This window comes from Salinisphaera sp., from assembly GCF_035690525.1.
Classification (GTDB): domain Bacteria; phylum Pseudomonadota; class Gammaproteobacteria; order Nevskiales; family Salinisphaeraceae; genus Salinisphaera.
The window spans coordinates 1-43568 of sequence record NZ_DASSKM010000038.1 but is presented as its reverse complement, the minus strand read 5'-3'; the positions used below and the strand labels follow the sequence as shown (position 1 = coordinate 43568).

Here is a 43568-nt window from a genome sequence, read left to right as displayed (position 1 = left end):
GGCCCGCGCCACGGCCCGGCCGCGCGCTGCGTCTGGCCGCGCTCTGGCGTAGCCACGGCCCGGCGCGTCTCGCGGTCGGGCACGGGCGCGCGCTGGTGGTCGGGCTATGCGCCGTGGCCGTACCGCTCGGCGGATTCGCGCTGTGGCAGCTCTCGCCCGACGACAGCGTCCGCGTGCTCTATAACCCGCCCGCGCAGCTCGTCAAGGCCGACCGCGCGGTCGCCGGCCTGCTCGGCAGCGCGCTGTCGACGCGCGCTATCGTGATCAGCGGCGCGAACCGGGCCGCGGTGTTGAATACCGAACACCGGCTGGTCAAACAACTGCGCGGCGGTGCGACGCCCGCGGCATCCGTGCGCGCGATTACCGACGCTTATCCGCCGGTGGCGATTCAGCGCGCCAACTATGCGCGGCTGGCGGACACGCTGTACGCGCCGAACGGCGCGCTGACGCGGATTCTACGACAAGCCGGGTTCGACCACGACCGGATCGCGGCGGCGCGGCGCGCATTCACCCGCGCCAAGGGCGATACGCTGTCGTTGTCGGACTGGCTCGCCAGCCCCGCCAGCCAGGGCCTGCGCGGGCTGTGGCTCGGCCGGGTCAACAGCCAAGTTGCGGCGATCGTGCGTATCAACTCGATCAGCGACGACGCGCGTTTCCGGCGAATCCTCGCGCAATATCCGAACGCCCGGTACATCGACAGCGTGGCCCGCATCTCGAGCCTGTTGGCGCATTACCGGCGGCTGGCGACCTGGCTGCTGGGGCTGGAATACGTGCTCGCCTGGCTCGTGCTGTGGCGGGCCTTCGGGGCGCGCGGCGCGCTCGCGCTGCTGCTGCCGCCGGGGCTCGCGAGCATCGCCGTGCTGGCCATTTTCGCCGCTGCCGGCACCACGTTCGCCTTGTTCAATCTGGTGGCGCTGATCCTGTTGCTCGGCCTCGGCGCGGACTACGGTATCTTCCTGCGCACCGCGCCCGCCGATCACGCGCCGTCGATGCTGGCCGTCATGCTCTCGGTGGCCACCACCCTGCTCGCTTTCGGGCTGCTGGGCGTGAGCCATACGCCGGCGCTGCACGAATTCGGGCTCACGTTGGCCCTGGGCCTGACGCTGACCTTCCTGCTAGCGTCGCTGTTGAGCCGGCCGGCGCGCCGGCATTCCAACCGGCAGACAATATGAACGAACAACACACCGATATCGCCGTCATTGGCGCCGGCCCGGCCGGCGCCACCGTCGCCGCGCTGCTGGCCGATCGCGGCTGGCGGGTGCGCGTGCTCGAGCGCAGCCATTTTCCGCGCTTCGCGGTGGGCGAGAGCCTGCTGCCGCGCTGCATGGATGCGCTCGCTGCGGCCGGCATGCTGCACGCGGTCGAAAACGCCGGCTATCAAATCAAGCGCGGCGTGACCTTCACCGAGGCCGGCCGCGAGGCCAGCTTCAGCTTCGACGAGCAGTTCACCCCGGGCTGGGCCTCGACCTGGCAGGTGTTGCGCGCCGATTTCGACCACCGGCTGGCCCAAGAGGCCGAGCGGCGCGGCGCGAGCCTGTACTTCGGCCAAACCGTCGATTCGGTCGATTTTTCCGAGCCCGGCGCGCCACGCCTTAGCATCTCGGGCGACGACGGCACGACGACCGATCTGAGCGCACGCTTTGTCTGCGACGCCAGCGGCTTCGCGCGCGTGCTGCCGCGGCTGCTCGATCTCGACCGGCCCGGCAACGCGCCGGCCCGCGCGGCGCTGTTCACCCACGTGACCGACCGCATCGACGACCCCGACTACCGGCGCGACCGCCTCGTGATCGGCATTCATCCGGAACAGCCGACGGTCTGGTACTGGCTGATCGGGCTGGCCGGCGGGCGCGCTTCGGTGGGCGTGATCGGCCCGCCGGAGTGGATCCATGCGCCGGGCGGCGAGCCGGCCGACCGGCTGCAACGGTTTTTGCGCGAGGAGCCGCATCTCGCGCGTCTGCTGGCTAACGCCAACTTCGACAGCCGCGTCAATCAGACCGAAAACTACGGCTACGACATTACCGCGCTCCACGGCCGCGACTACGCCCTGCTCGGCAACGCGGCCGGCTTCGTCGATCCGATCTTCTCCTCCGGCGTGACCGTGGCCCTGGAATCCGCCCTGCACGCCGTCGCGCCGATCGATGCCCAGTTGCGCGGCGGCACGCCGGACTGGGCGCGCGAGTTCGAGGCCCCGATCCGGGCCGGCCAACGCGTGTTCACGGCGTTCATCGCGGCCTGGTACGGCGGCGCGCTCAAGCACGTGTTCTTCGATCCGGCGCCGGACCCGGCCATTCGAACGATGATCGCCTCGATTCTCGCCGGCTATGTCTGGGACACCAACAATCCCTATGCCGCCCAGCCGGAGCGCCGCCTAGACACGCTGTGCCGTTTATGCGCGCCCTGACTTTAAGCTTCGCGGCCGGCGCGATCGCTCTTGGCCTTAGTCTCGGCCTGGCCGGCTGTACGCCGAAACCGCTGATCCGGCCGCTCGGTCCGGCCGCGCTCGGGGCCTCGATCGAGGCACGCCAGCAAGTGACGGTGCACTACCACGGCAACACCCGGGCCATGCAGGTCGCGCTGCGCGTGGTGCCGGACGATCTCACGCTGATCGGGCTGTCCGCCATCGGCCAGCGCCTGTTCACGCTGGGCTGGGACGGGCAATCGATCCGGCGCGGCCGCGGGCTCGGCGAGGCCGAAGACCTGCCGGCGCGGCGTATTCTGGCCGATCTGGAGCTGGCCTATTGGCCGCTGCCGGCGTTGCAAAAGGCGCTTGTCGATTCGGATTTACGTCTGGAACGGCTCGGCGACACCCGCTCGCTCTGGCGCGGCGACCAGCTGCTCTGGATCGCTTACCGCGCCCCCGGCGATCCTTGGCACAGCCGCCTCACCGTCTACAACGCGCGACTGGGCTATCGGCTCGACGTGCAGCCGCTGGCGTTCAAGATCCCATCCAACCGGCAAACCCCATGAGCGACACGATTCTCGTGACCGGCGCCAGCCGCGGCATCGGCCGCGCGATCGCCGAAAAACTGGCGCGCGACGGCTTCGATATCGTCGTGCATTATCGCGAGCGCGGGGCCGCGGCGGCCGGCGTGGTCGAAACCATTCGCGGGCTGGGCCGCGGCGCCCGGCTGCTATGTTTCGACAGCGCCGATCGCGAGGCCGCGCGCACGGCGATCGAGGCCGATATCGCCGCGCACGGCGCCTACTACGGGCTGGTGCTCAACGCCGGCGTGGTACGCGACGCCGTATTCCCCGCGCTCACCGACGAAGCCTGGGACAGCGTGCTCGACACCAACCTCGACGGCTTCTACAACGTGGCCAAACCCTGCGTCATGCCCATGATCAAGCGCCGCAAGCCGGGGCGCATCGTCGCACTATCGTCGGTCGCCGGGCTGATCGGCAACCGCGGCCAGGTCAACTACAGCGCGGCCAAGGCCGGCATCATCGGCGCCGCCAAGGCGCTGGCGCTGGATTTGGCCGGGCGCCGGATCACGGTCAACTGCGTCGCGCCGGGCCTGATCGAGACCGAGATGACCCACGACCTGCCCGCCGACGCGCTGAAACGGATGATTCCGCAGCAGCGCATGGGCCGCCCGGAAGATGTCGCCGCCGCGGTGTCGTTTTTATGCTCGGGCGACGCCGGCTATATCACCCGGCAGGTGCTTTCGGTCAACGGCGGGCTGTGCTGAAACTGGCGCTTTTCGTCTTCGACCGAACCATCGAACCCGCCTGGCTGCTGGCGGCACTGAGCGCGGCCGAGCGCGACCGCTACGCGCGCTTTAACAACCGCAAACGGGGCCGCGAGTATCTGGCCAGCCGCTGGCTACTGCGCCAGCATCTGGCCGGCCAGCTCGCCGCCCCGGCCGAATCGCTGGCTATCGATTACCCGACCGGCGCGCCACCGCACTGCGCGGCCGGCGGGTTCTATCTCGGTATCAGCCACAGCGGGCCGGCCTGTTTATGTGTGATCTCGAACACGGCGCACACCGGCTGCGATATCGAGCATATACGCTCGCGCCGCGGCGATCCGCGCCGAATCGCCGAGCATTATTTTCATCCCGATGAAGCCCGTGCGCTGGCGGGCGTCGCGCCGGCGCTTAGGCGCGCGGATTTCCACCGGCTCTGGACGCTCAAGGAAGCCGGCCTGAAAACACTCGGCCGGGGCTTGGCCGCCGGACTGCGCCGGCCGCGATTCATTCTGCGCCCGGCCTTGCGCTGTATTGAACCGCCGGCGCCGGGCGACTGGTCCTTCGCCGCGACGGAAATCGGGGTGGAGATCGATTCGGCACGGGCACGCTTCGCTCTGGCGGTCGCGGCGCGAACATCGACGCTCGCAATCGAGTTCGAACGCCTAACCCCCGCCGACGACACCGGCCGGGCGCGGCGCGCGCGCCTGAACACCGCGTGGCAGATCGCGATCGGGGCCTGATGCCAACCCCCTAAAGATTGATCGATCTTCATGAAGCCATGAATTCGTCCGCAAATGCACGCGAATAAGACGCGCTTATACGCTTTTCTCGCTTTCATTCGCGTTTATTGGCGTTCATTTGCGGATAATTTTTTTCTTTACGGCAATCGATGAATTTTTGTAAAGATTGGTATCAGCCACCATCGGCCGGGTGGAACCAGCCGAGTCGTTCGTGCAGCTTGACCACTTCGCCGACGATCAAAAGCGCCGCTCCGGTAGACGGCTCGCGCGCCACGCGCTCGGGCAGATCGGCGAGCGTGGCGGCGATCAGACGCTGGCGCGCCGTGGTGCCGTCGATCACCATCGCCGCCGGCCAGTCGAATGGCAGGCCGTGCTCGATCAGTCGCGCGCAGATCGTGGCGAGATTGCGTCGCCCCATGAAAAACACGACCGTCTGGCCGCGCCGGGCGAGCTCGGCCCAGGACAGATTCAGTTCGCCGGCCTTGAGATGGCCGGTGACGAAGATCACCGACTGCGCATGATCGCGGTGGGTCAGCGGGATGCCGGCATAGGCCGCGCAGCCGTTGGCCGCGGTGATCCCCGGCACGACCTGAAACGGGATGCCGGCCGCGGCCAATTCGGCGATCTCTTCGCCGCCGCGGCCGAACACGAACGGATCGCCCCCCTTGAGACGCAGCACGCGCCGGCCGGCTTGGGCGAGTTCGATCATCAAGGCGTTGATATCGCCTTGCGGCAGCGTGTGGCGCGCGGCCCGCTTGCCGACGTGAATACGTTCGGCGTCCGGCGCGGTCAGTTCCAGAATCGCCGGTGCGATGAGACTGTCGTACAGCACCACGTCGGCCCGCTGCATCAGACGCAGCGCGCGAAAGGTCAGCAGGTCGGGCTCACCCGGCCCGCTACCGACCAGATAGACCTCGCCGAGCGCCAAGCCCGGGCCCGGATCGCCGCCGGTCGCATCGGCCAGCGTCTGTGCGAGTTGGCGTCGCGCGGCGCCGAGCCGGCCCGCGAATACCTGCTCGGCGATCGGCCCTTCGAAGATCGCGTCCCAGAACCGGGCGCGTCCGGCGCGCGGCAGCCGGATTTTGACCTCGTCGCGGAATTCGCCGGCCAGCGCGGCGAGATCGCCGTAGGCGCGCGGCACCAGCGTTTCCAGCCGCGCGCGCAGACGACGGGTCAGGCTGGGCGCGGCGGCGGCGCTGGAAATACTGACCTGCAACGGGCCGCGCTCGATCAGCGCCGGCACGAGAAAATCCGAGTCCGCGGCGTCGTCGGCGCGCTGGACGGCAATACCCAGACCGCGCGCGGCAGCCGCGAACCGAGCGTTGGCGCGGGCGTCGTCGGTCGCCGCGAAACATAGCGCCGCGCCCCGGGCGTCGGCGTCGTCGACAGGCCGCTGCTGCCAGTCGATTTCGCGCGCCGCCGCGCGCTCGGCGAGCATGGATACGACTGTGGGTGCGATCACGCTCACCCGGGCGCCGGCCGCCAGCAGGCGCTCGACGCGACGCGCGGCGATCCGCCCGCCACCAGCCACCACCACCCGGCGGCCGGCCAGCCGCAGCGCCACCGGATACATGGCAAAACGCTTGTCCGGGCGGTGTTCGCTCATCGAATCGGTCTGGATTGCGGTCGGGTGGCTGGGCGACCCTGCGTCAACCGCCCAGATGCAGCGTTTTATAGATCATGCTGGCGGCCACGACGACCAATACCCCCGCAATGATCGGCCGTAACGCGCGATCCGGCAAACGCCGACCGGCGCGGGTGCCGATATAGATGCCCGGCAGCGAGCCGAGCAGCAATAGGCCGAGCACACCCAGGTTTGTGGTGCCCAGAGTGAGATGACCGAGCCCCGCGATCAGCGTGAGCGGCACGGCGTGGGTGATATCGGTGCCCACGATGCGCACCACGCGCGTATTCGGATACAGAATCAGCAGCATCGTGGTACCCAACACGCCCGCGCCGACCGACGACAGGCTTACCAGCACGCCGAGCACCACCCCGCCCAACACCGTAATGACGGGCCGCCAGGCCAGCAGATTCGACCGGTTCTTGCCGGAAACGAACAGCATGCGCCCCTGCAGCCAGCGCACCAGCCGGTCGCGCGCGAACGTCAGCACCGCGGTGACGATCATGGTCACGGCGAGCGTGACCACCATCAGCTCCTGCACCCAGGGCTCGAGGCCGACCAAATGCAGCCAAATGATGGTGACGATCGCCGCCGGAAGGCTGCCGGCCGCCATCAGACCGACCACCGGCCAATCCACGGTTCGCTGGCGGCCATGAAGCAGCGTGCCGAATGCCTTGGTCCCGGCGGCGTAGAGCAGATCCGTGCCCACCGCCGAGGACGGCGTAAAGCCGAACAACAGAATCAGGATCGGCGTCATCAACGAGCCGCCGCCCACTCCGGTCAGCCCGACGGCCGCACCGACGAAAAGGCCGGCCAGAACGAATGCAAACATCGAGAACATCCTTGTCCGGCGCGCGGCCGGTTATGTCTTTCCGGCGAGCCGCATGCGTGCTGTGCCGGCCGACAAAGGCGGATACGCTATCAGCCGCACAACAAACCGAAAAGTAATATATGCTGATGCCTTAAGACCCCGATCGCATAATCAAGCGTCTCTTAACCGCGCGATATGAAACCACGCGGTCGATCAAAGGGAAAGCGAACGCTTCTCCCTTTTGGAAATCCCATTGTTAAGGCGCCCGCGGCAAGCCGCGGGGCATGGATGGATAAACAAAATGAAGCTGCGACAACTGGAATACGTTCACGAAGTGGCGCGACAGCAGCTCAACATCACCGCCGCGGCGCGCAGTCTGCATACGTCGCAGCCCGGCGTGAGCAAGCAGATCCGGCTGTTGGAGGACGAACTCGGCGTGCTCATCTTCGAGCGCAACGGCAAGCATCTGGACCGTATCACGCCGGCCGGCGAGCGGATTCTGGAAACCGCGCGCCAAATTCTCTCGGAAGTGGCCAATATCCATCGCACCGCCAGCGAGTTCGCGGATACCGACAGCGGCTCGTTGCGCGTGGCCACCACCCACACCCAGGCGCGCTATGCCTTGCCGCCCACCATCGCCGTTTTCCGCAAGGCCTACCCAAAGGTGTCGCTGCATATCAACCAAGGCGCACCGCCACAGATCGCCGGCTGGGCCGCGGCCGGGGACGCCGATTTCGCGATCGCCACCGAGGCGCTCGAACATTTCGACGAACTCATCATGCTGCCCTGCTACCATTGGAACCGCGGCGTGCTGGTGCCGACCGGCCATCCCTTGGCCGACGGCTCGCCGCTAACGCTGGAACGCTTGGCCGACTATCCGCTGGTGACCTATACCTTCGGCTTCACCGGCCGATCGCATCTCGACCAGGCGTTCGCCGAGCACGACCTGACGCCCGATGTGGTCCTCACCGCCGTGGATGCGGACGTGATCAAGACCTACGTGCGGCTCGGGCTCGGCGTGGGCGTGATCGCGAACATGGCCTACGACCCGGCCACCGATTCCGGCCTGGTCAGCCTCGACGCCAGCCACCTGTTCGCTTCCAGCACCACGCACATCGGCTTCCGGCACAATCTGTTCCTGACCGCCTTCATGCGGCGCTTCATCCGTATCTTCGCCGATCATCTGACCGAGGACGTCATCGACCGCGCGATCGACGCCTACCCGGGCCCGCGTTTCGACGACCTGCTGGAAGAGCTCTGGTCCAAGCTGCCGACGCGCTGAGAAGAATAATTGTCCGCGACTGAATATTCGCCTTCTGATTCGGTATTTCCCGCATTAAAATCTGCGTCATCTGCGCAATCTGCGGTTAATGTCTTAAAGGAACGCTACAGCCGGGCCTAATGGGAACCGGGCTCGATGACCTCGATACCACCCATATAGGGCCGCAGCACGGCCGGCACGTTCACGCTGCCGTCCTCGCGCTGGTGGTTTTCCAGCACCGCGACCAACGCGCGTCCGGCGGCCACGCCCGAGCCGTTGAGCGTGTGCAGCAAACGCGGCTTGCCGGTATCGGGGTCGCGATAGCGCGCGCCCATGCGACGGGCTTGGAAATCGCGCGTATTGCTGATCGAGGAAATCTCGCGGTAAGTCTGCTGGCTGGGCAGCCAAACCTCCAGATCGAAGGTGCGCGCGGCGGCGAAGCCGATATCGCCGCCGCACAGATCGACCACGCGATAGGCGAGTTCGAGCGCTTGCAGCACGTGTTCCGCGCTCGCGAGCATGGCTTGGTGGCAGGCATCGGAATCGTCCGGATGCGCGATGTTGATCAGCTCGACCTTTTCGAACTGGTGCTGGCGGATCATGCCGCGCACGTCGCGGCCCGCCGCCCCCGCCTCGGCCCGGAAGCATGGGGTATGGGCGACGTAGCGCAGCGGCAGCGCGTCGGCCTCGACGATTTCTCCGGCGACCATGTTCGACACCGGCACCTCGGCGGTCGGAATCAGGTAGTAGTCGTCGGGCTCGGCGAGCCGGAACAGGTCGTCGCCGAATTTGGGTAGCTGGCCGGTGCCGTACAGCGATTTCGAGTTCACGATGTAGGGCACGTTGACTTCGGTATAGTCCGAGCCCACGTGCCGGTCGAGCATGAAGGCGATCAGCGCGCGGTGCAGACGCGCGATATCGCCGCGCATGACGGTGAAGCGCGCGCCCGTGATCTTGGCCGCGGTCGGCGCGTCGAGCCCGTTCAGCCCTTCCCCGACCGCCACATGATCGGCCGCTTCGAAGGCGAAACTCGGCGGTTCGCCCCAGTGCCGGATGACGGCGTTGTCGGCCTCGTCCTCGCCATCGGGCACGGCCGCGTCCGGCAGGTTCGGCAGTCCGGCCTGGATATCGGCGAGTTCGGCGGCGACGGTCTCGAGCTCGGCCTTGGCCCGATCGAGTTCGGCGCCCAGGCCGGCCACCGCTTTCTTCAGGGGCTCGATGTCGTCGCCGGCCGCCTTGGCCTTGCCGATCGCCCTGGAGCGCTGATTGCGCTCGGCCTGCAGCGATTCGGCCCGCATCTGCAGCGATTTGCGCTTATCTTCCAGCGCGCTGTAGCCGGCGGCATCGAACACGAAGCCGCGCCGGGCGAGTGCGGCGGCCACGCTTTGCGGATCGTTGCGCAGCAGTCGGGGGTCGAGCATCACGAGTTCGCGGTTAGAATGTCCGCGCGCATTATAGAGCGGCGTCGGCCCTACTGCAGGGCCGGACCGTACCGAAACAAATCAACAGGCAGCCGGCGTGTCGTGCTGCCGGGGAGCGACGGCCCATCAGCCCCTGGATCCTTATCGCGATATCGCTGGTCTATATCGGCGTTTTGTTCTACATCGCCTATGTCGGCGATCGCCGCGGCCGGATGATGCCTCGGCCCGGGCCGCGCCCGGTCGTGTATGCGCTGTCGCTGGCGGTGCTCTGCACCTCGTGGTCGTTCTACGGCAGCGTGGGCAGCGCGGCGACCCGCGGCTGGAGCTATTTGCCGATCTATCTCGGACCGATGATCGCGCTGCTGATCCTGGCCCCCGTGTTGCGCAAGATGCTGCTCATCGCCAAGCAGCAGAACACGACCTCGATCGCCGATTTCATCGCCGCGCGCTACGGCAAGTCGCAAGGGCTAGCCGCGCTGGTTTCGGGCATCGCGCTGCTGGTCATCCTGCCCTATATCGCGTTGCAGCTCGACGCGCTGACGATGTCGTTCAATACCATCGTCCACGGCGTCTACAGCCATCCTCAAACCGAGGTCACGCTCGCCGGCTGGACCGATACCGGGCTGCTGGTCGCCATTGCGATGGCGGTGTTTTCCATCGCTTTCGGCACGCGCCATGTCAATCCGCGCGAGTCGCATCAGGGCATTATCCGGGCGATCGCGTTCGAATCCGTCGTCAAACTGGGTGCGTTTCTGATCGTCGGCGCGGTGGTCACCTTCGGCATGTTCGGCGGCCCGCAGGATTTGTTCGCCCGCGCCAACGCGGTATCGGTATTCCGGACTATGTTCGGCGAGCCGCTGATCACGCCGCGCTTCGTCACGGTGCTCATCCTGTCCGTGGCCGCGGCGCTGTGCCTGCCGCGCCAGTTCCATGTCGGCGTGGTCGAGAACACCGACACGCGCGATCTGAACACGGCGCGTTGGCTGTTTCCGTTGTATCTGTTTTTGATGTCGCTGTTCGTGTTGCCGCTGGCGGCGGCCGGATTGATTCTATTCGGCACGCAGACGGTCGATCCGGATCGCTTCGTGATCGCCCTGCCGCTGCTCACCGACAAGCCGTGGCTGGCGCTGGTGGCCTATATCGGCGGCGTATCCGCGGCTACCAGCATGGTGATCATGGCCACGGTCACGCTGGCCACGATGATCTGCAATGAAATCGTCGTGCCGCTGGCGCTGCGCCTGCCGGGCGCGCAGTTCGGCCATCGGCGGGATTTGTCGCGGGCGCTGCTGCGTACGCGGCGCGTGCTGATCGTGGTGATCCTGATTCTGGCCTGGGCGTTCTATCGCATGTTCGCCACCCGCCAGTCGCTGGCGGGCATCGGGCTGCTCTCGCTATCGGGCGTGGCGATGTTCGTACCGCCCATGATCGGCGGCGTATTCATCCGGCGCATCACCCGTCGCGGCGCGATCAGCGGTCTGCTGGCGGGCCTGGTGATTTGGTTGTACACGCTGGTGGTGCCGATCATGGTGACCCAGGGCTGGCTGCCGGGCGGCTGGATGGCGGCCGGGCCGTTCGGCATCAGTTGGCTCGCGCCCCAGGCTCTGTTCAACACGCATTTCGGCGATACCCTCACCCACGGCGTGTTCTGGACCCTGGCCGGCGAGATCGCGGTGATGGCCTCGGTGTCGCTGAACACGTCGATCACCCTGATCGAACGCGCCCAGGCGGTGGCGTTCGTCGATCTCGGCATGCGGCGTCAACCGCGCAGCACCACCGGCGTGCGCCCGCCCGCGATCCGGGTCGGCGAACTGGAAGTCCTGCTGCAACGGTTTCTCGGCCCGCAGGCGGCGCGCGCCGCGCTCAGCGAGTATGCCGGCCACCACGATCGACAGCTGTTATCCAATCAGATCGTCGATGCCGCGCTGCTGCAATTTGCAGAGCAGCGTCTGGCCGGCGTGGTCGGCAGCGCTTCGGCGCGGCTCATGCTCGCCTCCGGTCTGCGCCAGCGCGATTTGGCGCTTGAGGATATGGTGCGCCTGCTCGATCGCACGGCCGACGCGGTGCAGTTCAACCGCAACGTGTTGCAGGCCGCGTTGGAGAATATCGATCAGGGTATGTCGGTGGTCGATCAGGACCTGCGGCTGGTGGCCTGGAACACGCGTTATCTCGAGCTGTTCGAGTATCCGCCGGGCATGGTGCGCACCGGGCGCCATATCGCCGACCTAATCCGTTTCAACGCGATGCGCGGCGAATGCGGCCCCGGGCCGGTCGAGGAACACGTGCGCAAGCGGCTCGAGCGTCTGCGCGAGGGCAGGCCGCATCGCTTCGAGCGTCACCGGCGCAACAATACGGTGCTGCAGATGACCGGCAACCCGATGCCGGGCGGCGGCTTCGTGACCACCTTCAACGACATCACCGATTTCAAGCGCAACGAGGCCGCGCTGACGCGGATGAACGAGGAGCTGGAGGCGCGCGTGGCCAAGCGCACGGAAGAGCTCTCGCGCGCCAACGAAGGCCTGCGCCGCGAAAACCGGCAACGCGCCGAAGCCCAGCGCGCCGCGCTCGAGGCCCGGCGCGAGGCGGAGCGGGCCAATTTGTCGAAGACTCGTTTTTTAGCCGCGGCCAGCCACGACCTGCTGCAGCCGCTCAACGCCGCCCGCCTGTTCGCGGCCGGCGCCGAACAGGGCAACGCCGGAGCCCAGCACACCGCGCTGCAACAGATTCAGATGTCGTTGGAGGCCGCGCAGGCCCTGCTCGAACCGTTGCTGGATATCTCCAAGATCGACGCCGGCGCCTGGGACGTAAAGTATCAAAGCTTTCCGCTGTCGCGCATTCTGGAACCGCTGACCCGGGAATTCGACGTGCTGGCGCGCAACGCCGGCCTGGTTTTGCACGCCGTTCCGTCGCAGGCCTGGGTGCATAGCGACCCCAATCTGCTACGCCGCATCCTGCAGAACTTCTTGTCCAATGCCGTGCGCTACACCGAGACCGGTCGCGTGCTGATCGGCGTCCGCCGCCGCGCCGATCATGTCCGCATCGAGGTCTGGGACACCGGGCCCGGCATCGCCGACGACCAGCTCGGCTCGATCTTCGAGGAATTCCAGCGCGGCACGTCCAGCCACGGCTCGGGCGAGCGCGGGCTTGGGCTGGGTCTGTCGCTGGCGGACCGGATGGCGCGGCTGCTCGGACACGAGATCGAGGTCGACTCCCAGCCCGGGCGCGGTACGGTGTTTCGTATTCATATCGAGCGCGTGGCGCCGGAAACGCCGGCCGCCGAGCCGCAGCCGGCCGCGACCGCGGCGCAGCCGATTAATCGGGCGCTGTGCGTCGACGACGACCACGCCTCGCTCGATGCCCTGGTCGGGCTGCTCGAACGCTGGCACATCGATTGTATGACCGCGCCGCCGGAAGACGCCGAGGCGATCCTCGGCGACGAGCCGTTCGATATCGCGATCTTCGACTACGATCTCGGTGAGGACAGCGCCGACGGCCTGAAGCTGATCGAGAACCTGGGCCGGCGCTACGACCGGACCCGTTTCGTTCTGGTCACCGCCAACCGCAGTCAGGAAATCGTGTCCCGCGTCGAGGCGATGCACATCGGTCTCGTGTACAAGCCGATCAGCCCGGAGAAGCTGCGCGAGACCATACACCGCCCGGTGCGCGGCGGCGAGATCGAGGCAGTATAAGATAAAGAAAACGCGTTCGCAAATGAACGCCAACAGCGCAAATGCTTATTTATTCAAGACAAGGCCAGAAAATACCAGCCCGGAAATGAACATTAAATAAACGCAATACGACATTTTAACTTTTAATTTGCGTTTATTCCGCGTTTATTTGCGGACTATTTTTTTTATTCACAAAATATCCGGTTCGCGTTTTTACGCGGATTTTTGTTACCGCTCGAAAATCAGCTACTCGAGCCGTTGAGCTCGCGCCGGGCGTAGTTTTCCCAATCGATCTCGAGGCTGCGCGCCGCGATCACCGCCTGCGTGCGGGTATGCACCTCCAGCTTGCGCAAAATCGCGGTGATATGCGCTTTGACCGTCGCTTCGGAAATATCCAAATCGATCGCGATCTGCTTGTTGAGCAGGCCGTCGGTCAGCATCATCAGCACCCGCTGCTGCTGCGGCGTCAGCGTCGCCAATTTTTCCGTGAAATCGTCTTTTTCCGGTTCGGCGTTCTCGGCATGCACCGGTATCCAGCGCTGGCCCGACAGCACCGCCGAAATCGCCTCGGCCATGGTCTCGGGCGATGCCGACTTCGGAATGAAGCCGGCCGCGCCGTGCTCCAACGACGCCTGAGCGATGCTGGCGTCCTCGTGCGCGGATACGACGATCACAGGCAGGGACGGCGCGACACTGCAGGCGTGCACAAGTGCCGAATAACCCCGCGCTCCGGGCATGTTCAGATCCAACAGCAATAGATCGGCATCACGACTGCTATCGGCCAGCAGCGCGGTCAATTCATCGACGCTGCCGACACTTAGCAACTCGGGATCACCCAAGGCCTGAGACACGGCCTGACTGAGCGCGGTGCGAAACAAGGGGTGATCGTCGGCAATAATAACCCGGTGTGCGCTCTCGGCTTTAGAGCTCGTATTCATATAAGACGGCCTCGGCGTAGTTCCCACCCATCATATACGACTTAGCGATCATAGACATATTGCTGATAGTGACAACCCATGAGCGTCCGCACGCTGGACCAATAATGCGAGGCCCATACGTGTCGTTTGCACTGCACAGCCCAACCGATCGACGTATTCCCGGGCGTCGCCGATATATGGCCCCGCCGCGTTGATTTGCGCCCGCATGGCGGGGAGAACGGGCAGATCATAGTAATTTCCAATAGCTTTTATCGCCATCGGCCGCGTAACCGGCCGATCGCCGGCGACGAGTGATTGCCGGGCCGCGCGACGCGTTCTAGCCTCGAACCATTCGCTCATCGATATGCCGGTTATGCCCGCTACGCATCTCGTATTCGACGTCAATGAAACCCTGCTCGACATGTCCGCCCTCGATCCGGTGTTTGCGGACCTGTTCGGCGACGAGCATTCGCGTCAGGAATGGTTTTTGACGCTGTTGTATTGGTCGACCGTTACCACCCTGACCGCCCGATTCCGCGACTTCACCGAACTGGCCGGCGATTGCCTGGATCAGCTCGCCGCGCAACGCGACGTCGCGCTTGCCGCCGACCAGCGCGATCGCGTGTTCGATACGATCGCCACGCTGGCGCCGCATGCCGACGTTCGCCCGGCCCTCGAGCGTCTGCGCGGCGCCGGTTTTTCGCTGACCGCGCTGACCAATTCGGCCCAATCCACAGTCGATGCACAGTTCGCGAACGCCGGTCTGACCGAGCTCTTTCATCGTGTGCTGTCGGTCGAGGACGCTCGTTGCTACAAGCCGCACCCGAGCGCTTACGCGGTCGCGACGCGAGCGCTGGAAACGCCGGTCGAATCGCTGCGCCTGCTCGCCTGCCATAGTTGGGATGTCACCGGCGCCTTGCGGGCCGGGCTGCAGGCGGCGTTCGTCGGGCGGGCTCATCAAGCGCTCAACGCCGCCGGCGAACGGCCGGATATCGTCGGCGACGGCCTGGCCGAGGTGGCCGAACAGATCATCGTGGCCGACAGCTAACCGACGGCGCACGAGCGGCCTTATGTAGGTCGGCTTAGGCCGCAGGCCGTAAGCCGACATCCGTGCCGGGCATCATGACGCGGTGGCACTTGTGGCCGTCGGATTACGCCTGCGGCTAATCCGACCTACGGCCTACCGCGATGGGTCCGGGTCGTCGGGCGACGTTCCGTCCTGGTCCTCGTCGCCCGCGGCGGCGGGATGGCTGCGGGTCTGGCGCGCCGGGCCGGCGGCATCGCGTTCGCGCAGACGCGCGAGCTTTTCGCCGATCTTGATTTCCAGGCCGCGGGGCGCCGGTTGGTAATAGCGCGTGCCGATCAGCTCCTCGGGCAGATAGGTTTCGCCCGCGGCATAGGCGTCGTCTTCGTTATGCGCGTAGCGATAGCCCTCGCTGTAGCCGAGGTCTTTCATCAGCCGGGTCGGCGCGTTGCGGATATGCATCGGCACCTCCAGCGATCCCCGGTTCTTCGCATCCGCCCAAGCCGCGTTGAACGCGCTGTACACGGCGTTGGACTTCGGCGCGCAGGCCATATAGACGGTCGCCTGCGCGATCGCGAGTTCGCCCTCGGGCGTGCCCAGCCGTTCGTAGGTTTCCCAGGCGTCCAGCGCCAGCCGCAGGGCTCTGGGGTCGGCGTTGCCGATATCTTCGCTGGCCATGCGGGTCACGCGGCGCGCCACGTAGCGCGGATCGGCGCCGGCCTCGAGCATGCGCGACAGCCAGTAGAGCGCGGCATCCGGGTCGGTGCCGCGGACGCTCTTGTGCAGCGCCGACATCTGGTCGTAGAAATAGTCGCCGCCCTTGTCGAAACGACGCAGGCCTTCCCGCAGCACCTCGTCGAGTTCGGCCTGGGTGATCACGCGCGCCTCGGACGCCGCGGCGATATCGGCCGCCAACTCCAGCAGGTTGAGGGCGCGGCGCGCGTCGCCGTCGGCCCGCGCGGCGAGCTGGTCGCGCAGCGCCGCGTCCATCGTTATCCCAAGCGTGGCCAAACCGCGCTCGCCATCGGCCAGCGCCCGGTCGATCAGCGTACGGATCGCCTCGGCGTCGAGCGCGCGCAGCACATAGGTACGCGTGCGCGAGAGCAGCGCGTTGTTGACTTCGAACGATGGGTTTTCGGTGGTCGCGCCCACCAAAACCAGCGTGCCGTCCTCGACGTACGGCAACAGACCGTCCTGCTGGGCCTTGTTGAAGCGATGCACCTCGTCGACGAACAGCAGCGTGCCCTCGCCGCCGCTCTCTTGTGCCGCGCGCGCCTCGGCGACCGCGGCGCGAATATCCTTGACCCCGGCCATCACCGCCGAGATCTGGACGAAGCGCATCGCCACCGACACGGCGAGCAGACGCGCCAGCGTCGTCTTGCCGGTGCCCGGCGGGCCCCAGAGAATCATCGAGTGAATACGCCCGGCCGCCAGCGCGCGCGTCAGCGGCTTGTCCGGCCCGAGGATATGCTTCTGGCCGACGTAATCCTCGAGCGCGGCCGGACGCATGCGATCCGCCAGCGGGCGTGCGCCCGGCTCGGCGCCTCGATCGGCCGGATGACCGGCCAGGTCAATTTCCTTTTGCCGCGACACGGTGTTCGATTCTAGCAACCCAGTCCACGCCCAGCGCGCGCAGCACCGAAAGGCTGAAAGCGGCGCCCACCGTATCGACCAGCCAATCCAGCGGATCGCCGTCGCGGTAGCCGCTCGCCCATTGCATGATTTCCGTGCCCGCGGCGAACAGGGACAGCGCGATCAATACCCGCCACGGCGTGCGTAGATAGAAGGCGCCGAACCAGGCGCCTATCACGATAAAGGCAAAGCCGTGTTCGAGTTTGTCGAAATACGCAAAGCCCGGCCCGGACGGCGGGTTCGGCATCAGGCAGCCATAGATGAACAGGCCGCAGAGCGCGATGCCGGCAACGAACCAGATCGAGCGCACGCGATTCGCTGCGAGGCTCAACGCGCGGTGCCCCGCCCGCGTTTCGCCCGGCCGTCGACAACTTCCACGTTATCCGGTACCTCGAGCGTGAACTTCGAGGCGGCGATATCCGGATTGACCTTCACGTTGCCGAAGGTGATGCTCGTCGTCTGCCCGAGGTTGTCGTGCAGCTTCCTCAGCGCCGGCCCGTTGTTTGTCAGCGCGAGATCCACCGATTTGAAGTCCGTGTTGTCCGCCTTCGGCGTGAGATGCACCCAGGTCAGGCCGTCGCGCTTTCCGCCGTCGGTGATCTCGAAGGCCTCGCCCAGCGCTTCGCCGCCGGTCAACAATACCGCCGGCGTGGCCTTGAGCGTCGCGTTGATATTGCGCACGGTGACCTGCGCCAGGCCCACGTCGTAGAACTTGAAGATCTGGCCGTTACTGACGATGATCTGCTTGTAAGGCTGATCGTACTCCCAGCGGAATTTGTTCGGCCGCGACAGCAAAAACGTGCCGTTGGCCTGTTGCACGACATTGCCGTTGTCGTCGCGCTGGATCTGCTGGAAATCGGCCGACAGCGTATGAACCTTGTTGTAAAAAGCCTGTAGCGCCTCCGAGCCTTGGTCCGCCTCTTGGCCGGCCTGGGCCAGTCCGGCCACACAGAGCAGTAAAAAAGCGACAAGCCAGCGGGTCATCCGCATACCAAGTCCTCGATATAATGGGTTGAATGGCTATGATGCCGGGGAGCGTGGCGGCGGCGCCGTGAATCACTCCTGAACCTTACGGCGGGAGAGCACATTCAGTCGTCGTCCGGCGGCGCCGGCGCGAGCACCTCGCGGCCGCCGCTGCCCTCGGCCGGGCCGACGATGCTGGCGTTCTCCATTTGTTCGATCAAGCGCGCCGAGCGGTTGTAGCCCACCCTCAGACGCCGCTGGACATACGAGATCGAGGCCTTGCGCGACTTGAGCACGATGGCCACCGCCTGGTCGTAGAGCGGGTCCGCCTCGGCATCGTCCTCGGCGTCCGCGCCGCCCTCGGCTTCGCCGGCGCCGCCCTCGAGTATCTCCTCGATATAATCGGGCTGCCCGGTCTGCTTGAGATATTCGACCACCTTGTGCACCTCGTGGTCGTCCACGAAAGCGCCGTGCACGCGATTGGAAAACCCGGTGCCGGGCGGCAGATACAGCATGTCGCCGTGGCCGAGCAGGGACTCCGCGCCCTGCTGATCCAGAATCGTGCGCGAATCGATCTTGGAGGCCACCTGGAACGCGATACGGGTCGGAATATTGGCCTTGATCAGGCCGGTGATCACGTCCACCGACGGGCGCTGGGTCGCCAAAATCATGTGCAGCCCGGCCGCGCGCGCCTTCTGCGCGATGCGGGCGATGAGTTCCTCGACCTTTTTGCCGACCACCATCATCATGTCGGCCAGCTCGTCGACGATGATCACCACCGCCGGCAACGGTGCAAGCGTGGGCAGTTCCTCGCCGGCCTCCGCCGCCGCGTTCGACTGGGCGTTCTTCGCGATCGGGTCCGTGATCGGCCGGCCGGCCTCGATCGCTTTATTGACCTTGGCGTTGAAGCCGGCCATGTTGCGCACGCCAAGCGCGGCCATGAGCTTGTAGCGGCGTTCCATTTCGCCGACACACCAGCGCAGCGCGTTGGCCGCGTCCTTCATGTCCGTGACCACCGGCGCCAGCAGATGCGGAATCCCCTCGTAGACCGACAGTTCGAGCATCTTCGGATCGATCATGATCAGGCGGACCTCTTCGGCCGTCGCCTTGTGCAGGATCGAGAGGATCATCGCGTTCACCGCGACCGACTTGCCCGAACCAGTCGTACCCGCGACCAGCATATGCGGCATCTTGGCCAGATCGGCGGTCACGGGCTTGCCGCCGATGTCCTTGCCGAGCGCCAGCGTGAGCGGCGAGGCCGCGCCGGCATAACGGGTCGAATCCAGGATTTCGCGTAGCGCCACGATTTCTCGATCGGCGTTGGGAATTTCCAGACCCACCACCGACTTGCCGGGGATCACCTCGACCACGCGCACGCTGGTGGTCGACATCGCGCGCGCCAAATCCTTTGCCAGATTGGATATCTGGTTCACCTTCACGCCCGGCGCCGGGTCGATCTCGAAGCGCGTGACCACCGGGCCGGGCTCGACCGCGACCACCTTGGCCTGGACGTTAAAGTCCGCCAGATGCTGTTCGAGCTGCTCCGACATACGGATCAGCACGGCCTCGTCCTGGTCGCCTTTAGGTTCCCGCGCCGGGTCCAGCAGCGCGATCGGCGGAATCGGGCTGTCGCGCGCCGGGTCGTAGATCGGCACATCCACCCGCGCCTCATCCATCGGCAGATCGAGCTGGGTGGCCTTCTTCTTGCCGTTTTTGCCTTTTTTCTTCGGTTTGTCGAACGCGACCGGGGCCGCCGCCGGCGCGGCCGGCGTATCGGTATCCAGGGTCGGCGCCTTGCGCGGTTTTTTCTTGGGTCTGGATTTCGGCGGCGCGGCCGCGCGTTGAGCGGCGCGCTCGGCGCGATCCGCGCGCCAGGCGCCGAATCGGCCGACCATTGACACCGCCGTATTGACGGCGCCGCCGAGGATGAAATGGCCGATACGTTCGGCCACGGCCAGCCACGAAAAGCCGAGCCCCATGGACAGCGTGATCACGAACACCGTGGTCAGGGCCCAGGCCGCGCCGATCATCTTGATGACGCCGGCCAGCGGCCGCGCGGCCGCCGCCCCGACGATGCCGCCGCTGCCCTGCGGCAAGCCGCTCGAGACGATGCCGCCGAGCATCAGCCAGGCCAATCCGCAGGCTGAGATTAGACATAACAGCAACGAGCCGGCGCGGATGCCCTTCGACATCAACTCGCCGCTAGGCCGGTGGCGGTCGACGAAGATCAGCCAGCCGCCGTAAAGCACCATAAACGGGCAGATAAAGCCGAGATAACCGAACAGGCTCAAGAGCACGTCGGCAAACCATGCGCCCGGTACGCCGAGCAGATTGTGCACCGCGGTGCCGTTGCCGTTATCCGACCAGCCGGGATCGGCCGGATTGTAGGAGATCAGCGCGGCGAGCAGGAACAACGTGATCGCCATGGCGATGAACAGCGCGGCCTCGCGCAGCAGGCGGCCCAGCCGTTGCCGATAAGCGCTCGGCGCCTCGGCGATATCGTTGGCCGCGGCGCGGCTGCTCGTTCGGGGGCCGGCCTTGGCCGCCTTGGACGAAGCATTTCCCTTGCTTTGCTTGGTCGCTGCTTTAGTCACTGATCTGGTCACCGAACTGGCCACTGATATGGCCGCTGCTCTGGCCGTTACCGGTTCGCGCCGGCAATCGCGGCGCAGACGATGGGTTGTGGTTAAGCCGCCCTCATGCCCATAGTGTAACGCAAGGCTCTATGATGGCTGTTGTGTTCGTCGCGCCAGACGGTTGAATTAAGGCTGTTTGCGCCAATATCGACGAGATACGAGGCCAATATGAGGTAGACGATGTCGGTCCGCCATTTCCTGCTTACCGAAGACGGCGCGATGGAAGAATTCACCGAAGACGAGGCGTCGGCGGTCGCCGAAGGCAAGCAGGATCTGCCGCGCTTTGCCGACCAGCAGTTGCGTTATGTCCAGGTCGCCTTCGACGACCAGGCCAACGACGAGGGCGAAATCCAGGTTAAAACGCTCGGCGCGATCGTGAAGTTCGACGATTCCGGGCGGCTGACCGAGGCCGATCGCGCCCACGACGCGCAGGACGAACTCAACGAGTTTGAACACGACGCCTGCGTTCAGTTCGCGCTACGCGAGACCCTGCCGCAGAGCTACGCGCTGAATTGAACGCTCGTGGATTCGCGCACCGGTGCCGGGCGACGCGCATCCCGTGCCCGGCGGCCAATCCGTAGCCCACGCGACCATGGCGGAACTGACCCAGATCGAAAGCATTCTCCAAGTCGACGCCGAGGAGTGGAACGCGCTCTGCGGCACCGACCAGCCGTTCGTCCAGCACGGTTTTCTGGCCGCGCTCGAAGCCAGCGGCAGCGTGTCCCCGCATATCGGCTGGCAGCCGGCGCACGCCTTGCTGCGCACGGATGACGGCGCGTTGGTCGGCGCCGCGCCAATGTATTTGAAAGATCATTCCTTCGGCGAATTCGTATTCGATTTCGCCTGGGCCAACGCTTACAGCCAAGTCGGCCTGGACTACTACCCCAAGCTCGTCAACGCGGTGCCGTTCACGCCGGTCGCCGGCCCGCGCCTGCTGGCGCGCGACGATGCGACGCGCCGCGCGTTCACCGCCGCGCTGGCCACGCTGCCCGAGCGCATGGGCATATCGTCGCTGCACACGCTGTTCGGCGACGACGTTTCGACCGCCGCCATGCTCGGCGCGGACGCGCATGCCCGGCGCGGTTGCCAGTACCGCTGGTTCAACCGTGACTACAGAGATTTCGAAGACTTTCTAAACGCGCTGTCGTCCAAGCGGCGCAAGGAAATCCGCCGCGAGCGGCGGCGCATGCGCGAGGCCGGCGTCGAGATCGTGGTGCGGCACCCGGCCGAAATTTCGCACGCCCTGTGGCAGACCTTGTATGCCTTTTACGGCCGCACCTACGCCATTCGCGGCCAGGACCCGTACCTCACGCCCGAATTCTTCTCGGAACTGACGTCGCGGCTGGGCGACCAAGTCTTGTTCTTCATCGCCTACCACGAACATACGCCCGTTGGCATGGCTTTCATGATGCGCAGCCGGGACACGCTCTACGGCCGGCATTGGGGCTGCAAAACCGACTATCACAGCCTGCATTTCGAAACCTGCTACTACGCCGGCATCGAATACTGCATCGACAACGGCCTGGCCTGCTTCGACGCCGGCGCCCAGGGCGAACACAAGATCCGGCGCGGTTTCGAACCGGTCGCGACCTGGTCGACCCATATCATCGCCGACCCCCGGCTCGACCACGCGATCGGCGATTTCGTCGAACGCGAGGCCGAGATGATGGCGGCATTTCAGACCGAACAGCGCGAACGCTGCAACTTCGCGACAACGCCGGAAACCTGCTCGTGAGCGCCGTCCGGCTCTATTGGCTCGACCCGAACCAGCCCGACGGCGCCTTTCCGGACCCGAATCTGGCGCTCAAGGAGCCTAACGGATTGCTCGCCATGGGCGGCGATCTCTCGCCCGAACGACTGCTGCGTGCCTACGCACTCGGCATCTTTCCCTGGTACAACCCGGAAGAGTCGATCCTCTGGTGGTCGCCCGACCCACGCACGGTATTCGAAACAGATGGCGTACACGTCTCGCGCCGCTTCCAGCGCACGCTCGCGCGCAATGACTACGCCGTCTCACTCGATCGCGATTTTCCCGGCGTTATCCGCAAGTGCGCCGCCCTTCGCGTACACCGCGAAGGCACATGGCTCGGCCCCGAAATGCGCGCAGCCTACCAACGGCTGCATCAACTCGGGCACGCGCACTCGGTCGAAGTCTGGCGCGCCGGACGGCTGATCGGCGGGCTCTACGGCGTGGCGCGCGGCCGTGTTTTTTTCGGCGAATCCATGTTCAGCAGCCAAACCGACGCCAGCAAGATCGCGCTGATCTGGCTGGCCCGCCAGCTCCGGGCCTGGAACTATCGATACCTGGACGGGCAGGTCGGTTCGCCGCATCTTTATCGCATGGGGGCGATCGATCTTCCGCGGGCACAGTTTCTGGATGCCATCCGGGAGCCCGCACCGTCCGCCACGCCGGAATCGGCTTGGTCTTTCACCATCGATGCGCCCCGGAACCGAGCGCATCTTGAAAAAAGCCGGCGAACCAATACATCGAAGACCGACTAATTCATACTCGCGATCATTGCGCATGGGCGTGACGCCGACAGCGCGATTGAACCGCGCGCGCGCATGACAGATAATCCGGCGTCGAATCGCGTCGAGCAAGAGATCAGGAGCTAATGGCGAAAGAAGAGCATATCGAAATGGAAGGCACGGTCGTCGAAACCCTGCCCAACACCACCTTCCGCGTGAAACTGGAAAACGGCCACATCGTGACCGCGCATATCTCCGGCAAAATGCGTAAGCACTATATCCGTATCCTGCGCGGCGATTCCGTCACCGTGCAAATCACGCCCTACGACCTCAGCAAGGGCCGAATCACCTATCGCGGCCGCTAGCCTCGGCGCCAAAGTGACGCGATGCGTCACTTACCGACGCGCGCTCTACGTATTACCCCTAGCATTAACGCCAACTTTCTGATTGTATTGCGCTTACCAACTGGCACAAATCGTGCTGCGCTACCTATGCGTCCGATCGACGCGACTACTTTCAGCACATTTTAAGGGGGAACCCGTAATGCAGAAGCAACAGGGCTTCACATTGATCGAACTGATGATCGTGGTCGCGATCATCGGTATTCTGGCGGCGATCGCGATTCCGCAGTATCAGAATTACACGACTCGAGCTAAGGTGTCTGAAGGACTGAGCTTAGCAAGCAGCGCTAAAACCGCCGTCTCCGAAACCTATCAGTCTCAAGGTAGCTTCCCGACAAGCAACTCCGCTGCGGGGCTTGATGCCGCTGATACGATCGTGGGCAATAGTGTCGACTCAGTTACAGTCGGCGCCAACGGTGTGATTACCGTTGCTTATGACGCAACGGCTTTAGGCGTTAGTGGCAGTCCATCGCTTGTGTTAACACCTGATGCCGGTGCAGGCTCGATTACTTGGGCGTGTTCGTCTACTACTCTCGATAATAAGTACCTACCAAGCAACTGCAGAAGCAGTTAAAGGGTCTAGCTAAAGGCCAAATAGCTAAAGAGGTCAGACACATTTAAGCTCTATTTGATATTAAGCCCTTCGTCCCGAAGGGCTTTTTTATGAGCAAAAAGGCCCCAAAAGCAGAAGCATTAACCGTTAAACCGCCGATTCTTGCCAGCCAGATGCCGGTAAACACGCTTCATGCCTCGCCTGCCCACTTCGATCTGCGCGACGGACCATAGCGCCCTGTCCAACGCGATACAATGACGCTCAAGTATAATATCGATCGCAGTTGGACGCCGCCGACCATATGGCCCCTCTGGCTGACCGGGTTGGCGCTGCTTGCCACACTCAGTGGGTTCGATTCGCGTCGGTTGATGCTGACGGCGCTGCTGTTCTTGATCGGAATGTGGGCAATAGCCCGCCGGCGCGAATTGCCCGTGAGCGCGGCTGGCCTTGCCGCTCTGTTGGCGATCGCCGCCCTTGGACTGTTTTCGGGCGCGCAAAGCGCATCGCTCCAATGGTCATCGCTCGAAGTGGCCTATACGTTCATGCTGGCCGTTGCGGCAATAGCTCTCGCCCATGAACTAAGCCGGGCGCTTGCCCTAACCCCCGCTGCGGTCGCTCACGCGATCACGATCTCGATCGCCCTGTGTTGCTTTTCGGCCGCCGTTGCCATCTATTCGTCGCCAATCAGCGGCATGCCTTTGCAAGCAACACTGCTTACCGCGAATTTCGGCAATATCCGCTTTTTCAATCAATATCAGACCTGGACGCTGCCGTTCCTGGCCGCCGCCTTGATCATGGGATCGCCACTCGCCGGCGCTCGCGATACATTCTGGCAAGCGTTCGTCTTTACGATCGCGGCGTTCTTCTGGGCGTTGCTCTGGCACAGCGGAGGGCGAGGCACCGGATATGCCACGCTGATCGCGACCGCGTTCGTCGCCGTTTTATTCGGAGCCGATGGCCGAAAGCACGCCAAGTGGATGCTGGCATGCGCAGCCGCAGGCTTTGTGGTCAGCCTGGCGATGTTCAGCTCCGGCAGCGCGATGAGCGCACATATGGCGGCCATCGATCTGAACGGCCGGGCGTACCTCTGGCTTATCGCATGGCGACATATTCTGGCTGCGCCCTGGTTCGGCATCGGCCCCATGCAGTATGCGGCAATCGATACCGGGCTGGCATCCCACCCGCATGACGCGATATTGCAGTGGACCGTGGAATGGGGCGTGCCGGCCGCTGTTCTTTTTGTTGCCGGCATTCTGTATTTAGGCCTCTCCTGGCTCCGCGTCGCAAGAGAACTTGTGAGCGGGGAACACGGCGCCCTTCACCCGGCCTTGGTCGTCGCAACCACGGCCTCTCTAATTGCGGGCGGTATCCATGCTTTGGTAAGCGGCGTGATCGATATGCCCGCGAGTCAGTTTCTGCTCGTGACGATAGCGGCGCTGGCCGGGGGCATTGCCCTCGCCCGTCGTTCGGCCAATAAGCCTCGCCGGGGATGGATAGCCAATATGGCGCTGCTCGGCCCGATGATACTGCTGGCTTCCGTCTATATAAGCATTTTCACCGCGCGCGACTATTACGACCGCCTTAACGAGCCGGCGCCCACGAACTTTGTTCATTCACGCAATACGTATCAGCCGCGCTACTGGTTGGATGGCACATTGACAGGCCTCGTGAAAGCCCCCGCTTCAACCAATGAGCTACGCTAAACACCGATGAAAGAAGTGGCTCAACGAAGAAGCGCTTGCGCTTTGCGTCGCACCTCACTCGCGGAAACAAGCTGAACGATCCCGTCGTCCAGTTCTTAAGCCCGCTTCTCCGCCTCATCCAACCAAGCATCCCTGATTTCCGTCTCGGAGAGGACATCTAGACTTAAAAGCAACTTCCTAAAGGGGTCAGACACATTTATCAGCTACACTGGCTTTTTTAACTCTCGGATCACAGCCATGCCGCGCTTGCCCCGCTTCCATCTGATCGGTGTACCGCAGCATGTCGTTCAACGCGGCAATAATCGGCAAGCCTGCTTCTTCGATCCCGACGATTACCGGTTTTATCTCGACCGCCTGCAAAACGCCGCTGCGGCCGCCGGCGTTGACGTACATGCGTATGTGCTGATGACCAACCACGTCCACCTGTTGGTTACGCCGCAGCGTGACAGCGCGGTGTCGAAGATGATGCAGTCGATTGGCCGGAGCTACGTGCAATATGTTAATCGCCGCCAGCAACGCACCGGCACCCTCTGGGAAGGACGCTACAAAGCCAGCCCGGTCGAATCCGAACGCTATCTGCTGACCTGCTATCGCTACATCGAGCTCAACCCGGTACGGGCCCGGAATATGGCGAACCACCCCGCCGACTACCCTTGGTCAAGTTATCACGCGAATGCGCATGGCGACGGCGGGCACTGGCTGACGCCCCATCCGTTGTATCAGCGCCTGGGCAGTACAAATCAGGCGCGCCAGAAAGCCTATTGCGACTTGTTCGCTGAGGCTCCGAGCGCCGAAACAATGCGCGAGATTCGGCGGAGCACGCAACAGGGCGTGGTGCTCGGAAGCGAACGATTCCGGAAAGAAATCGAGCAGGCAACGGACGTGCGTGCGACGCCGCGAAAGCGCGGCCGGCCGAAGCAGCGGGTGAGCCCGCAGCGATAATCGTGTCTGACCTGACCCCTTTTACGGACCCCTTTTACGCTATGTCTGAACTGGTCCCGGTTTAACGGACACTCAGAAAGGGACTACGCTGTCCCGGAGGAGTTGTCCTATGACCCGCAAGCCATACAAGCGCTATACCAAGGAATTCAAATTAGAGGCGCTGCGTCTAGCCGAGCAATCGGAAAAGCCGGTCACCGCTGTTGCCCGTGAACTTGGATTACGGGTCAATCAAATTTACAAGTGGAAGCAACAGCTGGAAAGCAATGGATCTGACGCCTTTCCCGGTAAAGGCTGGCAGGCGGGCCTGGAAGCAGAGAACGCCCGTCTTCGCCAAGAACTTGAATGCAGCCGCGAAGAGAATCAGATTTTAAAAAAAGCCGCCGCGTACTTTGCGAAGGAATCGCTGTGAAGTACGCCTTCATCAAGCAGCATCGGGGCCGGTTCAAGGTGCGGCGTATGTGTCGGGCCTTGGGCGTTTCACACAGTGGATATTATGCGTTTGTTCGTCGACCGCCGAGCGTGCGGGCGTTGCGGGATCAGGCGTTGCTACCCCGCATCAAGACGAGCTTTATCGATAGCCGTCATACCTATGGCGCACGGCGTGTTCGCCTGGATCTGGTGGAGCAAGGCGAGTGCATCGGTCGACACACTGTGGGTCGGCTGATGAGGCATCTGGCACTGGAGCCCAAGACGGTCAGGCGATTTCGCGTGACCATGGACTCACGCAAAACCATCGCCGCTCCGAATCGGCTGGCTCAGCAATTCGAGGCCCAACGACCGGATCAGCGATGGGTATCCGATATCACGTTCATTCCCACCCGCGCCGGTTGGCTGTACTTGTCGGTGTTCATCGATCTGTACTCGCGTGCGGTCGTCGGTTGGTCGATGAACAAACGGATGACGCGACGACTGGTTATTGATGGGCTACAAATGGCTCTGGCTCAGCGCCAACCCCGCAACCTCGAGCTCATTCACTCCGATCAGAGATCGCAATATACCTGCGCTGAATATCTGGCTTTGCTGGAGGAATGCAGCGCCAAGCCGAGCATGTCGCGCAAGGGATGCTGCTGGGATAATGCCGTGGCGGAAAGCTTCTTTCATACGCTCAAAAACGAGCTGATACATGGCGAGGACTATCGAACGCGCGAGCAAGCGCGCAGCAGTATCTTTGAATACATAGAGCCGTTTTATAATCGCAAGCGACGGCATACTGCCGCCAACGGCCAATCACCCATGAACTACGAACGAAACTATCAAAGTAACCCTTAACCCACCGTCCGTTTTCTGGGACCAGTTCAGTCCGACCCCTTTTACGCCTTTTACGAACGCCCAAGTTGCCACTCCGCTAAGAGCAGTCAACTGCAGCGTCCTGATGGGCGATTTTGCTTAGCAGCGGGAAGCGTTCAGGGTGATCGATAGACTCGACCGCCAGATCAATATCGAGCCGAGGCCAGTAAAGATGATTCTCACTCGGCAGTTCGACGGCGTAGACGTTTTCAACCGTAGCACTTCGGAACCACGGGAAGCTCTCGAACGACAAGAACTTTTCTTCTCCACGAATCAACATCCAGAGACCGAATGGCGTGATGTTTGTGACCTCAGCTTCCGAAGTGGGTATTCCAAGCTTCGCGGATTTCATCTTCGTGCTCCTTAACCATCGCCAGCGCTGTGTTCACCTGATGTGTGGGCAGGCCGACGCTCATAGCCAGTTCGATCTCGGGCTCCAACTAGAATTTCGCCTCTCCATCAGCCGCTTGAACGTGTACGTGCATCCTCGTTTCTTCGCGTGAAAAGAAGTAAAAGCGAAATGGGCCTTCGCGGAGCACTGTGGGGCTCATGGGCCTGATGATACGCCACCTAAACGATTCGCCCAACGCGACCATGTGATGGGGCCGCCGGCGCAAATCGCGTCCAACCTTATCGGTTGTTATTGAAAACCGGCGTGATTTCGACGACGATACGCTTTAGTCGCCTGCTCACGCGCCGCGCCATGAGATCGCGCACCGCTTCCATTTACTTGGCTGCCGCAACCGCCGTCGGCGCTGCGGGTGCTTGTGGTTATGCGCTTTGGCCAAACGGGCGGGAAGCGACGGTGGTCGCGGACTCGCCGGCGCAAAGCCCTTGGTTCGGTGCGGCCGAGGCTCCGTTGATTCGGCTGTTACCGACACCGTCGGCTCGCGATCTCGAACTGAAGTGGTCGCCGATGGGCGGCCTGATTCCAAACAAGCAGCCGCACTCGTACACGAACGTCACCATTACCCGCGCCCGGGTACCGCCACCGCTCAATCTCGAACTGCCGGCGGCTATTCCTCGTGACACGGACCTTTTAAGCGGCCGGCATGCGCTGGGTTCCGGCATGAGTACCGATCCGCCGGCCGCTGCGGACTCACTGGCGCTCACGCCGAATCCGGCGATCCTCGACCACGGCCGCCACGCCGGGCTTGTCGAGGGTTCGCACTTGTTCAATCGCAGCAACGGGTTGCGTGGCTTCATGGCGCAGAATTGGCTGAGCGAGAACGTCGGCCTGCAGGGCGGGCTGGCGATAAAGGAAGAGCGTCTTCGTCAAGAGGGCAGCAATCTTCGCGACAACATGGCGATCGGCATGGGTGTTCTGCTCGCGTTTTGACCGCGGGTCGCCGAAGCACGGCGCGCAGAAGCCACGGTGGCGGCGCACCTTGCCTGGCTTAAAGCCGCCCATCCGTCTCGGCAGCGGAAAACGCGTATTTGACATCGTACACGACGTGTGTCGGCTTGCAGTAACTCCGCACTTTTTCGATGCCGGCCTGCCGGAAGTCGCGATGGGCGACCGCCACGATCACGGCATCGTAAATCCCCGCCTCGGGCGTTTCGACCGGCGAAAAGCCGTACTCATGCGACACTTTCACCGGATCGGCCCACGGGTCGTACACGTCCACCGCGACGTTCATGGCCTGGAGTTCGTGAACGATATCGACCACGCGCGTGTTGCGAATGTCGGGGCAATTCTCCTTGAATGTCAGCCCCATCACCAGAATGCGCGCGCCATTGACTTGAATGCCCCGGCGCAGCATCAATCGTATGGCTTCCTGCGATATGTATCGGCCCATACTGTCGTTGATACGCCGCCCGGCCAATATCATTTCGGGATGATGACCGGCAGCCTGGGCCTTGTAGGTCAGGTAGTAGGGATCGACACCAATGCAGTGCCCTCCGACTAGCCCGGGCTTGAACGGCAGGAAGTTCCACTTGGTACCGGCGGCTTCGAGAACATCCTGCGTGTCGATATCCAGCCGCGCAAAAATCTGGGATAGCTCGTTGACAAGCGCGATATTGATATCGCGCTGTACGTTTTCGATCACCTTCGCGGCCTCGGCCACTTTGATCGACGGCGCACGATGCACGCCGGCCGGCACGATCTGGCCGTAGAGCGCGACCAGCCGATCGGCCGTTGCATCGGTCGAACCCGAGACCACCTTAACAATGTGGGCCAGACCATGCGCGGTGTCGCCCGGGTTGGCGCGCTCCGGGCTGTAGCCGAGGAAAAAATCCTCGTTGTAGGTCAGTCCAGAGCCGGCGGCGAGTATCGGCACGCACTGTTCTTCCGTCGCGCCCGGATACACGGTCGACTCGTAGACCACGATATCGCCAGACGATAGATAGGGGGCGAGCGTGCGCGAGGCTAACTCGAGCGGCCGGAAATCCGGCACCTTGGCATCGGTCACCGGCGTGGGAACCGACACGATATAAATGTTCGCGCCGGCCAGATCGCCCGGATCGGCGGAGAATGCGAGGTTATCCGAGCCTTCGAGGCTCTCGCGCGAGACTTCACGCGTGAAATCATAGCCTTCGCGAAGTTGCCCGATACGCTCTGCGTCGATATCGAAGCCGACGGTCGGATAATGCCGCCCGAATGCCACGGCGAGTGGCAGCCCGACATAGCCCAGTCCCAGAACCGCAACTCGGTCCATATCCGACCTGCTCTGATTCGACATCATCACCTCATCATCTGCGGCCGCCAAGCGCTTGGAACCCACTGGCGGAGTTTGAAGGCATCAGATTATATCGAATCACGCCAGACCGTAGGCATCATCAATCCCATCATGGCAATAGAAATCGGCCCAACCGCAGCAGCGTTGTTCGGCGGTGGCTCAACAACCGGTATAATCCGCGTCGCTTCGATTATCGACCGACTGGACTATGTCATGAGCATTCTCGTCACCGGCAGCGCCGGTTTCATCGGTTCTCACGTCGCGCAGCGGCTACTCGATCGCGGCGAAACGGTCGTCGGTGTCGATAATTTCGATCCGTACTACGACGTGCAACTCAAACGGGCACGCGTTGCCATGCTCGAAAAACATCCGGCATTCCAGCAGATCGAACTGGATATCGCGGATCGCGAGGCGATGCCAAAACTATTCGCCGACCACGGGTTCGAACGCGTGGTCCACCTGGCCGCGCAGGCCGGCGTTCGTCATTCCATCGATCATCCGCACGATTACATCGACGCCAACGTGACCGGCACGCTCAACATTCTCGAAGGCTGCCGCCACAACGGCGTTGCGCATCTGGTCTACGCCTCGACCAGTTCCGTCTACGGCGCCTCCACCGACATGCCCTTCGCGCCCAGCGGCGACGCCGATCACCCGCTGGCCATCTACGCCGCCTCGAAACGTGCCACCGAACTGATGGCGCATTCCTATTCGCATCTCTACGGCGTACCCACAACCGGACTGCGATTTTTTACTGTCTACGGCCCTTGGGGCCGGCCGGACATGGCGCTGTTTCTGTTTACGAAAAAAATGCTGGCCGGCGAGCCTATTCCGGTATTCAACCACGGCAAACACCGCCGGGACTTTACCTTCGTGGAAGACATCGCGGAAGGAATCGCGCGGATTCTGTACCAGACCGCCACTCCGGACGACAACTGGAACAGCGACGCGCCGCGCCCCGACAGCAGCCCGGCCCCGTGGCGAATCTACAACATCGGCAACGGCAACCCCGTGCCGCTGATGGATTACATCAAACGGCTCGAGGAATGCCTGGGCGTAACGGCGGAAAAAGAGATGCTACCCATGCAGGCCGGCGATATCGAAGCGACCCACGCCAGCGTGGACGGCCTTTTCGAAGCGGTTGGATATCGTCCGGAAACCACGGTCGACGAAGGCGTGAAGCAATTCGTCGACTGGTACCGAAGCTATTATGGTTGAGGATTACTCCGCCGCGCGCAGGCCACGGAGAGAACTCGGATCGCCAGCGCTTTGGGCGATCAACTGCAGCGCCTCATTATTATGCGACGTCAAACTCGATTTTTTCGACGCCATCAAGATTTATAGTGCGCTTTGCTTGCGATAGCTCATAGCTATCTTGCATCGCCAGCCAGCTTTCGGCAGAACGGCCTAACGTTTTGGATAAACGAAGCGCCATTTCAGAACTGACACCGCTACTACCTTTAAGTAAGCGGTTGAGAGTAGAAGGCGCTACGCCCAGCTTTTTGGCCAGCGTTCGTCCCGTGATATTAAAAGGTTCCATATAAACCTCTCGAATGAACTCGCCAGGGTGCGGCGGGTTGTGCATAGTCATTAGTGATAATCCTCGTAGTCCAAAACGAAGGCATTACCCTCTTGAAACTCGAACGTGACACGCCAGTTGCCATTAACCCAAATCGACCATCGTCCTTCATTCGAGCCCTTCAACAAATGCAACTTGAAACCAGGAATATCCATATCTTCAATAGCGGTCGCTGTATCCAAGGCAATCAGTTGCATTCGTAATCGCTTGGCGTGCTCAGGCTGGATTCCGGCCTTTGATCCCGATTCAAAGTACCTCTTGAGCCCTTTGTGGCGAAACGACTTGATCACAACATAATCATACCGCGTTGCGCATCACGCAATGAAATATAACACATGATCGAGATCCGGATGCGCCTGCTCTTTACTTTGCTTGACCACTGTCCTGGCGCTCGCGGCCACGGCGATGACAGGAATTGAGTATACTGTCCCCGCCACGATTACCCCGCGTCTGCGTCTAGTCGAAGACGTGGGCAACTGCCATACTGCTTCCCTGATAAAAACGATCCGGTACGCGCCAGTCTAGGGGGCGGGCGTGGAAATTGGCATGCGGATATCCAGCGAACAGACGACCGTCATCCGGCGCATCATTGCCGAAGAGAGCGCGCAACGGGCGGTCCAGGTATATCTGTTCGGATCACGGCTGGATGATCACCGGCGGGGAGGAGACCTCGACCTGCTGGTCCAGCTCGAGAACCCGGTGGCCAACCCTGCATGGCTTGCAGCTCGATTGGAAGCCCGCATCAGCCGGTACCTTGAAGGTCGCGAAGTCGACGTTTTGCTTTCCGCGCCCAATCTTCGGCGCGCCCGCATTCACCAAATCGCCGAGCGCGACGGGGTGCTTTTATGACACGAGACCCTGCGGCCAGGCAACGGCTACAATTTCTCGTGCGTGTCGTGCAGCGCGAAAGCGAACATCTTGCGATGACGGATCGTCGGCTGCACAGCCAACCGTTTACTTCGACGCGCGATGGCCTTGCAAGACAACCCAGACGAAGCGGAACGCGTGGAAGCCTTTGTAGGACGATTCGGACGACTTCAGGACACACTCGGCGATAAACTATTACCTGCTTATCTAAGCGCCGAAGGTGAATCGCCCGGTACCGCCCTGGACCGCCTGGATCGAGCAGAGCAACTGGGCCTGTTGCCATCAGCCGATGAGTGGCTTGCCATGCGCAAATTGCGTAACCAGATGGTCCACGAATATATTGAAGACTCGAACATCCTGGCGGACGCGCTCAATAGCGGTCACAGATTCGTGCCTACCCTGCTTGAAGTCACCCAGACGTTAACTCAGGCGATCCGCCGGCGTGGTTGGTTGCAGTAGTTTCGAGGGTGTGGTGAGGTCTCGTACTGTCCGTATTACAGCGCGATATCAGGGCCTGTACCAACCCCTTGGCCCGGCACTGAGTTAGCGTAGACTGGATTAGCCGCAGGCGTAATCCGACAGAACGAACCCACCCACGTGGCTCGGCGAAGGATCACAACGCATCGCCCCTCAAGCTCGCTCTGGGCAATGTCGGCTTACGGCCTTTGGCCTAAGCCGATCTACAAGAGCCAGCCGCGCCGCTTAACCCCAATCAGTTACCATTGCATTGGTCAAGCGTCGACTGGCCCGTCCCGACTAAGTTGCCGAGCCGCCCGATGCTCACGCGCCTACAAAAATACAAAGGTAGACCCTCTCCCTTCGCACAACCACGCACTACAACTTGTCGACGCCAGCACTTTCGGCTGCATGATGCAAAACGGCGTCCAACGTGGCGAGCGGCACGCCTTCTCGCAGCGACAATTCCAGATACGCCGCGTCATAGGCAGACAAGGCGTAGCGGCGCGCGAGCTCAAGCGTGGTACCGAGCGCGTACTCTGATGTATCGCTATCCACAGCAATCGCGAGCGCATCGAGCGACCGCAAGAACTCAGTGCTGCGAGCGTTGACCAACAAATTTTTGGCTTCGGCGCACGAAATAACGTTGGCCACCTCCAGCGGCCAGATCGACGGGGCAATCGCCCGTGCGTTCGGGCGGCCAAGCACGTCCAAAACGTAATCCGCATAGGCTCGATCGGCATCGCTCCCATCCGCGAAAAGCCAACGCATGGCGACCGAGTTGTCCAACACGAACCGCACTAATCACGGCCTTCGTCAATCAGCGCCTTGATATCCAAACCGGTCGCCGGGGATTGTCTGCGCATGAACGCCCGCATCCGGCGCGCCGCTTCCGGCCTTGTATCCTGCCCGACGGTGCCATACGGTACCAGCTCAGCGACCGGGCGGCCCCGTTGCGTGATCGTAAATCGCTCTCCCGCCTGTACTTTGCGCAGGTACGCGGCCAGCCGCGTCTTGGTCTCGTAAGCGCCGATATCAGTTGACTTGTTCATGATCAGCCCTCGGTTCCGTTTAGACTAGTCTACAAACTGGTCTTGTCGGAAACAAGATATTCTGCGCATCTGCTGATGCCCGCATCAGATTGTGCCCGGTGCCGGCGGATCAAGCCGGCCGCCGAGCGCTCGACCAGCCGTGTAGACGGCGGTCAGCAGATCTACTCATCTGACAGGCTGGGCTTGGGGCAACTCACGAGACAGAAGAAATCGTAAGCCAAGGGCGTCGCGCTACCGATCCTCGCGTGTGTGCCAGAGACGCAGGACGTAGATGGTGTCGTTCACGATCTCATAGCGCATCTCGTACTGTCGGACCAAAATCCGCCGGATCTCACGTGGTTCGAACTGAAACAGTTGTTCGCCGAGGTAGGGGTTGGTCAATAAGATCGTCGGTGCCTTGGTCAACGCCTGCACCGCCCGCGCAGCGGCTGGCTTGTTCACTGGCGCCAGGAATTCGTATAAACGCGCCAAGTCGGAAAGTGCCTTGCGGGTCCATTTCAACTCCATCAGCGGGGTATCGGCAGCGGCTCATCTGTGCTCAGGCTGTCAGCCCATGCTTGGACGGACGGGTGGTCGATGACACAGCCAGTGTCCACGTCGGTCAACGCCTCATGTGTGAGCTGGTCGCGCTCCTCCTCTTGGGCGATCCAGGCCGAGAGTGCCTGTTTCATGATCCAGCCTCGCGAGCGTTCAAGCCGATCGGCTAGCTGGTCTACCTTCTCGGCCATCGGAATAGGAACGTGGGCGGTCAAGACTCGAGTTTCGGCTTTTGCCATCATCAATCTCCTCTCACAATCAGCAAGTGGTCATTCGGCGAATACGGCCAGCACAAGCACCGGAAAGCTCCGTCGCGCCCCGCAATCAGAAGTTTAATCATAGTGATTATAAATGAATCAAAACGTGAGATCGAGCTTAACCTCAACCGGATGTCAGGTACCAGTGGCCGTAGTCGGATTAGCCTTCGGCGTCATCCGATGGATCGGAGCCCGCAGACCATACTCGCCCACGGGTATGCCGGGTTGCTGACGTATCAGGTTATCGGCTTACGGCCCCTTCTGGCTCAAACCAACCTACGCGAGTTCGTCAGACTGCAAGGGGAACACCCGGAAAGCTCCGCCGAAAAGAGATACTGTCGTTTGTACGGGCAGTATTTTAGGCAATGCACGCTGATGGTCCGGCCGTTCTAAGCCGTCGACGATTGGCCCCGCCTAATACGCGTTTTTGTGTACGAATCCCTTGAAAATCGTCAGGAAGATGATCTTAAGGTCGAACCAGAGCGACCAGTGCTCGATGTAATACAGATCGTGCTCGACGCGTTTTTTCAGATCGGTTGAGCCGCGCCAGCCGTTGACCTGGGCCCAGCCGGTGATGCCGGCCTTGACCATGTGTTTCTGCATGTAGCCCGGTATGTCTTCCTTGAACTGCTCAACAAACACCGGGCGTTCGGGCCTGGGGCCGACGATCGACATGTCGCCGCAGAGCACGTTAATGAACTGAGGCAGCTCATCGAGACTTGTGCGGCGAAGAAAACCGCCGAACGGCGTCGAGCGTTTCTCACCGCACTTGGCCCACACCGCACCGCTCTTCGATTCCACGCCAACAGGCATCGACCGGAACTTCAGAATTGTGAACAAGCGCCCGTTCCAGCCCATGCGCTTCTGACGAAAGAATATCGGGCCGGGCGAACTCATCTTCACGCCGATCGCAAGCAAAAGCAGCAACGGGCTGATCAGCGTGAGAATCACACTCGCGAGAACGCGATCCTCGATCGCCTTGACCACGCGGCTAATCCCCTGCATCGGCGAGACATTCAAATTGAGCATCGGCAGGCCGAGGATTTCCGCCACAGGTTGCTGAATCAGGCGCATACCGTGCAGATTCGGCACGAGACGCATCGTGATCGTGCTATGCCGGAAGTCCCACAGCACCCGATCGATCATCGCCTGCTGATCCAGCGGCAGACACAGCCAAATTTCGTCGGCGCCGAACCGCCGCGCCAACCGTTCGGTACGGCTCTTGTACTCGACCACCCTGACGCGCCCGATCCGGCGGCAACCGTCGTGATCGATCATCGCCGCGGCGACGACTTCCCACCCCGTCGACGGCGTCGCTTCGATGCGATCAAACACGGCGCCAGCCAACGAGCCGTTCCCGATGATAAGGATACGGCGATGGTTCCAACCACGCGCGCGCAGCTCGCGCAGGATCGCGAACGTCAGCACGCGGCCGAGCACGAGTAACGCCCAAGCACAACATACCCAGGCGAAAACCCAGAGCCGCGAGTAGTTTTCGCTTTCCTTGAGCGCAAAGCCGATGAGGATTACCCCCAGCGTGACGGCAATCCAACCCACAGTCACCGCGCGAGCCTGATCCACCGGATTGCGACCGCGCCAGGAATCGTAAAGTCCAAGCGACGGAAACAGGCCCAGAGTCAGAAGGACCGCAACGATTACCGGGCCGCGGTAATGCGCACCCAGGCCAAGCCCATCAAACCGCCAGAAATAAGCAAGGTAGGCCCCCACGCTGATCATGACCAGATCAACGAGCACGTATAGCCCTACCGAGATGCTGCTATGGTTTCTGAGTATGCCGCGTTTGAACATGCGTGGTCTTGGTCTCTCGAACGGCGCAACTCTACACCCTTCGGCTGCCCGCGCGTACAATCAACCGTAGATAAATCGATGGCATCACGTTCGGCGATGCACACGACTCAGTGCGGCTGTCTCGATCACGGCATTGAATTTGTCGGCCGAATTCCAGCCTTCCGGGTCAGCGGGCTTGATCCGGCAACAAACGGCCAGCCGCGCGCCTGCTTGCGCCACTGATACAACGTGGCTGCCGAGATGCCCTCAGCTTGAGCGAGTTCGGCCACCGTTTGGTTCGTCGGCGGCAGCAGTTTCTTCAGCACCGCTTCTCGCCGTTCGTCTGAATATCGCATCGAAACCTCGCTTATGCCCCTCTGGAATTCTAGCAACAGGCGGGGCCCCAGCTAGGCTGACAGTGGGGGAGCATGAAAAGGTGGACAACTTTGTTGACAAATACCGTGGTCGACTTGCCATCAATCCGAGCGTCATCCAGAAAACTACGCCAACACTCAGATTGTTTTGCAGCAAACTTACTTCGAAGGCTTCATATGCAAGAACGCCGAGAAAAAATGAGCAAGCCGTGCGCTCGTGCCAAGCATCCGCAGCATGCGCACGAATCTCTCGCCACAGTGCGACAAAAAGTGTTGCAAGCGCCGCACATCCAAGTATTCCCGCCTGCAGATATACTTGTAAGTATAAATCGTGAGCAGACCACGATTTATATATGCCCTGCATTTTCATGACTGTAGAAGCCAGCGCATCCGCGCCAAGGCCGAGCCATATCGAATGAGATCTTACCGCTTCGATAATGGCAGGCCAAATCAATTGCCGTCCGCTGTAGAGATTCTGCCCTGTTAAACTTTGAACGCGGCCCTTCATAAGGGCTAGGTTGGCTAGCGTGCCAAGATTAATGTAAATTAATATAAACGCGCCGATAAAAAAAAACAGCCCCAAAAGCAATATTACTTTTGGCCGAATGAACCATAGCCTAAACCCTAGTACTGTAACGAAAAGCGCCAATATAGACCCACGAGACCCAGATGCGATCAAGCATGTCAGTGAGGCGACTAGGGCCGCAGTGGCAAGAGCCGAACTATCGCCGTGCAACTTTTTTTCGCGTCGAATCAGGTAATTGAGCAAGACAAGCGCCAGAAGCATAGCACCTAGACTGTTTTTAATGCTGGTCCAGATTGAGCCCGGCCCACTGTTCCCCAACCCCCACGCGTAGTAGATCAGCGCCGCAACAATCGGCGTAAACAGTACTAGCGTCAACGTTGGCAGGAACGAGCTTAAACTACGGCTATATAACTTGGCATTCTCTTGCGCATTCAAAAAAAAGCCCACGGCAAGAAAAACTTGAAGCATTGTCTTCAAGGAGCCGATATTGAGAGCGTGCGCGTAGGCAGAACTGATAATGTAAGCGAATACGAGCATCAGGGCCGCGACGAATACAAGCAGATGCGAACGGTCTATCCGTCCGGTTTGTGAACGCGTGTACACATAAAAAATAAATGAGCCCACCAGTAGCAAGCCGGCCGGCACGTTCACTACCGCGCCGTAAGGAACTAACACCGAGTAAACCAAAGGCAGGGCCAGAGTCAGTAACGCGAGAATAGACCCTGACAAACCAGATCCTTCGCTATTCATTGCCCGTTTCTTTCACTTTGACGGAAATGAGCTTGGCAAAGCCTAGCGAGCGCGGACTAGGCCAATGATATTGCAAATGGGCGGGCGTACCCACATTAAAAATAATGTACTCTTTATGTCCCTGAAAAGATTGGCCCGTTTGCCACTGCAGTTCGCCATCGACATAGAACTTGTACCCAAACTCGCCGAACTCGGCCTTGTAGTTGTGATATTGGCAAGCGTGGACTTTCGATGTGGGCGAGCCGGTGTGCTGGTGCATCTCACCATATCCACCAGAGTGGATGTTGTGAGCCACCTCAGCGGGCGCGAGCGGCATGCGGCTCGTGTATATTTCCGCTATATCGATTTCTCTCCCCGCCCCGATTTTGCCATGACTCGCTTTGTTTGCCGGAGACTGCAACCAAATTGCAGTACGTAACGGCGCTTTGAAGCAGGCTTTGATTCTTGCTAACACCACTCCCGACGCCATAGCGAACGAACCGATTGTGGAGACCGCTGCGGTACGAATCACGTGGCCGTCGTAGTATGCGTGAATCACTATACTTTCCGGCTGGATTTTGAGCATCTCAGGATCGTTATAGCCGCCCTGCCGCGGTCCTGGTTTTCTAATGGACCAATCGCCGACGAAACTGCTACCGCCGCTTCCCCAGGCTTTCGACCAAGACGCAGCGGCCCAAGCGGGGGACGAGATTGCGACCAGAAGGAGCACAGTCAAGATGGCGTTACTCAGCGTATTGATTTGTTGCGCCCTCACTAGTCCTCCACAATGCCGTCTGTTAGAAACTTCGGGCGATCGCTTGCATCGAGTATAGGCGCAACGTGCCTATCCCAAGAAAAGTGCTCGGCAGCAAAAAGCGCAGCATGACGGCCTATCTCCCGCCGCAAACTAGCATCTTCATACAAACGCAATAGCGCATCGGCAGCGTGCCCCGGATCATCGCCGTCAACCACAAAGCCTAGCCTCTGGCTGAGATACTCCGGCGGCGCGCCGTCCAAACCGCTGATCACAGCCAGGCCGCTCGCCATAGCGTCCGCGATAGAAATACAGAACGTCTCAAGTGCCGAATGCGGGTGAATAAATATATCCGCGTTTTGATACAGGGTCACCAAGCTTTCGCCTCGCACGTGCCCGACAAACTCTACGTTTGTGGCCACATCCAGATCGAGTGCATGTCTCTCGCAAGGCTTGCGTTCACTACCTTCTCCTGCAATGATCAAGCGCCCACGCCCACCTTTTTCGAGGAATTTTGCAAATGCCTTGATGGCCGCTTGCGGGTTTTTCCCCCGAATCAGACGTGCTGCGAATAGAATAGTGAGTGTTTTCGACGCCTCACGGTTCGCGCTCAAGCGCTTATTACCCAGCTGTAACGCCCAAGCGCTTACGCCGTTCCAGCGATACAACGCTTTATACGCATAACGCGGCGGAACGCATTCAGTCATCGAAAAACGGCTGACAGATAATATAAGTTCAGCGCGATCAAGCACGCGATACATCAACCATTTAAAAACCGGCTGCCGAGTTGCCACCACTTCTCGCCCGTGCACGGTAAGAAAATAACGCCAGCCTGCCGTTGCCACGGCCGCGCCGACCCGCCATGTCGTGACGTGAACCGTGCTCTTACGCAGGTAGGGGCTGCGTCGAAGTCGACGGAGGACGCGTAGCATCCGCACCGCTACCAGAGTCTGGCTACCCACACCGACATTAATCACGCAAACGCCATCTTCCCAAGCCAGACCTCGTGGCCCGGTGCGTGAGGTGACTACGCAACACCTTAAACCTCGGCGCTTGTAGGCTTGCGCAATCTCATAAGCATAAGTTTGCACGCCGCCGAGATCAGGCGGGAAACCCATGCTGGCTACTAACATTATAGGGCGACGATTAGCCATGGCCTACAGCAAACCAATCCGCTGACGCAGGCGGGTGCGAAGAGCGAGTAAAGCGGCCGAAGCGGCACTCGGATAACGCAGCGTAATCAAAAAAGCGGACGAGTAGCGTCGCTCACGTATCGCTTTTCTCACCTGCAAGGCATGCGGCCAACCGCCAAGGTGACGGATCTGTCGGCGCATGAGCCGCATCGCACGCGGTGAAGAGGTTCCGCGCAGTTGATCCAATAGTTTACTCGATTGCGTCACGAGCGCCTTCATATCGGGTTCTGTCCGCGAATATAGCGACTTCGTACCAGTGGCGCTTCCAGTTCTCTGCGTGTAAATATAATAGGCGTCGCGGGCCAGTACACCCCGTGCGCCGCAAGCAAACATTCGTACGTAAAAGTCAAAATCCTCGCCATAGCGAAGTGTCGCGTCATAACGAAGCGCTAACCTATTGATGAACTCGCGAGAAATGAACGGCTTAAGCCAGCCGAAAATAAAACAGCCACCCGAAACGTTATTTCTCAATAACAGTTCAACGTCGAACGGCACTTCTCGAGGTCTCATGGAAAAACCCTTTCGCACAATAGATTGCGCCCCCGGATCAAACAGCCATTGATTATCCGCAACAATATCGACACTCCGCCGTCGGGCTATCGCTATCAAACGTTTCGCCCGCTTCGGTAACCAAGCATCATCCGCGTCAAGCAAGCCGACCCATTCGCCGCGCGCGGCCTCGATTCCGGTGTTTCGGGCAGCCGCAGGCCCCATGTTGACAGCGTGCTCCACTAGCTTGACACGCCCATTCTGAGCACATATCTCACGCACAAGCTCGTTGGTACCATCACGTGAGCCGTCGTCAACCACAATAACTTCAAAATTCACGCTATCCTGCGCAAGCACGCTATTAATAGCACGCCTTAGCGTAGCTCGGCAGTTATACGCCGGAATTACCACGCTAAGAGCCAAGTGCTCCACATTACCCTTACACAAGTCAGTCAACGCGTCGAACCCGCACTCTTAATAAAGCCCTGATGCCGAGATCCACGAAGAAGGCCATGTATAAACCCCGCGGCGTGGCTGACATGCATCAGCGGAACAGCAAGAAACATACCCAAAGCCGCCATCGGTCCATGGGATCGGCAACGGGTCAGCGCGATAACGCCTATCGTCGTTGAGTACAACGCAGCCAGATAAAGTGATGCAATCGGCCAAACTGCCAGCAGAGTGAACATGAACAGAAAGAATAAAACTGGAATTTGTGACCGAATATTAGGAACTTTACCGTGTTTACGAAAAACTTGCCCCTTAACATAAGCGTATTGGTAAATCATTCGCCGTAACTTACGGAAAGAAGAGCGGGTAAAATAAGTAAATGAGGGGCCTGGAATCAACGCAACCTTCAAGCCTTTTGTTATAACCCGTAGGTTATGTTCGTAGTCTTGACCGCGTATAAAAGTAGGATCGAACATTCCGACATCGTGAAAGATCTGTCGCCGCCACGCACCAAAGAGCAGTGTATCCACTTCGCGAGTGCGGGTCACTACACCAGACGCGCGATGTGAAACCCCGACACCAATACGACTCGACATCGCGAGTGGAATTCCACCTTGCAAGGCAGTACGCGTATACGTTTCCGTAACGTAACGAAGACCCACGTTACCGTAAATCGCTTCCTTGTCGCGCTCATAAAACGCAAGCAAGGTTGCAAAGTACGCAACAGGGTAAATTGAATGCGCATCGCATCGAACAATATAGCGCCCACGCGCAACGCCAATGCCCATATTCAATGCGTGAACCTGATATCTTTTCTTGTTCTTCAAAACCTTTAAATTATAATTATTTTGCTCATACCGTCTCACGATAGGTGCGGTGCCATCAGTGGACATCCCGTCAATCACCAAGACTTCGGCGTTGATATTTTTCAGCCCTTCTAGAACCGAGTCAAGACAGCTTTCAATGTAATCTTCTTCATTGAATGTCGGAATTACAACCGAAAGCACGGGCTCAAGCGCACTCTCCGCGCTGTAATTTCCAAACCCAATGTGGGCCCGACTATCGGCAAAACTAGCGTTCCGTGAATTTTCTAATGTATTCATCAAAACAGTTCTCAGAATTATTACGGGGCAGCGATGTACCGACGACTTCTAACGAGTGCGTTAAACAAATCCGATCGCTCAAGACCTCGGACCGTCGAGAATATCTCCCAATGCGGAGACAATTCTTTCGCGGCCGGACCGCGAAAACGTATCAAGGGACCGGGTACACAAAAATTTAATACCTTTGTCAGTGCGCATGGCGTCCAATTTACGTAATAAATGCATCTCGTCGCGCGGATCGAAATATGCCCAGTCGTGCCGTAGCTGTAAGGGCGCACCACGCAACACGGCAAGATTAGAAATATAAGCAATAGGTGCGATCTGCGACGTTACTCGAAATCGATAACTTAGGGCGTCGCGGAGCGCTTCTGCATCAGGGTATAAACACTCTAATTCCCGCGTTATAACGCTCTGCGGAGTATGTGCTATGTCAAGATAAAATGGCACGAAAAAAGGCCAGGGGCCTTTTTTCACCCAACTACGCCAGCCGTTATAACCCTTAGGCAGCCAACGGCGTGCCAACCTTGCAGATACCCGGTCGAGAACATAATTTTTAAAAGCAAACCGCGCGCGTACGACCGGCTTCCCCTTGCGGAAAAAATCATCGCTCGTCGTTTTTTTTACAATAAAACAATCGTCGTTAAAGTAGACAAAAGACTTCGACAAGCCGGGAATGTTGAATAACATCGTTTCAATCGATTGGGAGTTAAATGTAGGCAGACAATCGAGATGGTCTTTAAATATTTCTGCATGGTCCACTACGGTTATATCCAACTCACGTTGCTTGTGCAGCGTAAGCCAACTCGGCCGCTGGTTGTCCGTAACTAAAAATATTTTGTTGATCCAAGGTGCGTTTTTTCTGATGAGATGGACGCAATACCACAACTCTCCGTTGTCGGAAAAACGAGCGAAACCAGTACTCCACTCGGTGATCTGCGGTCCATAACTTTGTTTCGCCAGTTTATCTCTCTTTTCTTTGTGTAAAGGATCGCATC

The 43568-nt window shown here is 61.1% G+C and carries 44 protein-coding genes and 3 pseudogenes; 22 read left to right on the top strand and 25 right to left on the bottom strand.

The features are described from left to right. From VFJ08_RS02875 to VFJ08_RS02855, 5 genes and pseudogenes are all read left to right on the top strand, one after another. A pseudogene (locus tag VFJ08_RS02875) lies at positions 1 to 1172 on the top strand (hypothetical protein); the annotation flags it as partial. Next, positions 1169 to 2401: an NAD(P)/FAD-dependent oxidoreductase gene (locus VFJ08_RS02870; protein ID WP_324994962.1), complete on the top strand. Its 1233-nt coding sequence runs from the start codon at positions 1169 to 1171 to the stop codon at positions 2399 to 2401. The pseudogene VFJ08_RS02875 and the gene VFJ08_RS02870, both read left to right, overlap by 4 nt. After that, positions 2389 to 2967: a DUF3261 domain-containing protein gene (locus VFJ08_RS02865; RefSeq protein WP_324994960.1), complete on the top strand. Its 579-nt coding sequence runs from the start codon at positions 2389 to 2391 to the stop codon at positions 2965 to 2967. The genes VFJ08_RS02870 and VFJ08_RS02865 overlap by 13 nt, the downstream gene beginning before the upstream one ends. Beyond that, positions 2964 to 3689: a 3-oxoacyl-ACP reductase FabG gene (gene fabG / locus VFJ08_RS02860; protein ID WP_324994958.1), complete on the top strand. Its 726-nt coding sequence runs from the start codon at positions 2964 to 2966 to the stop codon at positions 3687 to 3689. Before VFJ08_RS02865 ends, fabG begins: the two co-directional genes overlap by 4 nt. Further along, complete coding sequence (locus tag VFJ08_RS02855; protein ID WP_324994956.1) at positions 3683 to 4429, top strand: 4'-phosphopantetheinyl transferase family protein; 747 nt, start codon at positions 3683 to 3685, stop codon at positions 4427 to 4429. The genes fabG and VFJ08_RS02855 overlap by 7 nt, the downstream gene beginning before the upstream one ends. A 172-nt stretch (positions 4430 to 4601) precedes the next feature. Here VFJ08_RS02855 and cysG read toward each other — a convergent pair whose 3' ends face one another. Together cysG and VFJ08_RS02845 are read right to left on the bottom strand one after the other, a co-directional pair. Continuing rightward, positions 4602 to 6035 (bottom strand): siroheme synthase CysG, encoded by a 1434-nt coding sequence (cysG, locus tag VFJ08_RS02850; RefSeq protein ID WP_324994954.1) that lies wholly within the window; start codon positions 6033 to 6035, stop codon positions 4602 to 4604. Between the two features lie 43 nt (positions 6036 to 6078). Continuing rightward, on the bottom strand, positions 6079 to 6885 hold the full coding sequence (locus tag VFJ08_RS02845) for a sulfite exporter TauE/SafE family protein (protein ID WP_324994952.1): 807 nt from the start codon (positions 6883 to 6885) through the stop codon (positions 6079 to 6081). Between the two features lie 280 nt (positions 6886 to 7165). Between VFJ08_RS02845 and cysB the strand changes: the two genes are divergently transcribed. Next, entirely contained in the window at positions 7166 to 8146 is a 981-nt protein-coding gene (gene cysB, locus VFJ08_RS02840) for an HTH-type transcriptional regulator CysB (protein ID WP_324994950.1), read from the top strand. A gap of 116 nt (positions 8147 to 8262) precedes the next feature. On the opposite strand, the gene serS is transcribed toward cysB, so the two are convergent. After that, positions 8263 to 9546: a serine--tRNA ligase gene (gene serS / locus VFJ08_RS02835; protein ID WP_324994948.1), complete on the bottom strand. Its 1284-nt coding sequence runs from the start codon at positions 9544 to 9546 to the stop codon at positions 8263 to 8265. A 173-nt stretch (positions 9547 to 9719) separates the two neighbouring features. Here serS and VFJ08_RS02830 point away from each other — a divergent pair, with 173 nt between their 5' ends. Further along, entirely contained in the window at positions 9720 to 13232 is a 3513-nt protein-coding gene (locus VFJ08_RS02830; protein WP_324994946.1) for a PAS domain-containing hybrid sensor histidine kinase/response regulator, read from the top strand. A 221-nt stretch (positions 13233 to 13453) separates the two neighbouring features. Here VFJ08_RS02830 and VFJ08_RS02825 read toward each other — a convergent pair whose 3' ends face one another. Continuing rightward, positions 13454 to 14149 (bottom strand): response regulator transcription factor, encoded by a 696-nt coding sequence (locus tag VFJ08_RS02825; protein ID WP_324994944.1) that lies wholly within the window; start codon positions 14147 to 14149, stop codon positions 13454 to 13456. A 352-nt stretch (positions 14150 to 14501) separates the two neighbouring features. On the opposite strand from VFJ08_RS02825, the gene VFJ08_RS02820 reads away from it, so the two are divergent. Then, the gene (locus VFJ08_RS02820) at positions 14502 to 15176 is read left to right on the top strand and encodes a haloacid dehalogenase type II (RefSeq protein ID WP_324994942.1); all 675 of its coding nucleotides are present in this window, start codon (positions 14502 to 14504) and stop codon (positions 15174 to 15176) included. 132 nt (positions 15177 to 15308) lie between these two features. Here VFJ08_RS02820 and VFJ08_RS02815 read toward each other — a convergent pair whose 3' ends face one another. From VFJ08_RS02815 to VFJ08_RS02800, 4 genes are all read right to left on the bottom strand, one after another. After that, complete coding sequence (locus VFJ08_RS02815) at positions 15309 to 16745, bottom strand: replication-associated recombination protein A (protein ID WP_324994940.1); 1437 nt, start codon at positions 16743 to 16745, stop codon at positions 15309 to 15311. Further along, complete coding sequence (locus tag VFJ08_RS02810) at positions 16723 to 17115, bottom strand: VanZ family protein (protein WP_324994939.1); 393 nt, start codon at positions 17113 to 17115, stop codon at positions 16723 to 16725. The genes VFJ08_RS02815 and VFJ08_RS02810 overlap by 23 nt, the downstream gene beginning before the upstream one ends. Then, positions 17112 to 17774 (bottom strand): outer membrane lipoprotein chaperone LolA, encoded by a 663-nt coding sequence (gene lolA, locus VFJ08_RS02805; RefSeq protein WP_324994937.1) that lies wholly within the window; start codon positions 17772 to 17774, stop codon positions 17112 to 17114. Before lolA ends, VFJ08_RS02810 begins: the two co-directional genes overlap by 4 nt. Positions 17775 to 17872: 98 nt before the next feature. Further along, a complete protein-coding gene (locus VFJ08_RS02800) occupies positions 17873 to 20341 on the bottom strand; it encodes a DNA translocase FtsK (protein ID WP_324994935.1) in 2469 nt (822 codons plus the stop codon). A gap of 222 nt (positions 20342 to 20563) precedes the next feature. Here VFJ08_RS02800 and VFJ08_RS02795 point away from each other — a divergent pair, with 222 nt between their 5' ends. The 10 genes from VFJ08_RS02795 (at position 20564) to VFJ08_RS02750 (ending at position 27720) form a co-directional block, all read left to right on the top strand. After that, on the top strand, positions 20564 to 20899 hold the full coding sequence (locus VFJ08_RS02795) for a hypothetical protein (protein ID WP_324994933.1): 336 nt from the start codon (positions 20564 to 20566) through the stop codon (positions 20897 to 20899). A 76-nt stretch (positions 20900 to 20975) separates the two neighbouring features. Next, complete coding sequence (locus VFJ08_RS02790; protein WP_324994931.1) at positions 20976 to 22118, top strand: GNAT family N-acetyltransferase; 1143 nt, start codon at positions 20976 to 20978, stop codon at positions 22116 to 22118. Next, positions 22115 to 22885: a leucyl/phenylalanyl-tRNA--protein transferase gene (gene aat, locus VFJ08_RS02785; RefSeq protein WP_324994929.1), complete on the top strand. Its 771-nt coding sequence runs from the start codon at positions 22115 to 22117 to the stop codon at positions 22883 to 22885. The genes VFJ08_RS02790 and aat overlap by 4 nt, the downstream gene beginning before the upstream one ends. Before the next feature lie 113 nt (positions 22886 to 22998). Continuing rightward, on the top strand, positions 22999 to 23217 hold the full coding sequence (gene infA, locus VFJ08_RS02780) for a translation initiation factor IF-1 (protein WP_123590264.1): 219 nt from the start codon (positions 22999 to 23001) through the stop codon (positions 23215 to 23217). Positions 23218 to 23395: 178 nt separating this feature from the next. After that, the gene (locus VFJ08_RS02775; RefSeq protein WP_324994924.1) at positions 23396 to 23827 is read left to right on the top strand and encodes a pilin; all 432 of its coding nucleotides are present in this window, start codon (positions 23396 to 23398) and stop codon (positions 23825 to 23827) included. Between the two features lie 89 nt (positions 23828 to 23916). Next, positions 23917 to 24039, top strand: coding sequence for a hypothetical protein (locus VFJ08_RS02770; RefSeq protein WP_324994922.1), 123 nt, complete (start codon positions 23917 to 23919; stop codon positions 24037 to 24039). Positions 24040 to 24060: 21 nt separating this feature from the next. Continuing rightward, positions 24061 to 25509: an O-antigen ligase family protein gene (locus VFJ08_RS02765; protein ID WP_324994920.1), complete on the top strand. Its 1449-nt coding sequence runs from the start codon at positions 24061 to 24063 to the stop codon at positions 25507 to 25509. Between the two features lie 237 nt (positions 25510 to 25746). Beyond that, complete coding sequence (locus VFJ08_RS02760) at positions 25747 to 26451, top strand: transposase (RefSeq protein WP_324994918.1); 705 nt, start codon at positions 25747 to 25749, stop codon at positions 26449 to 26451. 109 nt (positions 26452 to 26560) lie between these two features. Then, positions 26561 to 26860: a transposase gene (locus VFJ08_RS02755; RefSeq protein WP_324994915.1), complete on the top strand. Its 300-nt coding sequence runs from the start codon at positions 26561 to 26563 to the stop codon at positions 26858 to 26860. Next, positions 26857 to 27720, top strand: a complete 864-nt coding sequence (locus tag VFJ08_RS02750) for an IS3 family transposase (protein ID WP_324994913.1) — start codon at positions 26857 to 26859, stop codon at positions 27718 to 27720. The genes VFJ08_RS02755 and VFJ08_RS02750 overlap by 4 nt, the downstream gene beginning before the upstream one ends. Before the next feature lie 76 nt (positions 27721 to 27796). On the opposite strand, the gene VFJ08_RS02745 is transcribed toward VFJ08_RS02750, so the two are convergent. Both VFJ08_RS02745 and VFJ08_RS15695 read right to left on the bottom strand, forming a co-directional pair. After that, complete coding sequence (locus VFJ08_RS02745) at positions 27797 to 28090, bottom strand: DUF2442 domain-containing protein (protein ID WP_324994911.1); 294 nt, start codon at positions 28088 to 28090, stop codon at positions 27797 to 27799. Beyond that, positions 28050 to 28154 carry a hypothetical protein gene (locus VFJ08_RS15695; protein ID WP_349256940.1) on the bottom strand — a complete coding sequence of 35 codons (105 nt, stop codon included), beginning with the start codon at positions 28152 to 28154 and terminating at the stop codon, positions 28050 to 28052. The genes VFJ08_RS02745 and VFJ08_RS15695 overlap by 41 nt, the downstream gene beginning before the upstream one ends. A 227-nt stretch (positions 28155 to 28381) precedes the next feature. Here VFJ08_RS15695 and VFJ08_RS02740 point away from each other — a divergent pair, with 227 nt between their 5' ends. After that, on the top strand, positions 28382 to 29077 hold the full coding sequence (locus tag VFJ08_RS02740) for a hypothetical protein (RefSeq protein WP_324994908.1): 696 nt from the start codon (positions 28382 to 28384) through the stop codon (positions 29075 to 29077). A 58-nt stretch (positions 29078 to 29135) separates the two neighbouring features. Here the strand turns inward: VFJ08_RS02740 and VFJ08_RS02735 are convergent, their stop codons facing one another. Further along, positions 29136 to 30398: a nucleotide sugar dehydrogenase gene (locus VFJ08_RS02735; protein WP_324994906.1), complete on the bottom strand. Its 1263-nt coding sequence runs from the start codon at positions 30396 to 30398 to the stop codon at positions 29136 to 29138. Between the two features lie 234 nt (positions 30399 to 30632). Here VFJ08_RS02735 and VFJ08_RS02730 point away from each other — a divergent pair, with 234 nt between their 5' ends. After that, positions 30633 to 31637: an NAD-dependent epimerase gene (locus VFJ08_RS02730; protein ID WP_324994904.1), complete on the top strand. Its 1005-nt coding sequence runs from the start codon at positions 30633 to 30635 to the stop codon at positions 31635 to 31637. Positions 31638 to 31716: 79 nt separating this feature from the next. On the opposite strand, the gene VFJ08_RS02725 is transcribed toward VFJ08_RS02730, so the two are convergent. Further along, positions 31717 to 32010, bottom strand: coding sequence for a HigA family addiction module antitoxin (locus VFJ08_RS02725; RefSeq protein ID WP_324994902.1), 294 nt, complete (start codon positions 32008 to 32010; stop codon positions 31717 to 31719). Further along, positions 32010 to 32288 (bottom strand): type II toxin-antitoxin system RelE/ParE family toxin, encoded by a 279-nt coding sequence (locus tag VFJ08_RS02720; protein WP_324994900.1) that lies wholly within the window; start codon positions 32286 to 32288, stop codon positions 32010 to 32012. The genes VFJ08_RS02725 and VFJ08_RS02720 overlap by 1 nt, the downstream gene beginning before the upstream one ends. A 244-nt stretch (positions 32289 to 32532) precedes the next feature. On the opposite strand from VFJ08_RS02720, the gene VFJ08_RS02715 reads away from it, so the two are divergent. Together VFJ08_RS02715 and VFJ08_RS02710 are read left to right on the top strand one after the other, a co-directional pair. After that, on the top strand, positions 32533 to 32847 hold the full coding sequence (locus tag VFJ08_RS02715) for a nucleotidyltransferase domain-containing protein (protein WP_324994898.1): 315 nt from the start codon (positions 32533 to 32535) through the stop codon (positions 32845 to 32847). Next, positions 32844 to 33324 (top strand): annotated as a pseudogene (locus tag VFJ08_RS02710) (hypothetical protein). The gene VFJ08_RS02715 and the pseudogene VFJ08_RS02710 overlap by 4 nt, the downstream one beginning before the upstream one ends. Positions 33325 to 33699: 375 nt before the next feature. Here VFJ08_RS02710 and VFJ08_RS02705 read toward each other — a convergent pair. The 12 genes and pseudogenes from VFJ08_RS02705 to VFJ08_RS02655 all read right to left on the bottom strand — a co-directional run. Next, a complete protein-coding gene (locus tag VFJ08_RS02705) occupies positions 33700 to 34122 on the bottom strand; it encodes a type II toxin-antitoxin system VapC family toxin (protein WP_349256939.1) in 423 nt (140 codons plus the stop codon). Further along, complete coding sequence (locus VFJ08_RS02700) at positions 34122 to 34373, bottom strand: type II toxin-antitoxin system prevent-host-death family antitoxin (RefSeq protein WP_324994892.1); 252 nt, start codon at positions 34371 to 34373, stop codon at positions 34122 to 34124. Before VFJ08_RS02700 ends, VFJ08_RS02705 begins: the two co-directional genes overlap by 1 nt. A gap of 231 nt (positions 34374 to 34604) precedes the next feature. Next, the gene (locus VFJ08_RS02695) at positions 34605 to 34880 is read right to left on the bottom strand and encodes a type II toxin-antitoxin system RelE/ParE family toxin (RefSeq protein WP_324994890.1); all 276 of its coding nucleotides are present in this window, start codon (positions 34878 to 34880) and stop codon (positions 34605 to 34607) included. Then, on the bottom strand, positions 34880 to 35149 hold the full coding sequence (locus VFJ08_RS02690; RefSeq protein WP_324994888.1) for a ribbon-helix-helix domain-containing protein: 270 nt from the start codon (positions 35147 to 35149) through the stop codon (positions 34880 to 34882). Before VFJ08_RS02690 ends, VFJ08_RS02695 begins: the two co-directional genes overlap by 1 nt. A 432-nt stretch (positions 35150 to 35581) precedes the next feature. Further along, a complete protein-coding gene (locus VFJ08_RS02685) occupies positions 35582 to 36922 on the bottom strand; it encodes an undecaprenyl-phosphate glucose phosphotransferase (RefSeq protein ID WP_324994886.1) in 1341 nt (446 codons plus the stop codon). A 179-nt stretch (positions 36923 to 37101) separates the two neighbouring features. Next, positions 37102 to 37311 (bottom strand): transposase, encoded by a 210-nt coding sequence (locus tag VFJ08_RS15835; protein ID WP_414707036.1) that lies wholly within the window; start codon positions 37309 to 37311, stop codon positions 37102 to 37104. Next, the gene (locus VFJ08_RS02680; RefSeq protein WP_324994884.1) at positions 37223 to 38605 is read right to left on the bottom strand and encodes an O-antigen ligase family protein; all 1383 of its coding nucleotides are present in this window, start codon (positions 38603 to 38605) and stop codon (positions 37223 to 37225) included. The genes VFJ08_RS15835 and VFJ08_RS02680 overlap by 89 nt, the downstream gene beginning before the upstream one ends. Then, positions 38598 to 39170 carry a glycoside hydrolase family 16 protein gene (locus tag VFJ08_RS02675; RefSeq protein ID WP_324994882.1) on the bottom strand — a complete coding sequence of 191 codons (573 nt, stop codon included), beginning with the start codon at positions 39168 to 39170 and terminating at the stop codon, positions 38598 to 38600. Before VFJ08_RS02675 ends, VFJ08_RS02680 begins: the two co-directional genes overlap by 8 nt. Before the next feature lie 188 nt (positions 39171 to 39358). Continuing rightward, positions 39359 to 40456 carry a glycosyltransferase family 4 protein gene (locus VFJ08_RS02670; protein WP_324994880.1) on the bottom strand — a complete coding sequence of 366 codons (1098 nt, stop codon included), beginning with the start codon at positions 40454 to 40456 and terminating at the stop codon, positions 39359 to 39361. 39 nt (positions 40457 to 40495) lie between these two features. Next, positions 40496 to 41431: a glycosyltransferase family 2 protein gene (locus VFJ08_RS02665; RefSeq protein WP_324994965.1), complete on the bottom strand. Its 936-nt coding sequence runs from the start codon at positions 41429 to 41431 to the stop codon at positions 40496 to 40498. Positions 41432 to 41472: 41 nt separating this feature from the next. Beyond that, positions 41473 to 42573 carry a glycosyltransferase family 2 protein gene (locus VFJ08_RS02660; protein WP_324994878.1) on the bottom strand — a complete coding sequence of 367 codons (1101 nt, stop codon included), beginning with the start codon at positions 42571 to 42573 and terminating at the stop codon, positions 41473 to 41475. A 78-nt stretch (positions 42574 to 42651) separates the two neighbouring features. Then, positions 42652 to 43568 (bottom strand): annotated as a pseudogene (locus VFJ08_RS02655) (hypothetical protein); the annotation flags it as partial.

What these genes read in the sequence shown, in the direction of transcription:
- VFJ08_RS02870 (WP_324994962.1), top strand. Translation starts at nt 1,169, where the DNA reads ATGAACGAACAACACACCGATATCGCCGTCATTGGCGCCGGCCCGGCC.
- VFJ08_RS02865 (WP_324994960.1), top strand. Translation starts at nt 2,389, where the DNA reads ATGCGCGCCCTGACTTTAAGCTTCGCGGCCGGCGCGATCGCTCTTGGC.
- fabG (WP_324994958.1), top strand. Translation starts at nt 2,964, where the DNA reads ATGAGCGACACGATTCTCGTGACCGGCGCCAGCCGCGGCATCGGCCGC.
- cysG (WP_324994954.1), bottom strand. Translation starts at nt 6,035, where the DNA reads ATGAGCGAACACCGCCCGGACAAGCGTTTTGCCATGTATCCGGTGGCG.
- VFJ08_RS02845 (WP_324994952.1), bottom strand. Translation starts at nt 6,885, where the DNA reads ATGTTTGCATTCGTTCTGGCCGGCCTTTTCGTCGGTGCGGCCGTCGGG.
- cysB (WP_324994950.1), top strand. Translation starts at nt 7,166, where the DNA reads ATGAAGCTGCGACAACTGGAATACGTTCACGAAGTGGCGCGACAGCAG.
- serS (WP_324994948.1), bottom strand. Translation starts at nt 9,546, where the DNA reads ATGCTCGACCCCCGACTGCTGCGCAACGATCCGCAAAGCGTGGCCGCC.
- VFJ08_RS02825 (WP_324994944.1), bottom strand. Translation starts at nt 14,149, where the DNA reads ATGAATACGAGCTCTAAAGCCGAGAGCGCACACCGGGTTATTATTGCC.
- VFJ08_RS02820 (WP_324994942.1), top strand. Translation starts at nt 14,502, where the DNA reads ATGCCCGCTACGCATCTCGTATTCGACGTCAATGAAACCCTGCTCGAC.
- lolA (WP_324994937.1), bottom strand. Translation starts at nt 17,774, where the DNA reads ATGCGGATGACCCGCTGGCTTGTCGCTTTTTTACTGCTCTGTGTGGCC.
- VFJ08_RS02795 (WP_324994933.1), top strand. Translation starts at nt 20,564, where the DNA reads ATGTCGGTCCGCCATTTCCTGCTTACCGAAGACGGCGCGATGGAAGAA.
- VFJ08_RS02790 (WP_324994931.1), top strand. Translation starts at nt 20,976, where the DNA reads ATGGCGGAACTGACCCAGATCGAAAGCATTCTCCAAGTCGACGCCGAG.
- infA (WP_123590264.1), top strand. Translation starts at nt 22,999, where the DNA reads ATGGCGAAAGAAGAGCATATCGAAATGGAAGGCACGGTCGTCGAAACC.
- VFJ08_RS02775 (WP_324994924.1), top strand. Translation starts at nt 23,396, where the DNA reads ATGCAGAAGCAACAGGGCTTCACATTGATCGAACTGATGATCGTGGTC.
- VFJ08_RS02770 (WP_324994922.1), top strand. Translation starts at nt 23,917, where the DNA reads ATGAGCAAAAAGGCCCCAAAAGCAGAAGCATTAACCGTTAAACCGCCG.
- VFJ08_RS02765 (WP_324994920.1), top strand. Translation starts at nt 24,061, where the DNA reads ATGACGCTCAAGTATAATATCGATCGCAGTTGGACGCCGCCGACCATA.
- VFJ08_RS02760 (WP_324994918.1), top strand. Translation starts at nt 25,747, where the DNA reads ATGCCGCGCTTGCCCCGCTTCCATCTGATCGGTGTACCGCAGCATGTC.
- VFJ08_RS02755 (WP_324994915.1), top strand. Translation starts at nt 26,561, where the DNA reads ATGACCCGCAAGCCATACAAGCGCTATACCAAGGAATTCAAATTAGAG.
- VFJ08_RS02745 (WP_324994911.1), bottom strand. Translation starts at nt 28,090, where the DNA reads ATGAAATCCGCGAAGCTTGGAATACCCACTTCGGAAGCTGAGGTCACA.
- VFJ08_RS15695 (WP_349256940.1), bottom strand. Translation starts at nt 28,154, where the DNA reads ATGAGCGTCGGCCTGCCCACACATCAGGTGAACACAGCGCTGGCGATG.
- VFJ08_RS02735 (WP_324994906.1), bottom strand. Translation starts at nt 30,398, where the DNA reads ATGGACCGAGTTGCGGTTCTGGGACTGGGCTATGTCGGGCTGCCACTC.
- VFJ08_RS02730 (WP_324994904.1), top strand. Translation starts at nt 30,633, where the DNA reads ATGAGCATTCTCGTCACCGGCAGCGCCGGTTTCATCGGTTCTCACGTC.
- VFJ08_RS02725 (WP_324994902.1), bottom strand. Translation starts at nt 32,010, where the DNA reads ATGACTATGCACAACCCGCCGCACCCTGGCGAGTTCATTCGAGAGGTT.
- VFJ08_RS02700 (WP_324994892.1), bottom strand. Translation starts at nt 34,373, where the DNA reads ATGAACAAGTCAACTGATATCGGCGCTTACGAGACCAAGACGCGGCTG.
- VFJ08_RS02695 (WP_324994890.1), bottom strand. Translation starts at nt 34,880, where the DNA reads ATGGAGTTGAAATGGACCCGCAAGGCACTTTCCGACTTGGCGCGTTTA.
- VFJ08_RS02690 (WP_324994888.1), bottom strand. Translation starts at nt 35,149, where the DNA reads ATGGCAAAAGCCGAAACTCGAGTCTTGACCGCCCACGTTCCTATTCCG.
- VFJ08_RS15835 (WP_414707036.1), bottom strand. Translation starts at nt 37,311, where the DNA reads ATGCGATATTCAGACGAACGGCGAGAAGCGGTGCTGAAGAAACTGCTG.
- VFJ08_RS02680 (WP_324994884.1), bottom strand. Translation starts at nt 38,605, where the DNA reads ATGAATAGCGAAGGATCTGGTTTGTCAGGGTCTATTCTCGCGTTACTG.
- VFJ08_RS02675 (WP_324994882.1), bottom strand. Translation starts at nt 39,170, where the DNA reads ATGCTCAAAATCCAGCCGGAAAGTATAGTGATTCACGCATACTACGAC.
- VFJ08_RS02670 (WP_324994880.1), bottom strand. Translation starts at nt 40,456, where the DNA reads ATGGGTTTCCCGCCTGATCTCGGCGGCGTGCAAACTTATGCTTATGAG.
- VFJ08_RS02660 (WP_324994878.1), bottom strand. Translation starts at nt 42,573, where the DNA reads ATGAATACATTAGAAAATTCACGGAACGCTAGTTTTGCCGATAGTCGG.